At 63.9% G+C, this 55,221-nt stretch carries 55 protein-coding genes, 1 tRNA gene and 1 rRNA gene (1 of these 57 only partly in view); 30 read left to right on the top strand and 27 right to left on the bottom strand.

Going from position 1 to position 55,221, the window contains the following annotated elements:
• The 6 genes from yidC to ACTXGA_RS16130 form a co-directional block, all read left to right on the top strand.
• Positions 1-1,504, top strand: partial view of a membrane protein insertase YidC gene (gene yidC, locus ACTXGA_RS16155; RefSeq protein WP_443395406.1) — the 3' portion only. Its footprint begins 326 nt before the window's first position; the window shows 1,504 of its 1,830 coding nt (coding positions 327-1,830); its start codon lies off the left edge, out of view; the stop codon is at positions 1,502-1,504.
• On the top strand, positions 1,501-2,244 hold the full coding sequence (locus ACTXGA_RS16150; protein WP_443395405.1) for an MOSC domain-containing protein: 744 nt from the start codon (positions 1,501-1,503) through the stop codon (positions 2,242-2,244). The genes yidC and ACTXGA_RS16150 overlap by 4 nt, the downstream gene beginning before the upstream one ends.
• Entirely contained in the window at positions 2,244-2,894 is a 651-nt protein-coding gene (gene yihA, locus ACTXGA_RS16145) for a ribosome biogenesis GTP-binding protein YihA/YsxC (protein ID WP_443395403.1), read from the top strand. Before ACTXGA_RS16150 ends, yihA begins: the two co-directional genes overlap by 1 nt.
• Positions 2,895-3,011: 117 nt before the next feature.
• Positions 3,012-3,896, top strand: a complete 885-nt coding sequence (argB, locus tag ACTXGA_RS16140) for an acetylglutamate kinase (RefSeq protein WP_443395401.1) — start codon at positions 3,012-3,014, stop codon at positions 3,894-3,896.
• Positions 3,893-4,564 carry a ferredoxin gene (locus ACTXGA_RS16135; protein ID WP_443395399.1) on the top strand — a complete coding sequence of 224 codons (672 nt, stop codon included), beginning with the start codon at positions 3,893-3,895 and terminating at the stop codon, positions 4,562-4,564. Before argB ends, ACTXGA_RS16135 begins: the two co-directional genes overlap by 4 nt.
• Positions 4,561-5,049, top strand: coding sequence for a SixA phosphatase family protein (locus ACTXGA_RS16130; protein WP_443395397.1), 489 nt, complete (start codon positions 4,561-4,563; stop codon positions 5,047-5,049). Before ACTXGA_RS16135 ends, ACTXGA_RS16130 begins: the two co-directional genes overlap by 4 nt.
• A gap of 127 nt (positions 5,050-5,176) precedes the next feature.
• Here ACTXGA_RS16130 and paaK read toward each other — a convergent pair whose 3' ends face one another.
• Positions 5,177-6,481, bottom strand: a complete 1,305-nt coding sequence (paaK, locus tag ACTXGA_RS16125) for a phenylacetate--CoA ligase PaaK (protein WP_443395395.1) — start codon at positions 6,479-6,481, stop codon at positions 5,177-5,179.
• 27 nt (positions 6,482-6,508) lie between these two features.
• Entirely contained in the window at positions 6,509-6,961 is a 453-nt protein-coding gene (paaI, locus tag ACTXGA_RS16120) for a hydroxyphenylacetyl-CoA thioesterase PaaI (protein WP_443395393.1), read from the bottom strand.
• Positions 6,962-7,076: 115 nt separating this feature from the next.
• On the opposite strand from paaI, the gene ACTXGA_RS16115 reads away from it, so the two are divergent.
• Complete coding sequence (locus tag ACTXGA_RS16115; protein ID WP_443395391.1) at positions 7,077-7,418, top strand: DUF2794 domain-containing protein; 342 nt, start codon at positions 7,077-7,079, stop codon at positions 7,416-7,418.
• Between the two features lie 49 nt (positions 7,419-7,467).
• Here ACTXGA_RS16115 and speB read toward each other — a convergent pair whose 3' ends face one another.
• From speB to ACTXGA_RS16095, 4 genes are all read right to left on the bottom strand, one after another.
• On the bottom strand, positions 7,468-8,424 hold the full coding sequence (speB, locus tag ACTXGA_RS16110) for an agmatinase (protein WP_443395389.1): 957 nt from the start codon (positions 8,422-8,424) through the stop codon (positions 7,468-7,470).
• A 59-nt stretch (positions 8,425-8,483) separates the two neighbouring features.
• A complete protein-coding gene (locus ACTXGA_RS16105; RefSeq protein WP_443395387.1) occupies positions 8,484-9,350 on the bottom strand; it encodes a C40 family peptidase in 867 nt (288 codons plus the stop codon).
• A complete protein-coding gene (locus ACTXGA_RS16100) occupies positions 9,347-10,732 on the bottom strand; it encodes a leucyl aminopeptidase family protein (protein WP_443395386.1) in 1,386 nt (461 codons plus the stop codon). Before ACTXGA_RS16100 ends, ACTXGA_RS16105 begins: the two co-directional genes overlap by 4 nt.
• A gap of 81 nt (positions 10,733-10,813) precedes the next feature.
• Entirely contained in the window at positions 10,814-11,194 is a 381-nt protein-coding gene (locus ACTXGA_RS16095) for a hypothetical protein (protein ID WP_443395384.1), read from the bottom strand.
• Positions 11,195-11,341: 147 nt separating this feature from the next.
• Between ACTXGA_RS16095 and ACTXGA_RS16090 the strand changes: the two genes are divergently transcribed.
• The 3 genes from ACTXGA_RS16090 to ACTXGA_RS16080 all read left to right on the top strand — a co-directional run bounded on the left by ACTXGA_RS16090 (position 11,342) and on the right by ACTXGA_RS16080 (position 13,373).
• Positions 11,342-11,983, top strand: coding sequence for a carbonic anhydrase (locus ACTXGA_RS16090; protein WP_443395382.1), 642 nt, complete (start codon positions 11,342-11,344; stop codon positions 11,981-11,983).
• Positions 11,984-12,094: 111 nt separating this feature from the next.
• Positions 12,095-13,060, top strand: a complete 966-nt coding sequence (locus ACTXGA_RS16085; protein WP_443395380.1) for a sodium-dependent bicarbonate transport family permease — start codon at positions 12,095-12,097, stop codon at positions 13,058-13,060.
• A 1-nt stretch (position 13,061) separates the two neighbouring features.
• Positions 13,062-13,373: a P-II family nitrogen regulator gene (locus ACTXGA_RS16080; protein WP_443395378.1), complete on the top strand. Its 312-nt coding sequence runs from the start codon at positions 13,062-13,064 to the stop codon at positions 13,371-13,373.
• Here ACTXGA_RS16080 and ACTXGA_RS16075 read toward each other — a convergent pair.
• Both ACTXGA_RS16075 and ACTXGA_RS16070 read right to left on the bottom strand, forming a co-directional pair.
• Positions 13,370-13,744 (bottom strand): hypothetical protein, encoded by a 375-nt coding sequence (locus tag ACTXGA_RS16075; RefSeq protein ID WP_443395376.1) that lies wholly within the window; start codon positions 13,742-13,744, stop codon positions 13,370-13,372. The genes ACTXGA_RS16080 and ACTXGA_RS16075 overlap by 4 nt on opposite strands.
• A 425-nt stretch (positions 13,745-14,169) precedes the next feature.
• Positions 14,170-15,192, bottom strand: coding sequence for an aspartate-semialdehyde dehydrogenase (locus ACTXGA_RS16070; RefSeq protein ID WP_443395374.1), 1,023 nt, complete (start codon positions 15,190-15,192; stop codon positions 14,170-14,172).
• A 365-nt stretch (positions 15,193-15,557) separates the two neighbouring features.
• On the opposite strand from ACTXGA_RS16070, the gene ACTXGA_RS16065 reads away from it, so the two are divergent.
• Entirely contained in the window at positions 15,558-17,432 is a 1,875-nt protein-coding gene (locus tag ACTXGA_RS16065; protein WP_443395372.1) for a polysaccharide biosynthesis protein, read from the top strand.
• A 46-nt stretch (positions 17,433-17,478) separates the two neighbouring features.
• On the opposite strand, the gene ACTXGA_RS16060 is transcribed toward ACTXGA_RS16065, so the two are convergent.
• Positions 17,479-18,321, bottom strand: coding sequence for an LOG family protein (locus ACTXGA_RS16060; protein WP_443395370.1), 843 nt, complete (start codon positions 18,319-18,321; stop codon positions 17,479-17,481).
• A gap of 71 nt (positions 18,322-18,392) precedes the next feature.
• Here ACTXGA_RS16060 and ACTXGA_RS16055 point away from each other — a divergent pair, with 71 nt between their 5' ends.
• Both ACTXGA_RS16055 and dapD read left to right on the top strand, forming a co-directional pair.
• Complete coding sequence (locus ACTXGA_RS16055; RefSeq protein WP_443395368.1) at positions 18,393-19,310, top strand: threonine/serine dehydratase; 918 nt, start codon at positions 18,393-18,395, stop codon at positions 19,308-19,310.
• A gap of 77 nt (positions 19,311-19,387) precedes the next feature.
• A complete protein-coding gene (gene dapD, locus ACTXGA_RS16050) occupies positions 19,388-20,215 on the top strand; it encodes a 2,3,4,5-tetrahydropyridine-2,6-dicarboxylate N-succinyltransferase (protein ID WP_443395366.1) in 828 nt (275 codons plus the stop codon).
• 71 nt (positions 20,216-20,286) lie between these two features.
• Here the strand turns inward: dapD and ACTXGA_RS16045 are convergent, their stop codons facing one another.
• Complete coding sequence (locus ACTXGA_RS16045; RefSeq protein ID WP_443395364.1) at positions 20,287-21,330, bottom strand: transporter substrate-binding domain-containing protein; 1,044 nt, start codon at positions 21,328-21,330, stop codon at positions 20,287-20,289.
• A 139-nt stretch (positions 21,331-21,469) separates the two neighbouring features.
• Complete coding sequence (locus ACTXGA_RS16040) at positions 21,470-22,729, bottom strand: AAA family ATPase (protein WP_443395363.1); 1,260 nt, start codon at positions 22,727-22,729, stop codon at positions 21,470-21,472.
• A 289-nt stretch (positions 22,730-23,018) separates the two neighbouring features.
• Here ACTXGA_RS16040 and ACTXGA_RS16035 point away from each other — a divergent pair, with 289 nt between their 5' ends.
• A complete protein-coding gene (locus ACTXGA_RS16035; protein WP_443395361.1) occupies positions 23,019-23,339 on the top strand; it encodes a DUF8846 family protein in 321 nt (106 codons plus the stop codon).
• Between the two features lie 43 nt (positions 23,340-23,382).
• Here the strand turns inward: ACTXGA_RS16035 and ACTXGA_RS16030 are convergent, their stop codons facing one another.
• Positions 23,383-24,435 carry a Hint domain-containing protein gene (locus ACTXGA_RS16030; protein WP_443395359.1) on the bottom strand — a complete coding sequence of 351 codons (1,053 nt, stop codon included), beginning with the start codon at positions 24,433-24,435 and terminating at the stop codon, positions 23,383-23,385.
• Between the two features lie 138 nt (positions 24,436-24,573).
• On the opposite strand from ACTXGA_RS16030, the gene dapE reads away from it, so the two are divergent.
• From dapE to ACTXGA_RS16000, 6 genes are all read left to right on the top strand, one after another.
• Positions 24,574-25,713, top strand: a complete 1,140-nt coding sequence (gene dapE, locus ACTXGA_RS16025; RefSeq protein WP_443395357.1) for a succinyl-diaminopimelate desuccinylase — start codon at positions 24,574-24,576, stop codon at positions 25,711-25,713.
• Entirely contained in the window at positions 25,710-26,159 is a 450-nt protein-coding gene (locus ACTXGA_RS16020) for a GNAT family N-acetyltransferase (protein WP_443395355.1), read from the top strand. The genes dapE and ACTXGA_RS16020 overlap by 4 nt, the downstream gene beginning before the upstream one ends.
• Positions 26,160-26,189: 30 nt before the next feature.
• Positions 26,190-27,260, top strand: a complete 1,071-nt coding sequence (locus tag ACTXGA_RS16015) for a hypothetical protein (RefSeq protein WP_443395353.1) — start codon at positions 26,190-26,192, stop codon at positions 27,258-27,260.
• A gap of 120 nt (positions 27,261-27,380) precedes the next feature.
• Positions 27,381-29,675, top strand: coding sequence for a ribonuclease R (gene rnr / locus ACTXGA_RS16010; protein WP_443395351.1), 2,295 nt, complete (start codon positions 27,381-27,383; stop codon positions 29,673-29,675).
• Between the two features lie 64 nt (positions 29,676-29,739).
• Complete coding sequence (locus ACTXGA_RS16005) at positions 29,740-30,444, top strand: helix-turn-helix transcriptional regulator (RefSeq protein WP_443395350.1); 705 nt, start codon at positions 29,740-29,742, stop codon at positions 30,442-30,444.
• Positions 30,445-30,510: 66 nt separating this feature from the next.
• On the top strand, positions 30,511-31,896 hold the full coding sequence (locus ACTXGA_RS16000) for a lytic murein transglycosylase (protein WP_443395348.1): 1,386 nt from the start codon (positions 30,511-30,513) through the stop codon (positions 31,894-31,896).
• Positions 31,897-31,969: 73 nt separating this feature from the next.
• Here ACTXGA_RS16000 and ACTXGA_RS15995 read toward each other — a convergent pair whose 3' ends face one another.
• The 5 genes from ACTXGA_RS15995 to gpmI all read right to left on the bottom strand — a co-directional run bounded on the left by ACTXGA_RS15995 (position 31,970) and on the right by gpmI (position 37,111).
• Positions 31,970-32,458, bottom strand: coding sequence for a hypothetical protein (locus ACTXGA_RS15995; RefSeq protein ID WP_443395346.1), 489 nt, complete (start codon positions 32,456-32,458; stop codon positions 31,970-31,972).
• Entirely contained in the window at positions 32,458-32,943 is a 486-nt protein-coding gene (locus ACTXGA_RS15990) for an RNA pyrophosphohydrolase (protein ID WP_443395582.1), read from the bottom strand. The genes ACTXGA_RS15995 and ACTXGA_RS15990 overlap by 1 nt, the downstream gene beginning before the upstream one ends.
• Before the next feature lie 208 nt (positions 32,944-33,151).
• Positions 33,152-34,489, bottom strand: a complete 1,338-nt coding sequence (locus ACTXGA_RS15985; protein WP_443395344.1) for a S41 family peptidase — start codon at positions 34,487-34,489, stop codon at positions 33,152-33,154.
• 7 nt (positions 34,490-34,496) lie between these two features.
• A complete protein-coding gene (locus tag ACTXGA_RS15980; RefSeq protein WP_443395342.1) occupies positions 34,497-35,609 on the bottom strand; it encodes a murein hydrolase activator EnvC family protein in 1,113 nt (370 codons plus the stop codon).
• Positions 35,606-37,111, bottom strand: a complete 1,506-nt coding sequence (gene gpmI / locus ACTXGA_RS15975; protein ID WP_443395341.1) for a 2,3-bisphosphoglycerate-independent phosphoglycerate mutase — start codon at positions 37,109-37,111, stop codon at positions 35,606-35,608. Before gpmI ends, ACTXGA_RS15980 begins: the two co-directional genes overlap by 4 nt.
• 320 nt (positions 37,112-37,431) lie before the next feature.
• On the opposite strand from gpmI, the gene ACTXGA_RS15970 reads away from it, so the two are divergent.
• Entirely contained in the window at positions 37,432-37,686 is a 255-nt protein-coding gene (locus tag ACTXGA_RS15970; protein WP_443395339.1) for a hypothetical protein, read from the top strand.
• An 89-nt stretch (positions 37,687-37,775) separates the two neighbouring features.
• Here the strand turns inward: ACTXGA_RS15970 and ACTXGA_RS15965 are convergent, their stop codons facing one another.
• Complete coding sequence (locus ACTXGA_RS15965) at positions 37,776-38,207, bottom strand: NUDIX domain-containing protein (protein WP_443395338.1); 432 nt, start codon at positions 38,205-38,207, stop codon at positions 37,776-37,778.
• A 34-nt stretch (positions 38,208-38,241) separates the two neighbouring features.
• On the opposite strand from ACTXGA_RS15965, the gene ACTXGA_RS15960 reads away from it, so the two are divergent.
• On the top strand, positions 38,242-39,495 hold the full coding sequence (locus ACTXGA_RS15960) for a DNA polymerase IV (RefSeq protein WP_443395580.1): 1,254 nt from the start codon (positions 38,242-38,244) through the stop codon (positions 39,493-39,495).
• A gap of 85 nt (positions 39,496-39,580) precedes the next feature.
• Here ACTXGA_RS15960 and ACTXGA_RS15955 read toward each other — a convergent pair whose 3' ends face one another.
• The 5 genes from ACTXGA_RS15955 to ACTXGA_RS15935 form a co-directional block, all read right to left on the bottom strand.
• On the bottom strand, positions 39,581-39,910 hold the full coding sequence (locus ACTXGA_RS15955; protein ID WP_443395337.1) for a DUF3775 domain-containing protein: 330 nt from the start codon (positions 39,908-39,910) through the stop codon (positions 39,581-39,583).
• A 63-nt stretch (positions 39,911-39,973) separates the two neighbouring features.
• Positions 39,974-40,705: an SDR family NAD(P)-dependent oxidoreductase gene (locus tag ACTXGA_RS15950; protein WP_443395335.1), complete on the bottom strand. Its 732-nt coding sequence runs from the start codon at positions 40,703-40,705 to the stop codon at positions 39,974-39,976.
• Entirely contained in the window at positions 40,702-41,268 is a 567-nt protein-coding gene (locus ACTXGA_RS15945; RefSeq protein ID WP_443395333.1) for a DUF3833 domain-containing protein, read from the bottom strand. Before ACTXGA_RS15945 ends, ACTXGA_RS15950 begins: the two co-directional genes overlap by 4 nt.
• Positions 41,268-42,053, bottom strand: a complete 786-nt coding sequence (locus tag ACTXGA_RS15940; protein ID WP_443395331.1) for a DUF1365 domain-containing protein — start codon at positions 42,051-42,053, stop codon at positions 41,268-41,270. The genes ACTXGA_RS15945 and ACTXGA_RS15940 overlap by 1 nt, the downstream gene beginning before the upstream one ends.
• On the bottom strand, positions 42,050-43,345 hold the full coding sequence (locus tag ACTXGA_RS15935) for an NAD(P)/FAD-dependent oxidoreductase (protein ID WP_443395329.1): 1,296 nt from the start codon (positions 43,343-43,345) through the stop codon (positions 42,050-42,052). The genes ACTXGA_RS15940 and ACTXGA_RS15935 overlap by 4 nt, the downstream gene beginning before the upstream one ends.
• Positions 43,346-43,625: 280 nt before the next feature.
• On the opposite strand from ACTXGA_RS15935, the gene ACTXGA_RS15930 reads away from it, so the two are divergent.
• Together ACTXGA_RS15930 and ACTXGA_RS15925 are read left to right on the top strand one after the other, a co-directional pair.
• Complete coding sequence (locus tag ACTXGA_RS15930; RefSeq protein ID WP_443395579.1) at positions 43,626-44,135, top strand: sigma-70 family RNA polymerase sigma factor; 510 nt, start codon at positions 43,626-43,628, stop codon at positions 44,133-44,135.
• A gap of 2 nt (positions 44,136-44,137) precedes the next feature.
• Positions 44,138-44,779 (top strand): ChrR family anti-sigma-E factor, encoded by a 642-nt coding sequence (locus tag ACTXGA_RS15925; RefSeq protein WP_443395328.1) that lies wholly within the window; start codon positions 44,138-44,140, stop codon positions 44,777-44,779.
• 47 nt (positions 44,780-44,826) lie between these two features.
• Here the strand turns inward: ACTXGA_RS15925 and ACTXGA_RS15920 are convergent, their stop codons facing one another.
• A complete protein-coding gene (locus ACTXGA_RS15920; RefSeq protein WP_443395326.1) occupies positions 44,827-45,888 on the bottom strand; it encodes an ABC transporter ATP-binding protein in 1,062 nt (353 codons plus the stop codon).
• A 24-nt stretch (positions 45,889-45,912) separates the two neighbouring features.
• Positions 45,913-46,698 carry an IclR family transcriptional regulator gene (locus ACTXGA_RS15915; RefSeq protein ID WP_443395324.1) on the bottom strand — a complete coding sequence of 262 codons (786 nt, stop codon included), beginning with the start codon at positions 46,696-46,698 and terminating at the stop codon, positions 45,913-45,915.
• A 159-nt stretch (positions 46,699-46,857) separates the two neighbouring features.
• Between ACTXGA_RS15915 and ACTXGA_RS15910 the strand changes: the two genes are divergently transcribed.
• From ACTXGA_RS15910 to ACTXGA_RS15885, 6 genes are all read left to right on the top strand, one after another.
• On the top strand, positions 46,858-48,096 hold the full coding sequence (locus ACTXGA_RS15910; RefSeq protein ID WP_443395322.1) for an ABC transporter substrate-binding protein: 1,239 nt from the start codon (positions 46,858-46,860) through the stop codon (positions 48,094-48,096).
• An 87-nt stretch (positions 48,097-48,183) separates the two neighbouring features.
• Positions 48,184-49,110 carry a carbohydrate ABC transporter permease gene (locus ACTXGA_RS15905; protein WP_443395320.1) on the top strand — a complete coding sequence of 309 codons (927 nt, stop codon included), beginning with the start codon at positions 48,184-48,186 and terminating at the stop codon, positions 49,108-49,110.
• Between the two features lies 1 nt (position 49,111).
• On the top strand, positions 49,112-49,960 hold the full coding sequence (locus tag ACTXGA_RS15900; protein ID WP_443395318.1) for a carbohydrate ABC transporter permease: 849 nt from the start codon (positions 49,112-49,114) through the stop codon (positions 49,958-49,960).
• The gene (locus ACTXGA_RS15895; RefSeq protein WP_443395316.1) at positions 49,957-52,041 is read left to right on the top strand and encodes an alpha-galactosidase; all 2,085 of its coding nucleotides are present in this window, start codon (positions 49,957-49,959) and stop codon (positions 52,039-52,041) included. The genes ACTXGA_RS15900 and ACTXGA_RS15895 overlap by 4 nt, the downstream gene beginning before the upstream one ends.
• Before the next feature lie 85 nt (positions 52,042-52,126).
• The gene (locus ACTXGA_RS15890) at positions 52,127-52,735 is read left to right on the top strand and encodes a 2-dehydro-3-deoxy-6-phosphogalactonate aldolase (RefSeq protein WP_443395314.1); all 609 of its coding nucleotides are present in this window, start codon (positions 52,127-52,129) and stop codon (positions 52,733-52,735) included.
• A 12-nt stretch (positions 52,736-52,747) separates the two neighbouring features.
• Positions 52,748-54,664, top strand: a complete 1,917-nt coding sequence (locus ACTXGA_RS15885) for a beta-galactosidase (protein ID WP_443395312.1) — start codon at positions 52,748-52,750, stop codon at positions 54,662-54,664.
• Between the two features lie 324 nt (positions 54,665-54,988).
• On the opposite strand, the gene ACTXGA_RS15880 is transcribed toward ACTXGA_RS15885, so the two are convergent.
• A tRNA-Met gene (locus ACTXGA_RS15880) sits at positions 54,989-55,065 on the bottom strand.
• A 62-nt stretch (positions 55,066-55,127) separates the two neighbouring features.
• Positions 55,128-55,221 (bottom strand): 5S ribosomal RNA (gene rrf, locus ACTXGA_RS15875); the annotation flags it as partial.

Raw genomic sequence — 55,221 nt, 5'->3', positions numbered from 1 at the left:
TATTGAACAGAACCCGGAGTCCCCAACCGTCAACCTGTTGAACCCGGTCGGCAGCGACAATCCCTATTACGCGCTCTACGGCTGGGCCCCCGGTTCCGGTCTGGGGCTGGAGGACGTGCCGGGCGCGAACACTCTGTGGGCCGTTCAGTCCGGTGAGACGCTGGGCGTGGACAGCCCCGTCACCCTGCGCTGGGAAAGCCCGGCCGGTCTGGTGTTCCTGCGCACGGTTTCGATTGACGAAGACTATATGTTCACCGTCACGCAGAGCGTCGAAAATACCAGCGACACCGCAGTATCGCTAGCCCCCTACGGCGTGCTGGCCCGTCACGGTGAACCGGCGGACCTGAAGAACTTCTTCGTGCTGTTCGAAGGCGCGCTGCAGATGTCCGACGGCATCCTCGAACAGACCAAGTATTCCAACATGCCCGACCTCGACATGCTGCCCGCCGAAGGCACGCAGGCCACGGTGGAACGGGCGCAGGAATCGGGCTGGATCGGCTTTACCGATCACTACTGGATGACCACGCTGATCCCCGCCGCAGGGACGCCGTTCAAATCCGTGGTGAAATACGACGCCCGCCGCGACATCTATCAGACAGAGGCCGTTCTGCCGACCGTCCAGCTGGCCGCTGGCGCCAAGAGCGAGGTCACGACCCAGCTGTTTGCCGGTGCCAAGGAATGGGATACCATCCGCCAGTACCAGAAGAACGGGATCGACCGCTTCCTCGATTCCATCGACTGGGGATGGTTCTTCTTCCTGACCAAGCCGATCTTTGCCGTGCTGCACTGGCTGAACTTGCACATCGGCAACATGGGCGTGGCCATCATCGCGCTGACCGTCCTGCTGAAGGCCGTGCTCTTCCCGCTGGCGTACAAGTCCTACGCCTCGATGGCGAAGATGAAAGAGCTTCAGCCCGAGATGGAGAAGATCAAGGAGCGCGCCGGCGACGACCGTGAAAAGCTCCAGAAAGAGATGATGGGGCTCTACAAGAAGGAAAAGGTCAACCCGGCCGCGGGCTGTCTGCCGATCCTGCTTCAGATCCCGATCTTCTTCAGCCTCTACAAGGTGATCTTCGTCACGCTGGAACTGCGTCACGCGCCCTTCTTCGGCCCGTTCCAGGACCTCAGCGCACCGGATCCGACCTCGATCTTCAACCTGTTCGGCCTGCTGCCCTGGGCCGCGCCCGATCCGCAGTCGATCATGGCGCTGGTCTTCATCGGCATCCTGCCGCTGCTTCTGGGTATCTCCATGTGGCTGCAGCAGAAACTGAACCCGGCGCCCACCGACCCGACCCAGCAGATGATCTTTGCCTGGATGCCTTGGGTGTTCATGTTCATGCTCGGCGGTTTTGCCAGCGGGCTGGTGGTTTACTGGATCACCAACAACGTCATCACCTTCACCCAGCAGTACATGATCATGCGCAGTCACGGCTACAAGCCGGACATCATGGGCAACATCAAGGCCAGCGTGAAGAAGGGCGACAAGGCGAAGGACAGCAAATGACCCGCAGCCTGACCGCGATCTGGCGCTTTCCGATCAAGAGCCACGGCCGGGAAGAGCTGGACGCGGTCACGCTGGCCGCGGGCCAGAGCGTGCCCTGGGACCGCGCCTGGGGCGTGGCGCATGAGGACACCGACATCGACGGGGCAGAGTGGGCGTCCTGCCGCAACTTCACCCGCGTGGCCAAGGCGCCGCAACTGGCCGCCATCCGCGCCGCGCTGGATGAGGCCACCGGCACCGTCACCCTGTCACATCCCGAACGCGAAGACCTGACCCTGAACCCCGACACCGAAGGCGACCGTCTGATCGACTGGACCGGCGATTTCCTGCCCGAAAACCGCGCAAAATCCGCCCGCGTGGTCCGCGCGCAGGGGGCCGCCTTTACCGACAGCGACTTTCCCTCGGTGACGCTGTGCAACCTGTCTTCGCACCGGGCGGTGGAACAGCGGCTGGGCCATGCCCTGTCGATCCACCGCTGGCGCGGCAACCTTTGGTTCGACGGCGGCGCGCCCTGGGAAGAATTCGACTGGATCGACCGTGAAATCCGCATCGGTGAGGCCGTGCTGATACCGCGCGAACGGACCGACCGCTGCCTTGCCACCCATTGCAACCCCGACACCGGCAGGCGTGACCACAACGTATTGGGCGCGCTCGACAGCTGGGATCACCGCGATTTTTCCGTCCGGGCCGAGGTCGTGCAGGGCGGCCGGATCGCGCTGGGTGATCGCGTGGAGGAGATCTGATGCAACTGCCCTTCCCTCTGGCCGAAGAGCCCGATGACGATAAACGCGAAGCCGCGCGCAAACTGTTCGCCGGTGAGGTCGACTTCCTCAAGGGCGTCGTCGCCATGTCCGGCCTGCCGCCCGATGACCGGGCCGAGGTCTGCTTTGCCGGGCGCTCCAACGTCGGCAAGTCCAGCCTCATCAACGCGCTGACCGGGCGCAAGGGCATTGCCCGCGCCTCCAACACGCCGGGCCGGACGCAGGAAATCAACTATTTCACGCTGGGTGCGGATCACTACCTTGTGGACCTGCCCGGCTATGGCTTTGCCAATGCGCCGGTCGACGTGGTCGCGCGCTGGCAGAAACTGCTGAAATCCTACCTCTCGGGCCGCGCCGGTCTGCGCCGCGCCTTTGTGCTGGTGGATTTCCGCCACGGGATCAAATCCGTGGACGAAGAGATCATGACCCTTCTGGACCGCTCTGCCGTCACCTTTCAGGTGGTCATGACCAAGGCGGACAAGGTCAAGGCAGACGATCAGGAAAAGATCCTGAAACAGGTGCGCGAAAAGCTGTCCAAACACGTCGCCGCCTACCCCGAACTGGTCGTCACCAGCAGCGAAAAGGGCGAAGGCATCGCCACCCTGCGCGCGATCATCGCCTCTCTGGCCTGACTCTGGCCTGACTCTGGCCTGACTCTGGCCTGAACCGGACCTCACGCGCGGCTGCCCCTCTGGCATTCGCCGTGCGGGCGGGGCATGGTGGATCACGCACCGATCTGGATGACCGCGATGAGACGACAGAACATGAACAGAGACTGGATTGCCACCGCCCGGACCCTCTCCGAGGCCCTGCCCTACATGCAGCGCTACACAGGCGCCGTCGTCGTGGTGAAATTCGGCGGCAACGCCATGGGCGACGATGCGGAAATGGCCGCCTTTGCCCGCGATATCGTGCTGATGCGGCAGGTCGGGGTGAACCCGGTCGTCGTGCATGGCGGCGGCCCGATGATCAACGACATGCTGAAACGCCTGAACATCAAAAGCGAGTTCGTGCGCGGCAAGCGTGTCACCGACAAGGCCACCGTCGAGGTGGTGGAAATGGTCCTGACCGGCCTCGTGAACAAGCGGATCGTGCAGGCCATCATGGACGAAGGCGGCCGCGCCGTCGGTCTCTCGGGCAAGGATGACGACCTGATCGTCTGCGAACCCGACGATCCCGAATTGGGCTTTGTCGGCCGCCCGATAGAAATGAACGTGCAGGTGCTGCGCGATCTGTTCAACGCCGGGATCATCCCGGTCGTGGCCCCCGTCGCCACCGGCACGCAGGTGACGGAAACCTACAACGTCAACGGTGACACTGCAGCCGGGGCCATCGCCGGCGCGCTGAAGGCGGATCGCCTGCTTCTGCTGACCGATGTGCAGGGGGTCAAGGGACCGGATGGCGAGGTTGTCACCGAACTGACGCCCGACGATGTACGCCAGATGACCGCCGATGGCGTGATCGCCGGCGGCATGATCCCCAAGACCGAAACCGCGCTCAAGGCAATCGAAGAAGGCGTGCGCGCCGTGGTCATCATCGACGGTCGCGTCTCCAACGCCTGCCTGCTGGAACTGTTCACCGAACATGGCTCTGGCTCCATGATCCGCCCGGCGCATCTGCCGCCGCGGGAATGACGCCCGACAGTCTCGATCAGGCCGATACTCAGGCCGCCTGCGCCGGTCTGCGGTTGCGCGGCGCGCTGCATCCCGGATCAGAGGATGGCGCGCCGGAAGGCACCGGCACGCTGCTTTTGCTTGGGCCGGATGAACCCGGCTTCTGGCCGCTGTTCACCTGTAGCCCCGAATACACTGACGGCGCGCCCAACCCGCTGGACCGTTGGTCAAAGCGGGTCGTCACCGCGCTGGCAGAGGAGTGGGGCGGAGAGGCCCTTTTTCCATCTGACGGCCCGCCCTACGCGCCTTTTCTGCGGTGGGCGCTGAACTCGGGACAGGCGTGGTCCTCGCCCCTTGGCATGCTGGTGCAGGCGCAGGCGGGGCTGTTCATCAGCTACCGCGCCGCCGTCGCCTTGCCGCTGCGGCTGGACCTGCCCGCACCCGCCACGCGCCCCTGTGACACCTGCGCCCGCCCTTGCGAAACCGCTTGCCCGGTCGGCGCGCTGGCCCCGGATCAGGCCTATGACGTGGCCCGCTGCAAGGCGCACATCGCATCCCCCGCAGGCGCAACCTGCCGCATCGACGGTTGCCTTGCCCGCCGCGCCTGCCCCGTCGCGGTCGAATTTTCGCGCCGTCCAGAGCAATCCGCCTTTCACATGCGCGCCTTTCTCGGAGCAGACGCCCCATGAAACAGCTGATCCTCCTCCGCCATGCCAAGTCCGACTGGAGCCATAACCTGTCGGACCATGACCGCCCCCTGAACACGCGCGGCCAAGGCGCCGCGCCCGCCATCGGCGCGTGGCTGCGGGACAAGGGCTATCTGCCGGATGAGGTGCTGTGCTCCACCGCCACCCGCACACGTGAAACGCTGGACCTTCTGGACTGCGACGCGCCGGTGCGCTTCGAAAGGGGCCTCTACCTGGCCGAAACGGCAGATATGCTGGCGATCCTGCATACCGCTAAGGCCGACAGCGTCCTGATGCTGGGCCATAATCCGGGCATCGGGTTGCTGGCGCGGATGCTGGTGAAATCGCCCCCGGCGCATCCCCGCTTTGACGCCTATCCGACCTGCGCAACACTGGTCGCGCGGTTCGATGTGGACAGCTGGGATCAGGTCGCCCGCGGCACCGGCACGGTCGTCGATTTCATCGTCCCGCGCGATCTGACGGACTGATCCGGCCCCGCCTCCGCAGGGCAATTTCCTAACCAAAGGTAAAACCGTCTCTGCAAACCCTTGATTTCATTAAGGCGCAACCGTGTCCACGCGTGGACACCCCCTGCGGGGTGTCCCGTGGCGGGCCTCAGACCTTGGGCCGGTTGTCCACGATCCGCACAGCCTTGCCCTGACTGCGGGCCACCCCGCCGGGCTCGGCCACCTCTACCTTGACCGTCACGCCGACCACCTGCTTGACCTTGGCGGCCAATTCCCGGCCCGCCTCTGCCCCACCACCCACGGCATGCGGCCACGGCTCGACCACGACCTTCATGACATCCTTGTGCTCGACCCGGTCAAGCTCCAGCTGAAAGTGCGGCGCAAGCGCCTTCACCGTCATCAGTTGCTCCTCGATCTGGGTCGGAAAGACGTTGACGCCCCGCAGGATGATCATGTCATCGCTGCGCCCCGTCACCTTTTCCATCCGCCGCATCGACCGCGCCGTCCCCGGCAACAGCCGCGTCAGGTCGCGTGTCCGATAGCGGATGATCGGAAAGGCCTCCTTGGTCAGCGAGGTAAAGACCAATTCACCCAGCTCGCCATCCGGCAGCACCTCACCGGTGTCCGGGTCGATGATCTCGGGATAGAAATGATCCTCCCAGATGTGCAGCCCATCCTTGGTCTCGACGCATTCGTTCGCCACGCCCGGCCCCATCACCTCCGACAGGCCGTAGATATCGACCGCATGCATGTCAAAGGCCTGTTCGATCTCGACCCGCATCGCATTGGTCCAGGGCTCTGCCCCGAAGATCCCCACCTTCAGCGGCGATTTGCGCGGGTCTTTCCCTTGCGCCACGTATTCATCGATGATCGACAGCGCATAGGACGGCGTCACCGTGATCCCGGTTGCACCGAAATCCTCGATCAGCCGCACCTGCCGCTGTGTCATCCCGCCGGAAATCGGCACCGTCGCCAGCCCCAGCTTGTCCGCGCCCAGATGAATGCCCAAGCCCCCGGTGAACAGCCCGTACCCATAGGCGTTGTGCAGGATATCCCCCGGCTTCAGCCCGCTGGCCCGCAGCGACCGCGCCACCACCGTGCCCCATGTATCCAGATCGCGGTCGGTATAGCCCACAACCGTCGGCTGCCCCGTCGTCCCAGAGGAGGCGTGGATGCGGCGCACCTGATCGCGCGGCACGGCGAACATGCCGAACGGATAGGTCGCGCGCAGATCCGCCTTTACCGTGAACGGGAACTTCGCCAGATCCGCCAGCGAGGTCAGATCATCGGGATGCACCCCGGCGGCGTCAAAGCTCTGCCTGTAGTGGGCCACGTTGTCATAGGCATGGCGCAGCGACCACTTCAGCCGCTCCAGCTGCAGGGCAGAGATTTCATCGCGCGAGGCAATCTCGATCGGGTCGAGGCTGTCCTTGGACGGGGTAAGGTCTTCCATCGGTCTCCTCCGGGGTCGGTCAGCGTGTCAGGCGCGCTCTTGATCTTGGTCGGTGTCTTCGGCGAACAACTGGCCCTTCACGGTCCGAGACAGGCCCCGCATCAGCGCCACGGTACGGCCATCGCCGCCGGTCACCGTCACATCATAGACACCGGACCGCCCGCTGCGGGCCTGTTCCTGCGCAGTTGCGGTCAGCCGCTCGCCCAATTGTCCGGGCGCCAGAAAGGTGATCTGGTTCTCCTGCGCGACGGTCAGTTGATTGTAGCTGTTGCAGGCAAAGGCAAAGGCGCTGTCGGCAAGGGTAAAGATATGCCCGCCATGACAGATCTTGTGCCCGTTCAGGTGATGCACCTGCACCTCCATCGACAAAACGGCGCGACCGGGCGCGATGCCCTCGATCTTCATGCCCATGGCCTGACTGGCGGCATCCCCCGCCCACATGGCCTGCGCCGACCGTTCCGCGCGTTCCTGCGGTGTCATCGCACCCCTCCCCTGTTGCGCCGGACACTGCCCAAAACCGACCGCTCGGTCAAGTTATTTCGCCACCCCTCGCTACCCCCTTGATTTATGGTCAGAAGAGCGCAAATCTGGGGGCATGAACAGCTTGACGCCTTTCCCCGGGCAGGGGACCGCGCAGGAGGTTGTGGCCTTCCAGCGCGCAGAGCTCAACGTGATCCTCTCGCTTTATGGGCGCATGGTGGCCGCCGGTGAATGGCGTGACTACGGCATTTCCTCGCTGAAGGACGTCGCGGTCTTCTCCGTCTTCCGTCGCACCGCCGAACATCCGCTCTACCGGATCGAAAAACGCCCGAAATTGCGTACCAAACAGGGCGAATATGCCGTTTTCGGGATGGACGGGCAGGTGCTCAAACGCGGGCACGACCTGAAAACCGTCCTGCGCGTGCTGGAACGCAAACTGATCCGCGCGGTGGACTGACGCGCCGCCCGCGCTCCGCGAACGGCGGGCGGGCGGGTCAGGTGCGGGATCAGCCGTCAGACAGCATCGCGCAAAGCAGTTCGAACATGATCGACGCGCCAAGGAACGCCGTGCCGCCACTGGTGTCGAAGGGCGGCGACACCTCGACCAGATCGGCCCCCACGATGTTCAGTCCCGCCAGTTCACGCACCACCTGCAGCGCCTCGAAACTGTTCGGCCCGCCCACCTCCGGCGTGCCGGTGCCGGGCGCAAAGGTCGGATCGACAAAGTCGATGTCATAGGACACATAGGTCGGCGCGGCGCCAACGATCTCGCGCGCCTCCGCCATCACATCCGCAACGCCGCGCGCGAAATATTCCTCGATGGTGACGATCCGGATGCCGACGCTTTCGGCAAAATCGCGATCCTCGGCGTCATACATCGTGCCGCGAATGCCGATCTGGATGACCCTTTTGGGGTCCAGCAGCCCCTCTTCAACCGCGCGGCGGAACGGCGTGCCATGCGTATACATCGTGCCGCCGAAATAGCTGTGGAACAGGTCCGTGTGGCTGTCGAAATGCACCATGCCCAGCGGCCCGTCCTTGGCCAGCGCCCGCAGCACCGGCAGCGAGGTCAGGTGATCCCCGCCCGCCGTCAGCGGCCGGATCCCCGCCGCAACCAACTGACTATAAAACGCGGTAATCCGCGCCATGCTGTCAGGAATATCCGCCGGGTTCGGCCCCACATCGCCCAGATCGGCGCAGTTCGCCGCCTCAAAAGGGCGCATCCCGGTGACGCCATGCTGCGCGCGGATCATGGTCGAGGCGTCGCGCAACTGGCGCGGCCCGTGGCGCGGACCGGGGCGGTTGGTGGTCCCGCTGTCCCAGGGCACACCCACAAGCCCGATCTGGACCTCGTCGAACCGCGGATGATCGGGCGTCACATGCGGCAGGCGCATAAAGGTCGGCACCCCGGCAAAACGCGGCAGATCAAATCCGGAGACAGGATGGAAAAAGGAATCGGACATGGTGTGCTCCTCACGTTGCGGGTGCGCGGGGGCAGTCCCACGCACTCTCCGGGAAAAATTCAGTCAGAAGAAGACAGGCGCGCGTGGCGGGTGACAAGCCCGTCGCCCTGCCTTTCTATCCGCGCCCGTGCCTCGGCAATCGGTTCATAAGCGACGGCCATGTGATGGGCGTTTGCGTGCAAGATCGTCTGCGAATCCGCGACCCAAGCCACATGCCCCTTCCAGAACATCAGGTCCCCGCGCCGCGGCGGTGTGCCCTCGGGCAGCGCCTCGCCCATGGCCTCCTGCATGTCGCTGTCGCCGGGGCAGTCGATCCCGCAGGCATGCAGGCCGATCTGCACAAGGCCCGAGCAGTCGATGCCAAAGGCGCTGTTGCCGCCCCAGAGGTAGGGCGTGCCCAGCAGACGCTCGGCCACGGCCACCGGATCGGTTTCGGGCACATCGACCGGGGCCAGATGCTGACGCGGCACGTAGAAATCCCGGGGAACCGTGCCCCGCGTCCATGCCACGCGCGCCCATCCCTCCACCTCGTCCAGAACCGCAAGCCGCGTGCCAAAAGACAGTGGCGTGATCCGGCCCATCGGTTTGAGACCCGGTGAGGATTTTCCATAGCTCTGCCGCGCGGCGACACGGTGCGTCTCACCCTCATCCGGCATCCCCACCAGGTGCGTGGCCTCGATCCAGCCAACATAGCCATCGCGTTCGGCAAAGCCGTAGGCCCAGCCCTCCCGCATTTCGAGAACCTGAAACGCTGCGCCCCGCAGCAGTTGCCGGTCCCGGCTGCCATCCGGCGCGGTCATCAGGTCCGCAATTGGCACCGCGATCCTGTGGCGCTCGCCATCGGTGAAGGTTTCCGCCGCCACCTCTCCGCGCAGCGCGCTGTGGGCAACGCGGCCGTTAAAAGGCGTCAGCCTGCGGTCACTCACAGGCTCAGCACCTGCGGCAGCGCGTCCAGAATGGCGCGCGGCCCCTGCATCAGCCCGCCCTTGGAACGGCCCGGTTCCGGTTTGGGCTGCCAGGAATAGATGTCAAAATGCGCGTAACGCGCGGCCCGGTCCGTGAACCGGCGCAGGAACAGCGCCGCCGTGATCGACCCGGCAAACCCGCCAGAGGGCGCATTGTCCAGATCGGCGATCCCCGGTTCGATCATCGCCTCATAGGGCGCGTGAAAGGGCATCCGCCAAACCGGGTCGGCGGCGGCAGGTGCGGCCTGCGTCAGCGCGGCGGCGAAATCCTCGGCATCCGTATAGAACGGCGCAAGGTCCGGCCCCACGGCGACCCGCGCCGCGCCGGTCAGCGTCGCCATCGAGATCATCAGGTCCGGCGCCTCTTCATCGGCTAGGGCCAAGGCATCCGCCAGCACCAGCCGCCCCTCGGCGTCGGTGTTGTTGATCTCCACCGTCAGCCCCTTGCGCGAGGTCAGGATATCGCCGGGGCGGAAACTGTTGCCCGCCACGGAATTCTCCACCGCCGGGATCAGCAGCCGCAATTGCACCGGCAGGTCCAGTTCCATGATCATCTGTGCAAGACCAAGCGTGTTGGCCGCGCCGCCCATGTCCTTTTTCATCAACCCCATGCTGGCGCCGGGCTTCAGGTTCAGGCCCCCGGTGTCAAAACAGACCCCCTTGCCCACCAGCGTCAGCTTCGGCCCCGCCGAACCCCAGCGCAGGTCGATCAGGCGCGGGGCCTGTTCCGCCGCGCGGCCAACCGTGTGGATCAACGGAAAATTCTGCGCCAGCAGGTCATCGCCCACCGTCACCTCGACCGACGCGCCGAACCGCTCCGCCAGCGCGCGGGCGGCGGCCTCCAGCTGTTCAGGGCCCATATCCGACGCAGGCGTGTTGACCAGATCGCGGGTCAGCGTCTCGGCCTCGGCCAGCGTCTCGATCCGTGCTGCATCGACACCGGCAGGCGCAATCAGGGCCTTTTCGACCTCACTGCCCGCGCGATACCGGGTGAACTGATAGCCCGAGAGCAACCAGCCCAACGCCTCGCGCGACGCGACAACAGACGGCAGATCCGTGGCCAATCGGTACGTCCCCGGCGCCAATCCGGGCAGGGCGCCCGCCAGCGGAAAGCGCATGCGCGCCCGTTGGGCGGCATCGCCGTACCCTGCCAATGCGCCCACCGCGACGCCATCCGGGCCGGGAAGCATCAGCGCCGAACCCAGCCCCCCCGTGAACCCGCTGCCTGTCACCCACGTGCGCAGGGCCTCCGGCTGGGATTCCAGCCAGGCCTCCAACCCGTCGGATTCGACTAGGTGCAGGGGGATGGACGGGCTGTCGGGCGCGGCGAAACGGGCGGGCATATCGGCTCCTGTGGCTGTGCGCCCTCACCGTATTGCCTGCACCGGCCGCCGCAAGCGGATTTCCCGCCCGCGCCCTTTCACTCAGACCGAAAACTCGTTCAGGTCCCACATGGCCGTCAGGGACCGTTCGCCGATCCGTGCCAACCGCGCCAGCGTTGCCGCCTCGGCCACGCGGTCGCCCAGTTCGATGCAGGCCATCACGTCATGCGCCACCTTGCTGAGCGAACACATCCCCACCTGATCCGCAATCGCGGCCAGGGCACGCAGCCCCTTATACATATTCTCACGCGGGCCAGACACTGCCTGCTGTTGCAACTGACACATCCGCTGCGCCAATTCTTCCATCGCACGGCAGACCACATCCTCTGCGGCATGCGGCCCAAGATCCTTGCACAGTGTTTCGATCTGCGCCGGGTCCATCCCCGGTCGTTCAGCCGGTGCAAGGTACGTCACCTCATTCACATCTCACCCCATTCTTTGCCCCCCACGGCGCGGCCAACATGGACTTTCAGGTGTTCCCAAAAGGTTATTCGCGAAACGGCTTTTCGCTCGAATTTCTTCTGAATTCATCGTACTTGGGGCAAGACGTACCGAAGACCGGAGGCCTTCATGGAATTTGCCCGCCCCCTGCCCAGCTACCTGGTGACCCGCTACCATGGCTGGAAAGCGACCACCTACTCAGAAAACAGCGCCTGGTATCGCCGCCTGGCGAACGAAGGTCAGCGCCCCCGCGCCATGGTGATCTCATGCTGCGACAGCCGCGTGCATGTTACCTCGATCTTCGGCGCGGATCAGGGTGAATTCTTCATCCACCGCAACATCGCGAACCTTGTCCCGGTCTACGAACCCGACGGCAATCATCACGGCACCTCGGCTGCGGTGGAATACGCGGTGACCGCGCTGAAGGTGGCGCATGTGATCGTACTGGGCCATTCCAACTGCGGCGGCGTACAGGGCTGTCTGGACATGTGCGAAGGCCGCGCGCCGGAGCTGGAGGAAACCGCCTCTTTCGTGGGCCGCTGGATGGACATCCTGCGCCCCGGCTACGAGGCCGTGAAAGACAGCCCCGACATGCCGCATGCGCTGGAAAAAGAGGCGGTCTCTGTCTCCCTCCGCAACCTGATGACCTTCCCCTTCGTGCGCGAGGCGGTCGAAGCCGGAACGCTCAGCCTGCACGGCCTCTGGGTCGACATCGGGGAGGGCGGGCTGCACCATCTGGACGGCAAGAGCGGCGAATTCTCCGCCGTCTGACCGCCACAAAAAAACATCGGCGCGGTGCATCTTTTTCGATGCCCGCGCCTTGATAATTGAACGATTGTTCATAAAATACACCTCCAGCCGTTCAAAGCCTGTGGAGCTGTGATGCTGGATCTTGCCGCCGCCAACCTGCTGTCCCCCATCGTGTTGTCCTTTGTGCTGGGCCTGTTCGCGGCGCTGGCGCGATCCGATCTGTCAGTGCCGGAGGCGGTCGCCAAGGGCATCTCGATCTACCTGCTCTTTGCCATCGGCTTCAAAGGCGGCGCCGGTGTTGCGGCGCACGGGTTTGAGGCCCGTCTGGCCGCCACCATCATCGCCGGGGTGCTCCTGTCCTTCGCCCTCCCGGTGCTGGCCTTCGGCTTGCTGCGCACCCTGTCGGGCATGTCCCGCACCGACGCCGCCGCCGTGGCGGGGCATTATGGCTCCATCTCCATCGTGACCTTTGTGGCCGGCACCACCTTGCTGGCCAATGCCGGTCTGACCGCCGAGGGGTACATGGTGGCCGTGGCCGCCGCGATGGAGGCCCCCGCGATCCTGTCTGCGCTCTGGCTGTTGTCGCGCGGCGACGGCAGCACGAAGATGGACAGCGATCTGTGGCGCGAAATCCTGCTGAACGGCTCTATCGTTCTGCTCTTGGGGGCCTTCGTGATCGGCATGGCCACCGGCAAGGACGGGCTGGACACTATCGCCCCCTTCATCGTCAGCCCCTTTCAGGGGGTGCTGTGCATCTTCCTGCTGGACATGGGCCTGATCGCCGGGCGCGGGCTGCGCACGGCAGGCGTGCTGGACAAGGGGGCGATTGCCTTTGGCCTTGTCATGCCGCTGCTGGGCGCGGCGGCGGGCCTTGGCGCGGGTCTGCTGTTGGGCCTGTCGACCGGGGGCGTGACGCTCTTGATGACGCTGTCGGCCTCGGCCTCTTATATCGCGGTGCCTGCCGCCATGCGCGTCGCGGTGCCAGAGGCGAACCCCTCGATCTATCTCACCCTGTCGCTGGCGGTGACATTTCCCTTTAACCTGACACTGGGCCTTCCGCTGTACCTTGCCACGGCCCGGATCATGACCGGAGGCTGACATGCAGACTCACAAGGCCAAGCGCGTGGAAATCACCATCGAACGCGTCATGGAACGCCGCCTGACAGAGGCGATGCAAAAGGCCGAGGTAACGGGCTGGTCGGTTCTGCCTGTTCTGGGGGGATCTGGCCGCTCAGGAGAGTGGAGCCGCGAAGGTCAGGTCAGCCGGGGCACGGGTCTGGTGCAGGTGGTCTGCATCATCCGCCCCGAAAAGCTGGATCCGCTGCTGGAACAGGTCTTTGGTGTGGTCGAACGCCATATCGGCGTCGTCTGCGTTTCGGACTGCGAGGTCCTGCGCGCGGAACGCTTTTAGGCTTTGTTGGCCTGCTCGGCGGCCGTTTCGGCGGGCATGGCCAATTCGCCCGCCTCTCCGGTGCGATCGGCGCAGACGCGGGGACGGCCCAGCCGCTTGGCCAGTCCGGCCAGCGGAACGCCCAGATCGCGGCCCGTACAAAGCGCCTCACCCACTTCGTTCAGGATCACAAAGCGGCCCTGCCGAAAGGTCAGCGCAAATCCTTTGGCGCGCAACTGCTCGGACAATTCGTACCAGTTCCGCGCCCGTTCCAGCACCGGGGTGAGGAACAATCGCAAAAGCGACAGCGCCTCACTGTCGAGCGGTCTCGGCAGACTGTTGGTTCCAGGAGCATGAGGCCAATTGGCCTGTGACATGGCATTGCGAAGCATCTCGATCTCCTTGCCTGTGGAAACAGGCTGGCACGGGAATACGGCGGTAGTTGGGCGCCCGAAGGCGACCTGTCTAGAGTTTGTTGCATTTCGGTAACGACGTCTTAACCGGCCGTGCGGGCGGTTTACCTGTCGCGGGAAATGTTGCCGCCTCCCATTTTCAAAAATAACGCGTTTTCAATGACCAGAAGCAAAGTGGTCCAGTCCGATTACTATTGCCGCAAACCGGATTTGACGCAAATCCAATGCAGTTCAACCGCTGTTTTACAAGCTATGGTTGGGCAACTGTCGCGATGACATGGACAATCCCAAGACGGCCATGGCGTTTGCCCAAAAACGCGAAACCCGACTCAGAAAAGCCCCCGCTCGAAAGCGCGGGCTTGGCTGTATTCCACGGACCCCGGGGGACCCTGCCGCAAATGGCGTTACGCCTTTTTCAGCGCCTTCTGGCCCAGCACTTCGGCGATCTGCACCGCGTTCAGCGCCGCGCCCTTGCGCAGGTTGTCCGACACACACCACAGGTTCAGACCGTTCTCGACGGTGCTGTCCTGACGGATGCGGCTGATGAAGGTGGCGAAATCGCCGACGCATTCCTTGGGCGTGACGTAGCCGCCGTCCTCACGCTTGTCGATCACCATGATGCCGGGCGCCTCGCGCAGGATGTCGCGCGCCTCGTCCTCGTCAAGGAAGTCCTCGAACTCGATGTTGATCGCCTCGGAGTGGCCGACAAAGACCGGCACGCGCACACAGGTGGCGGTGACCTTGATCTTGGGGTCGACGATCTTCTTGGTCTCGGCGACCATCTTCCACTCTTCCTTGGTCGAGCCGTCTTCCATGAAGACGTCGATATGCGGAATCACGTTGAAGGCGATGTCCTTGGGGTAGACCTTGCGCTGGTAATCGTCGGTCGGATTGTAATGCGCCTTGGTCTGGTCCCACAGCTCGTCGATGGCTTCCTTGCCAGAGCCGGAAACCGACTGGTAGGTCGACACCACGACGCGCTTGATCCTGGCGCGGTCATGCAGCGGCTTCAGCGCCACGACCATCTGCGCGGTCGAGCAGTTGGGGTTCGCGATGATGTTCTTCTTGGTATAGCCCATGACCGCATCGGCGTTCACCTCCGGCACCACCAGCGGCACGTCCGGGTCATAGCGATAGAGCGAAGAGTTATCGATCACCACGCAGCCCTGGCTGGCGGCCTTGGGCGCGAATTCCTTGGTCGGGCCAGAGCCCACTGCGAACAGCGCAATGTCCCATCCGGTGAAATCGAAGGTGGCAAGGTCCTGGGTCTTGAGGGTCTTGTCGCCAAAGCTCACCTCTGTGCCCAGCGATTTTCGCGAAGCAAGCACGGCGATCTCGTCCACGGGGAAACCCCGTTCGTCGAGAATGTTCAGCATTTCACGGCCCACGTTACCCGTGGCGCCCGCGACGACAATACGGTAGCCCATCTGGCCCTCCTTTGAGTTCCGCCCGCTCCCGGCACGCCTGACGCACCGGCACGGGCTGGCGCGGTGCATATCGCAGGTGCAGAATAACCGAAAGCCCCCTTTCAGACGCAGGACGCCCGGAAATCGGTCAAACGGCGCTCCGTGGTGCCTTGGCTGCATGTTATTCCGGCAACCGCGACCGGTGACTTTCCGCCGGAACTTGCACCCGCAGCAAGAAGCGGCTTGCCTTGTTAGCGCCCCACAACCTATGAGCTACCCTATTGGTGGCAAGTCACAGCGGACCTTTTTTCGGTCACGGGCACCACGGGGGCAGCAAGAATGCCGGGGCAATGACCCCGGGCACGATCCGCGAAGGGCAAGACAGAATGTTCTACGAGGCCGTGAAGGCACTTTCCCGGACGCAGAAACAGGCGTTGTTCATCCTGATGGACGCCGCCGTTGTTCCGCTTGCCATGCTGGCCGCGCTGACCCTTGCCACGACCGCAACCGCCGACCGGACCACTCTCGACGCCGTCACGCCCCTGCTTCTGGCGCTGTCGTCCATTGCCGTGCTGGTGGGCTGGTGGCTGGGTCTGACCCGTATCACGCTGAACGCCTACGAAATGCGCGGCGTGATCCGCACCGCCGCCTATGCCGTCCTGATGGGTGCCTGCGGGCTTGGCCTCAGCGCGGCCCTGGGAATCGGTCTGCCGCTGGGCACCTTCGTCATCTTCTCGCTGTTGCTGCTGGTGATGTCGGCGGCATGGCGCATCATCCTGCGCAACGTCACCCTGCACATCTACCGCCACGGCGAGGCCCGCAAGCGCGTGCTGATCTACGGCGCGGGCCAGACCGGGCAGCAACTTGTCGCGGCCCTGCGCCATGACGATGCGATCCTGCCGGTCGCCTTCATCGACGACAACGCAACCCTGCAAAGCCTGATGATCTCCGGCCTGCGCGTCCACGGCCCCGCCAACCTGAAAAAACTGGTCGAGGACAAGCGCATCGACCGGGTCGTTCTGGCCATGCCCTCGATCAGCCAGCCCGCGCTCGCCCGCATCGCGCATCGCCTGCGCAACCTCGGCTGCGAGGTCCACGCCCTGCCCTCTTTCGCCACCCTTGTCGGCGAAGAAGGCGACATGCGCAAAAAGGTGACCCCGGTCGCGATCAACGACCTTCTGGGCCGCAACCGTCTGGAAAGCGAACTGCCCGGCGTCAGCCACGTCTATTCCGGCCGCCGCATCCTGATTTCCGGTGCAGGCGGATCCATCGGCTCGGAACTGTGCCGCCAGCTGATCGCCTGCAAACCGGACTGTGTGGTGCTGGTCGAACATTCGGAACTGGCGCTCTACAACATCGACAAGGAACTGCGCGAAATCGACGACGGCCTGAACATCGTGCCGCTGCTCGGCTCTGTTCTGGACGAACAGCTGATGCGCGACACCATGATCGAACACCACATCGACGTCGTGCTGCACGCCGCCGCCTACAAACACCTGCCGCTGGTGGAAAAGAACGTGCTGACCGGCCTGCGCAACAACGTGCTGGGCACCAAGATCCTGGCCGAGGCCGCCCGCGCGGCTGGCGTGGAACGGTTCATCCTTGTTTCCACGGACAAGGCCGTGCGCCCCACCAATGTCATGGGCGCGTCCAAGCGTCTGGCCGAACTGGTGGTGCAGGATCTGGCCGCGCGCACGTCCGGCACGCGCTTTTCCATGGTCCGCTTCGGTAACGTGCTGGGCTCCTCCGGCTCTGTCATTCCGCTGTTCGAGGAACAGATCCTGCGCGGCGGTCCCGTCACCCTGACAGACCCCAACGTGACCCGCTATTTCATGACGATGTCAGAGGCGGCGCGCCTTGTGCTGCTGGCCGGGTCCTTTGCCCGGGGCGGCGACGTCTTCGTGCTGGACATGGGCGACCCGGTGCCGATCCACAAACTGGCCCGCCAGATGATCGAAGGCGCCGGCTTCATCGTCAAGGACGACGAAAACCCCGACGGCGATATCGAGATCCAGATCACCGGTCTGCGTCCGGGCGAAAAGCTGCACGAGGAACTGCTGATCTCTTCGGACATGCTGACCACGCCGCATATCAAGATCCTGCGCGCGCAGGAAAGCTTTCTGTCGGAATTCGAAATGGCCACCGCGCTCAAGGATCTGCGCCTTGCCATCGATAATTTCGATGAATCCGCAGCCCGCGCCGTGATCTCGCGCTGGGTTGAACGCGCCGAACTGGAAGACGCCGCCAACCATAATTCCTGAAAAGACCTGCGCCGCCGGGCACCCTAGGCGCCCGGCGCATTTGGTGTCAGCGGTCCGGGATCGCGTCGCGCGCTTCGGCCGGGCCCCAGTTTTCGACAATGTCCGCCGCCTCTGCCGCCGTCTCGACAAAGTGGAACAGGTCCAGATCCTCGGCGCTGATGGTCCCGGCATCGGCCAGCGCGTCCCAGTTGACGATCCGCTCCCAGAATTCGCGCCCGAACAGCAGCACCGGCACCCGCCGCATCCGCCCGGTCTGGATCAGGGTCAGCGTCTCGAACAATTCATCCAGCGTGCCAAAGCCACCCGGGAACACACAGATCGCCCGCGCGCGCATCAGGAAATGCATCTTGCGAATGGCGAAGTAGTGAAAGTTGAACGCCAGATCGGGGGTCACGTATTCGTTTGGCGCCTGCTCGTGCGGCAGCACGATGTTCAGGCCCACGGAAACGCCGCCCTCTTCATGCGCGCCGCGGTTGCCGGCCTCCATCACGCCCGGTCCGCCGCCGGTCACGACCACGAATTCGCGGTTGCCGGTCTCCATGGACTTGCGCGTCATCAGCCGCGCGAATTCGCGGGCCTCTTCGTAGAACTCCGACAAGTCGGCCAGCGTCTTGGTCCGCGCCTTGTCCTTTTCCGCCGGGGACGGGATGCGCGCGCCGCCGAACAGAACCACGGTCGAGTCGATCTGATGCTGGTCCATCAGCATCTCGAACTTCAGCAATTCCAGCTGCAGACGCACCGGGCGCAATTCTTCCTGCCCCATGAAATCCACATCCGCAAAGGCCAGCCGATAGCTGGGGGACAGGGTTTGCGGGGTCTGCGGCACCTGCTGCGCGGTGCTGCGGTCTAGGTTCGCGTCGCGCAGCGGGCTGCGGCGGTCTTCTTTCATGTCGCGGCTCCTTGTTCGCCTTTCCTCTGACCTATAGCGTGACGGCCCGAAGCGCCAGTTAAGGATAAGCAATGGATTGGAAATCCGAGATCGACGCCGCCGCACGACGCATTGACGGGCACACGGTCGTCACCCCGGTGATGACCTCGGATGCGCTCTGCGACCGGCCCATAGAGCTGAAGCTGGAACAGACGCAACACACCGGCAGCTTCAAGGCGCGCGGCGCCTTCAACACGCTGATCGCCAGCGATGTGCCAGAGGGCGGCGTTGTCGCGGCCTCGGGCGGCAATCACGGCGCGGCGGTGGCCTTTGCCGCCCATGCGCTCGGTTATCCGGCGCAGATCTTCGTGCCCGAAATGGCCGGTCCCGCCAAGATTTCCCTGATCGAACGCACCGGCGCCAACCTGACCGTGGTGCCCGGCGAATACGCCGACGCGCTGGACATGGCCAAACGCTATGAACAGGAACGCGGCGCGATGCAGATCCACGCCTATGACGCGCCGCTGACCGTCGCCGGACAGGGCACCTGCCTGCGCGAGTGGGAGGCACAGGGCCTGCAGGCCGACACCGTGCTGATCGCCGTCGGCGGTGGTGGGCTGATCGGCGGGGCGCTGGCCTGGACGCAGGGCGCGCGCAACATCGTCGCCGTCGAACCCTCCGCCTGCAACGCCCTGAACGCCTCGCTCGCCGCAGGCGCGCCGGTGGATGTGCCGGTCTCTGGCGTCGCCGCCAACGCGCTTGGCGCACGCCGCATCGGCAGCATCTGCCACGGTCTCGCCCGCGATCAGGGTATCACCAGCATCACCGTCACCGATGAGGCCATCCTCGACGCCCAGCGCGCGCTTTGGCAGGCGCACCGCCTGCTGGTGGAACCCGCCGGGGCCTGCGCCCTGGCCGCCCTGCGCAGCGGCGCCTACACCCCCGCCCCCGGCGAACGCGTCGCGGTCCTGCTGTGCGGCGGCAACATCGCCCCCGATCCCCTGACCTGAGACCATTGGCGAAGGATTGTTCCGCGACGTCAGGACCGCTATAGGGCAGCGGAACGTATTCCGAGGGGAGAGGACGCATGTCCAACGCACAGCTTGAAACCGCCATCGAAGCCGCCTGGGAGGCGCGCGACACCGTCACCCCCGCAACCACGGGGGAAACCCGCGACGCCATCGAAACCACGCTGAACGCGCTGGACTCGGGCAAGCTGCGCGTCGCCGAACGTCAGGAAAACGGCGACTGGCACGTCAACCAGTGGGCCAAGAAGGCCGTGCTGCTTGGCTTCCGCCTGAAGGACATGGAACAGCAGTCCGGCGGCCCGCAGGGCGCGGGCTGGTGGGACAAGGTCGACAGCAAGTTCAAGGGCTGGGGCGACGACCAGTGGAAAGAGGCCGGTTTCCGCGCCGTCCCCAACTGCATCGTCCGCAAATCCGCCTACATCGCCCCCGGCGTGGTGCTGATGCCCTCCTTCGTGAACCTCGGCGCCCACGTGGACACCGGCACCATGGTCGACACATGGGCCACCGTCGGCTCCTGCGCGCAGATCGGCAAGAACGTGCACCTGTCCGGCGGCGTCGGCATCGGCGGCGTGCTGGAACCCATGCAGGCCGGCCCCACCATCATCGAGGACAACTGCTTCATCGGCGCCCGCTCCGAGGTGGTCGAGGGCTGCATCGTCCGCGAAGGCTCTGTCCTTGGCATGGGCGTCTTCATCGGCCAGTCGACCAAGATCGTCGACCGCGAAACCGGTGAGGTCATGTACGGTGAGGTTCCGCCCTACTCCGTCGTCGTCGCAGGCTCCATGCCGTCGAAGAACGGCATCAACCTCTACTGCGCCGTGATCGTCAAACGCGTCGATGAGCGCACCCGCTCCAAGACCGGCATCAACGAGCTGCTGCGCGACTGACCCGGCCCGGGCGGGTCAGACCCGCCCACACACTCAAACAGGGGGGCCGCCACACCGGCGGCTCACCACACCTAGAACCACTCGGCCACCAGCGCGTCATAGGTGCCGCGCTCGCGCAGCTTCAGCAGCGCCTGGTTGATCGGCTCGCGCAGGGTACTGCCAGACAACAGCGCAATGCCGTAATCCTCGGACCGGAACACCCGGTCCAGCACATAGGCATCGCCGCCGGGATTGCGCGACAGGTAATAGCGCAGCAAGGGCCCGTCGTAGACCAGCGCATCCACCTCGCCCGACTCAAAGGCGCCGATCATCTCGGCAAACCCGTCATAGGCCACATGCCGCACCTCGCGCCCCTCAAGGAACAGCGACGCGGTGGATCCCGCGACCGTGCCGACCTCGCGCCGGTCCAGATCGTTGATCGAGGCGATCGAAGAGGTCAGCGCCGTGACCGTCATCGCCGCCGTGATCTTGGCCACAAAGATCGAGACGAAGAACAGGCTGGCAATCACCATCAACACGCCCAGCGCCCGGCCGAACACCGACCGTGGCATCCGTTCCTCGAACCCGCCGTTCACCACAAGGTTCAGCGCCCACCAAAAAGACGGAAACATCGCCTCGCGCATGGGACGTTCGAAATAGGGCTGCGCGCGGCGTTCAAAGATCCACATCAGCATTCCGCCAAAGAACAGGATCGCCGCCGCCAAGAGGATCCACAGCGCCACCTCCAGCGTCAGCAATTGCTGCCACAGGGTCGTGCGCGCCGACCCGCTGGCCATGATCTGTAATCCGCTCTCAAAAATCGGCAGCGTGAAATCCATCACGCCTTCGCGCTCCGAGGTGATCGAGATATTGGCGATGGCCCCGTCGACCTCGCCGCTCTGCACCCGCGCCAGCATGTCGGAAAAGGTCGGGCTGGTCTCGAACCGGACCTCGTGACCGATCTCTTCGGCGATCTGGCGCATCAGCGTGATGCTGAACCCGTTATGCCCGTCGGCCTTCTCCATCGAGAATGGCGGTCGTTCCACGGTCGCAAAGACCAATGTTTCCGCAGTCCCGGCAACCGGGAACGCGACAAGGGCCCAAAGGACCAGCCAGATGTGCAAGAGTCGGGGCATCATGTCTCCAGCGTCGCAGAGTGGGCGACGAACGCGGCTGCTTCTGCCACAGGACGGCAGGGTGTCACAACATGCTTGCTGTGACACCCGTGAAATTCACCCCTATTCCAAAGAATGTGATGCGCAATGACCGCCGAGGTTACTCGGCGGCCATCTCTTCGGGCAGGACCGGCCCGGACAGCAGGCCCTCTGCGGTGGCGGCCGTCCGGGCATCCTGCGCGTGCTGCAACAGCCAGCCCTGCAGCGCAGCAGGCGCAAACCGTCGCGCGCCCAGCGCCTTGGCGAACTGCTGCGCAAGCCCCTCTTCCCCGGGGAAGAACCGCAGGAACAGGTCCGCGGCCACCCGCGCCGGAACCGGGTCAAGCGCCACATGCAGGTCCGCCCGGCCGGGCCGGATCAGCGCCGGGTCCAGCCGCTCGCGGTGGTTGGTGGTCATCACCAGAACCCGCCCCTGCTGCGCCGCCACCCCGTCGATGGCGTTCAGCAGCCCGGAAAAGCTGACACCGCTGCGGATCTCGCCGGACTTGCGCCCGGTGAACCCCGCGTCGATATCCTCCAGCACCAGGAACGCGCCCCTGGGCGCATTGCTCAGCCCGCTGCGCAGGTCCTCATCGCCCAGTCCGGGGCTCGACAGGCTGATGCTGGCCACATCCTTGCCCAGCTCGCAGGCAAGGGCGCGGATCACGCTGGACTTGCCGGTGCCGGGCGGGCCGTACAGCAGGTAGCCCCGCCGCCACGGCACACCGCGCTGACGATACCAGTCCTCGTTGTCGTAGAACCAGCGCATGTCCGCCAGCAGCCGCTCCAGACGGTCATCCTCGGCCAGGATCGTGTCCAGCGCCCGGCGGGGCAGATCGCAGACGTAATCCCACCAGTCGCCTTTCAAGACGTGCAGTTCCGGCGCGCAGACCTCGTCGACGCGGCACATTTCGGCACCCTCGTCGATCCAGCCGCGCAATGTCTCCGTGCGGCCAAACAGCATGGTGACGGTCAGCACCTCCATCGGCGCGGCGCCATTGACCCCGTCCACGCGGGTCTTCTCGCGCAGGCTGCGGTCGAAGGAACACAGCCGCCCCCCCCAGAAGAACCAGTGCCGCCCCTCGGCTGGGGCATAGATGTCCTCCGCGTCGCCGCTGCCGCGCATCCCGACCGACTGCACCTGCCGGATGCGCCGCAACGCGCCCTTGCGGTCCAGCCAGACATAAAGATGCCGGTAGGCCGCCGACCGGTTGTCCACCGTCAGCGACACCGCGAAACGCCGCTGCGCCTGCGCGCGCGCCATGAACCAGACCATGCGGATCATCCCGATGGCCGCGCCAAAGACGCCCAGCGCCAGACCGCCGGCAAAGAAATCACTGCCCACCGCGCGGGTGAGCATCTCTGTCAGAAACGTATCCATGAAACTTTCGGCGCAGGGATGCGCGCCGCTCTCGAAACTCCGGGCCAAATATCAGGCCCGCTCGGGATCTACTCTCTCAGTGCCCGCGAAGGGCCAATGGCATATGGTCGTTCATGATGGCCCTCCTTTCGTTTCGAGTTGCCTTTGGGTGGCGCTACCTAGTCCCCAACCCCGATTCGCGCCAAGCCCGGAATTCCCCACCCCGCCCCCCGTGGCCCATCCGCAACAGGCTTGACAGTACGGGGCGAAAGCCGCATCGCTCGCGCCGCAAACACGGGGGATGGCACCGATGGCCGGAAAGAAACCGCAACAGGTCTACACGCTGCTGGTCGAGGTCGGGCGCAAATCCGGCGACGGCTTGCCCGACAAATCCACTGGTGCTGCGCTGATGTGCTACGCCTCCGGCGTGGACGAGGGCGAGGCCGTGCGCGAAACCGTCGCCATCCTGAAACAGGCCGACATGTCGCCGCTGGATGTCACCGGCTACGGCACCCGCGAGGAACGCGAGGCACAGGGCCATGAAATCGACGCCGAGGAATCCGCGCTGATGGACCGCGCGCTGGCGGAAAACGCCGTCATCGTCGCGCAGGTCAGCCCCTTCTTCGACTGACTCGCCGCTTCTTCTCTTTTCAAATACGCAAGCAACGCCCGCCTCAGGCCGCGCGCGCCTCGGCCAGCACCACCGCCTCGAAGGGGCGCAGCACCTTCAGCGCGGTGCCGCCATGCTCGGGCAGCAATCCGCCCGGCACCTCCGCCAGCTGGGTCTGCGCCAGCAGATCCCGCCGCCGCCGCATCCGCCCCATGTACAGGCTCTCCAGCTCCGCCCCCACGGCGCAAAGCGGCTCGTGTCCCGGCAACAGCACGTGGTGCCAGTCGATCAGCGGCCCGCAGTCCTCATGCGCCGCCGCCACCCCGTTCACAAGGCTGCCCGCCCGCACCAGCACCGCCTCGCAGCCGAACAGGTAGGACACATCCGCCCCCCCGATCACAAGGCCCTGCTCCGGCGCTACCACAAGGTCGCCCGTCAATCCGAAATAGGGCGCAAACAGCCGCACCGGGCGAAAGCCCCCCAGCGCCGGCACCCGCCGCGTGATCCGCGCCAGCACCGGCACCACCGCGCCGCCCCGCGTCACCACCGTATCGCCGCAACGCAACTCGCTGACGGCGCGCGGGCCAAACGGCGTCTCCACCGGCACATCCGCCGCCAAGGCGGGCACCGGCCCAATGGGTTCCACCACATCCGACAGCGCCACGAACATCCCCGCCCCCGGCGTCGTCCACGCCAGCGCCGTGGCGTCGGACAGGGCCATCGGCGGCGGCGCGTCGGTCATGATCCAGGCCAGAACCGTCCCGTCCGCCCGCTCGACCGCCAGCCGCCCGGCCTGAGCCGGCGCATTCCACGCATAGCTGATCCGCAGCACGTCCTCGCGCATCTCGATCTGCAGCGGCAGCACCGCGTTCAGGATCCGATCCCCCTGCGTCACCACCAGCGCCACGGATCCCCCCGGCAGCCAGCTCAGCGACAGGCTGCCGCGCCACGGATAGTCGCGTTCCAGTGTCAAAAGACGCTGCGGCCGGTCGGCCACGCCCAGCGCGGTTTCGACCATCAGGGTGCCGCGCGGCAACAGGGCGTCGGGTTGATCCTGCCCGACCCGCACCGGATCGGACCAGCCAAGGCCCTCACCGGAAATCGCAATCCAACTCATACGCCTCGCCCTGTCGTTTCCCCGTCGTAACACACCCCCGGACTCCCCGCCAAGACAGCGGTTTGCCAACCGCCCCGCATCGCGGTAGCCCTTGGCACAAACGCCACAAAAACCGCCACCGAACAAAGGACGCCGCCCATGATCGACCCGGTCGACCTGACAGCCCGCCTCGTCCGCTGCCCCTCCGTCACACCGGAAGAAGGCGGCGCACTGACCCTGCTGCAAGCGGAACTGGAGGCCGGCGGTTTCACCTGCACCCGTGTCGACCGCAATGGCACGCCCAATCTCTTTGCCCGCTGGGGCACCAAGGGCCACGCAAGGACCTTCGGCTTCAATGGTCACACCGATGTGGTGCCCATCGGCAACCGCGATGACTGGACCTTTGATCCCTTCGGGGCCGACATTCATGACGGCTTTCTTTACGGGCGCGGCTCCACGGACATGAAATCCGGCGTCGCCGCCTTTGCCGCCGCCGCGATCGATTTTGTCCGCGACACGCCCCCCGACGGCGCGGTGATCCTGACCATCACCAGCGATGAAGAGGGCGATGCCACCGACGGCACGGTGGCCCTTCTGGACTGGATGGCCGAACACGGTGAACAGATGACCGATTGCCTTGTGGGCGAACCCACCTCGCCCGACCACATGGGCCAGATGATGAAAATCGGGCGGCGCGGCTCCATGACCGCATGGTTCACCGTGACCGGCGTGCAGGGCCATTCCGCCTACCCGCACCGCGCGCTGAACCCGATGCCCGCCATGGCGCGGCTGATGGACCGGCTGGCCAGCCACACGCTGGATGAGGGCACCGCCCATTTCGATCCCTCCACGCTGGCCGTGCTGACCATCGACACCGGCAACCCGGCCACCAACGTGATCCCCGCGCAAACCCGCGCCGCCGTGAACATCCGCTTCAACGACATGCATACCGGCGCGGGCCTGTCGGACTGGCTGCGGGCAGAGGCCGCAGAGGTCGACGCCCAATACGGGACCAAGACAGAGGTCAGGATCAAGATTTCCGGCGAAAGCTTTCTGACCCCGCCGGGCGCCCTGTCGGACCTCGTGGCAAAGGCGGTGACGGTAGAGACGAACATCACGCCGGAACTCTCGACCACCGGCGGCACCTCTGACGCGCGTTTCGTGAAAAACCACTGCCCGGTGGTGGAATTCGGCCTTGTGGGCAAACGGATGCACGCCGTCGATGAACGGGTCGAGGTGGCGCAGGTGCATCAGCTCAAATCCATCTACACCCGCATCCTGCGGGAGTATTTCGCGTGACCGGGATCGAACGGACCACCGACATCGCCGCCTGCCACGCGCTGCGGCGCGCGGTCTTCATCGACGAACAGGGCATTCCAGAGGCCGACGAATGGGATGATCTGGACGATACGGCCGTGCATCTGCTGATCCGCGACGGTGACAGGCCGGTGGCCACCGCGCGCCTGATCAAACACGGATCCACCGGCAAGATCGGGCGCATCTGCGTGTTGTCGGACTGCCGGGGGCGCGGGCTGGGGGCGCAGCTCGTGCGCCACGGGGTCGCCCTGTTCAGCGCCGACAGCGACATCGCCGAAATCCGTCTCAGCGCGCAGGAACACGCCATCCCCTTCTATCAGGCGCTGGGTTTCGTGGCGCAGGGACCGGCCTATGACGATGCGGGCATCCCCCACAGGGACATGATGCTGCGTCCCGCCGAAACCGTTCAGGACGGCGCGCCCCGCTGACCGCGCCGCGACATTGAAAAGGGTCAGGACATGGCAAGAGGCTTGATCTCCTTCGGCGCGCGCAGCCTCCTGTACCTTGTCGCCTTCTTTCCGCTTTTCTACCTCGCCTATAAATTCCACGTCCCGGATTTCGGCGGATCGGACTACTATCACTACCACCGGATGTACCTCAGCCCGCTGGATTTCAGCGCAGCGGACGCGCCGTGGGTGCTGCGCCAGATTCAGGCGGTGATCGTGAACCTGCTGTTCGAGGCCGGGTTGGACTACGACACCGACATCGCCTTCACCGTCGACGGCTTTGAACGCGGCGTGTTCTTTTCCGCTCTTGCGGTCAATTACATCTCCGTCGTGCTGACCGCCGCCTTGCTGGGGGGCCACCTGCAGCGCCAAACAGGGCGGCCCGATGCCCTGTCCCTGTTTGTGCCCGCCGTGATGGTCCTCAACTTCAGTGTCCTGTTCTTCGCCTATTCCGGCCTGACAGAGGGGCTGTCGCTCTTGATGTTCACCGCCGCCTATCTGGCCTATCGCGCGGGGCGTTACCTTGTCTGCGCGCTGGTCGTCCTTGCGGCGGCTTTTCAGCGAGAGTTGATCCCGCTCATCCTGCTGGCCCTCATCGCGGCTGACCTGATCGCGGCGGGCTGGCAGCAGGATGGCAGGGCCCGTCTGACGGTTCTGATCTGCGCCGCCCTCAGCCTTGGCGCCCATGTCCTGCTGCGGGCCAACCTGCCGGGCGACAGCCACGGCGCGCAATTGTCCCCGCACGCATGGCTCGATGCGTTTTCCGGTTTCGGCTTTGCCGACGGGGATTTCCTGTTTCAGGTCTTGCTGACGCAGAACTTTGCGGCACTGGTTGCCCTTGCTGCGCTGATGTTCACTCTCACCCTGCGCCGTCTGCCGCGGGTCGACCGCTGGCTGGTGATCGACTGCGGCGTGACCTTCGCCGTGATCCTTGGCGTCGGCATCGCGGCATCGGTGGGCAACAACGTGGGGCGTCTGCTGATTTTCTGCACTCCGAGTCTGGCGATGATCCTTGCCGGAATCGCCCGCGACTGGACCGCGCCATCGGATGCGGAAATCCGGGCAAAGCCTAACGATTGGTAAAATCGCGGCTGTAAGTCCTTGATTCTGCATTCCCCCTAAGGTGTCCACGCGTGGACACCTCTTTTTCACGGCCTGCGGAATCGACATGACGCCGCCACATGCCCGTGCTACCTCATCCGCATGAGCAAGCTGCCCACGAAGGAAGAGGTCCTCGACTGGATCTCCGCCAACCCGACCCTCACCTCGAAACGCGACATCGCCAAGGCCTTTGGCATCAAGGGGGCCGACCGGATCGACCTCAAGCGCATCCTGCGCGACCTTGAGGACGAGGGGCACCTTGAAAAGCGCCACAAGACCTACCGCGACCCCGACCGCCTGCCGCCGGTCAGCGTCCTTCAGGTCAAGGCCCCGGATGCCAACGGCGACCTCTTTGCCCGGCCGCTGGAATGGCATGGCGAAGGCGTCGAACCCGTGGTTCTGATCATCGCCCGCGCCACCGACCCCGCGCTGGGAGAAGGCGACCGCATCCTTGCCCGGCTGCAGGTCGTCCACCATGCCGACCACAACTACGAGGCCCGCCTGATCCGCCGCATCGGCGCCAGCCCCCGCAAGGTGGTGGGCATCTTCCGCAAAGGCGCCGAGGGCGGGCGCATCCTGCCAATCGACAAGGGCTCGGACAAGGAATGGAGCGTCGCCCCCGACGCCACCGGCGGCGCCCAGGAGGGAGAGCTGGTCGAAGCCGAACAGGCCGGACCCGCCCGCGGCCGACTGGGCCTGCCCAAGGCCCGCATCACCCTGCGGCTGGGCGATCCCACGGCCCCGCGCGCCGTGTCCCTCATCGCCATCCATCAGCACGGCATCCCCGACGATTTCCCCGAGGACGTGCTGGCCGAGGCGGACGGCATGAAACCGGCAGGCCTGGCGGGCCGCACCGACCTGCGCGAGATGCCCCTGATCACCATCGACCCATGGGACGCCCGCGACCATGACGACGCGGTCTTTGCCGAACCGGACGAGGATCCGCAGAACGAGGGCGGCCATGTCCTCTGGGTCGCCATCGCGGATGTAGCCCATTACGTCACGCCCGGCTCACAGCTGGACCGCGAGGCACGTAATCGCGGCAACTCTTCCTACTTCCCCGACCGGGTTGTGCCGATGCTGCCGGACCGGCTGTCCGGCGATCTCTGCTCGCTCCACGAAGGCGTTCCGCGCGCCTGCATAGCCGTCCGGATGCGCATCGACGCGGCGGGCAACAAGCTGGGCCAAAAGTTCTATCGCGGCCTGATGCGTTCCCCTGCCTCGCTGAACTATCAAGAGGTTCAGGCGGCCATCGACGGCAAGCCGAACGACAAGACCGGCCCCCTGTTGGAACCGGTCCTGAAACCACTCTACGCCGCCTATGCCGCCCTGCGTGCGGCCCGCGAACGGCGGCAGCCGCTGGACCTCGACCTGCCGGAGCGCAAGATCCAGCTGGACGATGAGGGCAAGGTCACCTCGGTCGATTTCGCCGACCGTCTGGACGCGCACAAGCTGATCGAGGAATTCATGGTGTTGGCCAACGTGGCCGCCGCCGAAACCCTGATCGCCAAGGACACGCCCCTTCTGTTCCGCGTGCACGAAGAACCGCCGCAGGACAAGCTGGAGAGCCTGCGCGACACCGCCGAGGCCGCCGGGCTGACGCTGGCCAAGGGGCAGGTGCTAAAGACGCATCACCTGAACCAGTTGCTGCATCAGGCCGCCAAGACCGGCGAGGCGGAACTGATCAACATTGCCACGCTGCGGTCCATGACGCAGGCCTATTACAGCCCCAAGAACTTTGGGCACTTCGGTCTCGCGCTGCAGAACTACGCGCATTTCACCTCTCCCATCCGGCGGTATTCGGACCTGATCGTGCACCGGGCGTTAATCTCGGCTCACAAGTGGGACGACGACGGCCTCAGCCATCACGATATCGAGACGCTGGACCGCACAGCGCAGCACATCAGCGACACGGAACGCCGGTCGATGATGGCCGAACGCGACACAACGGACCGCTATCTTGCCGCCTACCTGTCGGACCGGCTGGGGGCAGAGTTCTCGGGCCGTGTTTCCGGCATCGCCAAGTTCGGCGTTTTCGTGAAACTGGATGAGACCGGCGCCGACGGGCTCATCCCGATCAGCACGCTGGGCAATGAGTATTTCCATTTCGACCGGGACGCCGGCACGCTGATGGGGGCCGATACGGGGCGGATCATCGGGCTGGGCATGCGCGCGCGGGTCAAGCTGGTCGAGGCCGCGCCGGTGACCGGTGGCATCGCCTTTGAACTGCTGGAACTGGAAGAAGAGGAATACGCCAGTGTCCGGGGCCGTGGCCCGCGCGGCAAGGGGCGCGGGCGGGGCAAGCCTGGCACCTCTCCCCGGCGCAAACTGGCGAAGGCCAAGGCGAAGGACGCCAAGACCAAGCGCAAGGTCACGCGGCAACGGCGGTCCAAGTAGGCGCAGCAAGGAACCGCTGCGTCTGCTGTCACTTTTCGTCAGCGTGCTGTAGGAAACTGGCAGCATGTCCAGAACCGCCCGCCTGTTCCAATTAATGACCGCCCTGCGCCGCCTGCCCGCGCCCGTGACTGCGGCGCGGCTGGCCGAAGAGACCGGCGTTTCCGCCCGCACGCTGTACCGGGACATCGACACATTGCGCAGTCTGGGTGCGGTGATCGATGGTGAAGCCGGGTTTGGCTATACCCTGATCGAAAGCGCGCATCTGCCGCCGCTGGGCTTTGACGATGACGAGCTGGAGGCGCTGATCCTTGGCCTGCGTGAGGTGACGGCTGTCGGCGACCCGGCGCTGGCGGGCGCGGCGGACTCGGCTCTGGCCAAGCTGCGCGCACGACTGCCAGAGGCACAGGCGCACCGTATGCGGCACGCCGTTCTGACGGCGCATCGGTTTTCGCCGCCACCCGCACCCGCAATCGACGCCAAGGCCCTGCGTCAGGCCTGTTGGGACGAGGTGCAGGTGGTGTTCGACTATTCCGACAAGACCGGACAGGCGACGCGGCGCGAGGTGCAGCCCCTGTCGATCGTGCTGTTCGACCGCAGTCATTGCCTGCTGGCTTGGTGTCTGTTGCGGCAGGATTACCGCGCCTTCCGGTTGGACCGGATGGCCGATCTCTGCCGCACGGGCACCAGCTTTCGCCCCGAACGCGTACCGATGCTGCGGACCTACATGGACAGAATCCTGCCGGCGGGAAATCGCACGGAGCAGCGGTGAGCCTTTGGCTTGTTCCGCAATTAGCGTTAATCTTATGTAAAACAAATGAGCAGCAGGATCGGAACCATGATGCAGCGTGCGATGACCGGGCTTCTGGCCCTTGTTATAACGGTTTCACCCGCCCTTGCCGAAGCGGTCAAGACATCGCTGCGCCCGGTGGCGCGCGGTGATGTCATTGATCTGGTGATGGCGGAGGCGGACATCGTCAGTCGCGCAGCCATCGTCAGCACAGCCGAGGCCGTGCTTGGGACCTCTGGCGCAATGACCCGCCCTGTTCTGCGCCCCGCCCATATCGCCGCCGAGGCGATGCTGTCCGCGCGCATCAACGGCACGCAGGCCGGATTTGAGAAATGGCTGCAAGAGTTCCGCCCCCGCGCGATGGAACAGGGGATCAGCGCCGCCACCTTTGACCGCGCTTTCAAGGGGGTAACGTTCGACCGCAAGGTTGTCGAGCGGGACCGGAACCAGTCCGAGTTCACCAAGACACTGTGGGATTACCTTGACAGTGCCGCCTCTGACGCGCGCATCCGAAATGGCAAGGCCGCGCTGAACAAAAACCGCAGCCTGCTGGAAAAGATCGAAGCGGAGTATGGCGTCCAGAAAGAGATCGTCGTGGCGATCTGGGGCCTGGAATCGGCCTATGGCACCTTTCGCGGCAGCACACCCGTGATCGAGGCGATGGCCAGCCTTGCCTATGATGCGCGCCGGGCGGAATTTTTCGAAGGCGAATTGATCCACGCGTTGACGATCCTGCAGGACGGCCACACCAACGAGGCAAATCTGCGCGGCTCCTGGGCCGGGGCGATGGGCCACACGCAATTCATGCCCGGCTCTTTTCAACGGCTGGCTGTGGACTACAACGGCGACGGCAAGCGCGATATCTGGGGCGACGACCCGACCGATGCGCTGGCCTCGACCGCGAACTACCTGAAATCGAATGGCTGGAAGACCGGCGTGCCATGGGGCGTCGAAGTGACGATTCCAAGGAACTTCGACTACATGGACGCCAAGCGCGAGATCACGCGCCTGCCCTCGGCCTGGGCCCGCAAGGGGGTGCTGGGGCTGGATGGCAAACCGGTGCAGGATTTCGGACCCGCCTCGGTCCTGCTGCCTGCGGGACACTCCGGGGCGGCCTTTCTCATCTTCGACAATTTCGAAGTGATCGAAACCTACAACACGGCCGATGCCTATGTGATCGGGGTCGGCCATCTGGCTGACCGGATCAAAGGCGACGGCCCGATCAAGGGCACTTGGCCCCGCACGGACCGGGCGCTGACCTTCAAGGAGCGGATCGAGTTGCAGAAACGGCTGACTGCCGTGGGCTTTTCCACACAGGGGATTGACGCCAAGATCGGTCCGCTGACGGTGGAGGCGGTGCGCCAGTACCAGAAGTCACAGGGGCTGGTGCCTGACGGCTATGCTTCTCTCGCCGTGCTGAACCGGCTGCGGTAGGGGGCGTTGCCCCCGCCGTCACCTGCGTGACGACTCCCCCAGCGGTATTTCGAAAGAGAAGAAGCGCTCAGGCTCAGGGGCGGAAGGGGCGTTCCTCGCAGGGGCCCCCGGCATAGCAGGTATGGATGCGGTTCAGCATCCGGCGCGTAGGATTGACATAGAGCCAGCTGCCGCAGGGATCCGCCTGCAGGATGCGCTTGCCGTTTTCATGTTTGATGAAGGCGAGGTAGCGCGCGCCACTCTTGGGCTGCGCACACCACGGGCCCGCGCAGAGCACGCGCAGGGTGACATTGGCCTGAAACGGTGTCTTGAAGCCGTTTGCGTCCAGCGCGTAACCCACCATCTGCGCCCTCAGATCGGTCTGTGGCGGCACGTTCTGCTGCTGATCCCAGTCGACCTTGGGCAATTTCCCTTCGGAGAAGTCCAGACGGCCCACGGCCACCCCCCAGCGCAGGGGGGATTTTTCGGCTGCCTTGAAGTCGCGCACCGGGTCGGCGGGCAGGCAGGACAGGGACAGGGCGGGCGTGGCCAGAAGGCAGGCGGCGATGATCAACCAGCGCATTACAGGTGCTCCTTGAAGGATGCGACGACCTGCTCGTAGACCGTGCGTTTGAACGGGACGATCTGGGCCACCACCTCATCCGCAGGCAGCCAGCGCCATTCGGAGAACTCCTGATGGTCGTCCGCATCTATGCGGACCTGATCATCCGTTCCGTGAAAGCGCAGCAGGAACCATTTCTGTTCCTGCCCCTTGTACCGGCCTTTCCAGATTTTCGGCACGATATCGTGCGGCAGGTCATAGGTGATCCAACCATTGGTTTCCGCCTCGACCGTAACCAGATCGGGCGACACGCCGGTTTCCTCCTGCAATTCGCGCAGCGCCGCCTCTTTCGGGTCTTCGCCCTTGTCGATGCCACCCTGGGGCATTTGCCACGCGGGGACCTCGCTATCGGTCCGCTGGCCCACGAAGGCATGGCCCTCTGCATTGACCAGCATGACGCCGACGTTGCGGCGATAGGGCAGTTTCGCGATTTCGTCCGGGGTCATGGTCTTGTGCTTGCTCATGGCGCATCCTCCGTTGCGGCGATTTAGCCGTGCTTCAGCACCTGGGGCAAGTCACGCGCCGGCAGGTCGTAGGCATTCTGCGCATTCTCTCCGGAGGCTGGCGACAACACCCTCTGAATTGCCGGATACCGCAAAGAAAATCCGGCGACCCGCGGGCCGCCGGATTCAAAAATCACCTTGGCGATCGGTCTTAGTCCCGGTTGCCCAGTGCCGACAGGCCCTTGAGGATGTCGATGGCATAGGCCAACTGATAATCCTCTTCGCGCAGTTTGGCGGCCGCTTCGGCCTTGGCGCGGTCAGCCTCGATCTGCTCGATTTCTTCGGGCGTCAGCGAGTCGTTGTCGAGGCTGCCGCGCAGGTCCGCCTCGGACCGGGTGAAGGGATTTGCCGGATCCTCATCGGGCTCTGCGTTGGGGTCCCGACGCGGCTGCTCCACCACGATGTCCGGGGACACACCCAGCGCCTGGATCGACCGGCCCGACGGTGTGTAGTAGCGCGAGGTGGTCAGGCGCATGGCACCATTGCCGCGCAGGGGCATGACCGTCTGGACCGAGCCTTTGCCAAAGCTCTTGGTGCCGACGACGATGGCGCGGCGGTGATCCTGCAGCGCACCTGCGACGATTTCCGACGCCGAGGCAGAGCCACCATTGATCAACACCACCAGGGGCTTGCCCTCGGCAAGATCGCCGGGCTGCGCATTGTAGCGGTCACCATCCGCCGGATCGCGGCCCCGGGTCGAGACGATCTCTCCCTTTTCGAGGAAAGCGTCGGACACGGCGATGGCCTGGTTCAGCAGGCCGCCGGGGTTGTTGCGCAGGTCGATGACAAAGCCGTTCACCGCATCCATGCCGCCAGCGGCCTCGACCTGCTTGGCGATACCATCGGCGAGGTTCGGATAGGTCTGGTCGTTGAAGGTGGTGATCCGCAGCACCACGGTCTCCCCCTCGGTGCGCGAGCGCACGGCCGTCAGCTTGATGGTGTCGCGGATGATGGAGACGTCAAACGGCTCGTCCACGCCTTCGCGCACCACGGTGATGACGATCTCGGACCCGACCGGACCACGCATCAGGTCCACGGCATCGTTCAGGGTCAGGCCAAGAACGCTCTCTCCATCGACGTGGGTGATGAAGTCACCGGCCTCCATGCCGGCCTCCATGGCAGGAGTACCGTCAATCGGGGAGACGACCTTGACGAAACCGTCTTCCTGCGTGACCTCGATGCCCAACCCGCCAAATTCGCCACGGGTCTGCACACGCATGTCGGCGGCGTCCTCGGGCGGAAGGAAGCTGGAATGCGGGTCCAGCGAGGTCAACATGCCGTTGATGGCCGCCTCGATCAGCTCTGTCTCGTCCACTTCCTCGACGTATTGCGCGCGGATACGTTCAAAAATGTCGCCGAACAGGTCCAGCTGTTCGTACACCGTCTCGGACCGGCTGCCTTCCTGAGCCAGCAGCGGACCCACGAATTGCGTGGTCGCCACGATAGACGCCAATGTACCGCCGACCGCGGCCATCACGAATTTCCTCATTCCTCAATCATCCCTTGTCGGTTGCGAACCACCGCAGTGGATCTTCGGGCACGTCGCCCTCTCTGACCTCTATATAGAGCGTTTCCGTTCTGCCTGCGCCAGTCCCATCACCGGAAGGTGACACATTATTGTCAATGCTCCCGCCCATGAGGCCAACCGGAGATCCCGCAGGCAGCACCTGACCGATTTCTCCATAAACCACGTCCAGCCCCGCCAAGACGAACATGACATCGGCCTGCGGTTCAAGGATCGTTACAAAACCATAGTCCAGAAGCGGGCCATTGTAGCGGATCGTTGCCGCTGTCGGCGTGGTCACAAGGGCACCGGGGCGGGTGGCGATCACCACACCGGGGCGTGACACGCCCGCAGCATCGCGGTCTCCGGCCTCATGCAGGACGACGCCGCGCACCGGCAGTGGCAGCGTGCCTTTCAGGTCCATGACCGGCGGCAGCGGCGGGCCCTGATCCTCTTCCGCGATTTGTGCCAGCCCGGAGGCAAAACCCTGCAACGTCTCGGTGGCCGAAATCAGGATGGCAGTGCGGATCGGGTCATCCTTGAACCGGCGCGGCAGGTCGGTGCGGTCGGCGATGGCCTGTGACAGGGCGGTGCGCGCCTTTTGCGCGTCTGTCAGCCCCTCCTGCAACGTGTCAGCCGCGCTTTGCTGCAGGGCGCGCAGGGCGCTGACCTCTTCCAGATCGGATCGCAGCGCCGATGCCTTGGCCGCCAGCCCCGGCGTGACGGCGGCAACCAGCATGCCAGAACGCGCGGCCCCCAGCGGCCCCTCAGGATGGAACAGGGTCTGAGGCGCGGCGCGGTCACCCACCGCCATCAGCGCGCCCAGCAGTGAGGCCACCTCGGCCTCTTGCGCGGCCAGCTTGCGGCTGAGTTCCGTTTCGCGGATCGCCGCCGCGCGCAGCCCTTCGCGCATGGCGGCCAGCCCGTCCTCGTAGGCGCGCACCGTGTCGGTCAGCGCCGCAACCCGGTCCTGCGCCTCTTCGGCGGTGCCCAACAGGACAGAAGCGGCTTCAAGCGCCTCTGCCGCCGCGCGCGCCTGCTCTCCCGCGTCCTGCGCGGTCAGCGGCGCGGCCCAGAGGGCAATCAACAGCGCAAGGCGTTTCACGCGATCAGGCTCTCCCCGGTCATTTCCTCTGGCTTTGGCAGGTCCATCAGTTGCAGCAGGGTCGGCGCAACGTCAGCCAGACGGCCATCGCGCAGTTGCACCCCCTCTGGTCCACCAAAGAGGATGACGGGTACAAGGTTGGTGGTGTGGGCGGTGTGCGGCCCGCCGGTTTCCGGGTCCACCATGGTTTCGCAATTTCCGTGATCGGCGATCACCAACAACGCCCCGCCGGTTTCTTCCAGCTTTGCGACCACCCGGCCGAGGCCCGCGTCCACGGCCTCGCAGGCTTTCATCGCGGCCTGCAAATCGCCGGTGTGGCCCACCATGTCCGGATTGGCATAGTTCACGACAATCAGGTCATACCCGTGGTCGATCGCCTCCAGGAATTTATCCGTGACCTCGCCTGACGACATTTCCGGCTGCATGTCATAGGTCGCCACCTTGGGCGATTTGGGCATGAAACGGTCCTCATGCGGTTCCGGCGTTTCCTTGCCGCCATTCAGGAAGAAGGTCACATGCGGGTATTTTTCCGTCTCGGCCAGACGGAACTGCGTCTTGTCCTGCTTGGCCACCCATTCGCCCAAGGTATTGACGATTTCCCGTTTCGGATAGGCGGTGGTCATGTAGGCGTTGTGAGCGTCGGAGTATTCGACCATCCCCAGCAGAGCCGAGAAGTCTTTCTTGTCCCGGTCAAAACCGTCGAAAGACGCATCCCCGATCGCGGCAAGGATTTCGCGCGCGCGGTCCGCGCGGAAGTTGACGAAAAAGACGCCGTCGCCCGGCTGCACGCCTTTGTAGCCGTCGATCACGAACGGCAGGATAAATTCATCCGCCTTGTCCGCGTCATAGCTGGCCTGAATGCCCGTCGTGGCATCCGGCTGCGTGGGGGCATCGCCTTCGATCATGGCGCGATAGGCCTTTTCGACACGTTCCCACCGATTGTCGCGGTCCATCGCGTAATAGCGGCCAGTGACCGAGACGATCCTTGCCCCCTCGGGCAGCGCCTGTTCAAACGCGTCGACCTGCGCCTTGGCCGAGTCCGGCGGCACATCGCGCCCGTCGGTGATGACATGAACCGACACTTTCAGCCCCTGATCGGTCAGCGCCTTCGCCGCCGCCAAGAGGTGCGAACTGTGCGAATGCACACCGCCATCCGAGGTAAGCCCCATCAGATGAGCCGTCCCGCCCGCCTCTTTGACCTTTGCGGCAAAACTCAGGATCTGATCGTTTTCAAAGAATGAGCCGTCTTCGATGGCCAGATCGATCTGGCCCAGATCCATCGCAACCACGCGGCCCGCGCCGATGTTCGTATGGCCAACCTCGGAATTGCCCATCTGCCCTGTCGGCAGACCGACATCCGGGCCATGGGTGATCAGGGTCGCGTGCGGACAGGTGGCTGTCAGCCGGTCCATGGTGGGTGTATGGGCGAGCTTCGGCGCATTGTTCGCCTCGTCCTCGCGTAGGCCCCAACCGTCTAGGATGGTAAGGATGACGGGTTTCATGGGCTCTGCCTCCTGAATTCGGTCAGGGGTGTCATAGCAGGGGCCGTGGGGGATGTGGAGAGCCGGAAAGGGCTGCGGACCGCCAAATCCAGGTCCGTGCAGCTTGCAGCGACAGGTTAAAACGCCTCAGCCCTTGGATCGGTTCCCGGGTTGCTGGGACTGCGGCGAATCTCCGCCAAATTCCTGCGAAACAGGCGAAAATTCGCGAATCTTTCTTGCCAGACGGAGGTTTTCCTGACCTGCGCGGGTGATGAAATCAGAACACGGTCAACCTATATCTTATCCACAGGCCCCGAAGAGGCCGAGATTAGGAGACTGATATGAGCAGTTGGCATCCCCGCATCGACCAGGTGCGTTACAACGCCGCCGAACAATGCTTCGAGGCCCTGGTCACTGTCGTCACGCCGCAGGGGATCTTGCGGATTGCGAGCCAATACGCCGCGCCGATCACGACCGAATTCGAAGAGGCCGCCCGCGGGCTGTGGATTCGCGCCCGCCTGCGCCTTGGCACCCCCGAGATAATGCAGGTCCGCCTGCCCGACCTGCCCGCACCAGAGGTCGAACTGGCCGCCTGAGTTTTTTTCCGGCTCATCATCGCCTGTATGAGCCTCTCCGCAGTTTTCCTTTGTCCCTCGGAAACTGCGGTTGACTGCCGGGGCCCGCCCTACCCAGCGGGTCCCGGCTTTTTCTTCAGATACGCGTGCAGGATTTCGCGAAAATGCGGGATCGCATCCTTTGCCTCGACGAAATCCATGGGCGGAATCGCGTCCCAGCCATCACCTTCGTTGCCAAAAACCACGTCGTTCACGGCGGAGGCTGGCAGATGCGCGGCGAAAAACCAGCTGCGCTTGCCACGGACCTCCCTGAGATGCGCCAGTTGCAACGCCTTTACTTGAACGATCAGCCCGATCTCCTCACGGGTTTCTCGCAGGGCACAGGCCTCGGGGCTTTCTTCCCCGTCGCGCGCACCACCCGGGAAATCCAGAAAACCGGGCCAGGGGATACCCGGCGTGTGATCCCGCCTCAGCACGATCAGCAATGGCCCGGCAAACAGCATCACCTTCGCCCCGGCGAAGTTTTCACGCGCATCGCTCATGGCACCCTTTCCCATCGCGGTTTATATTGAGGTCATGCCAGCCCTTTGCCGCGATTGCATGACCCAATTCGAAAACGGCGCCCGCTGTCCGGCCTGCGGGCGGCCGCGTGTCCTTGCGCATGACGAACTTTGGGACCTTTCCATAGCGCATATGGACTGTGATGCGTTTTACGCAAGCGTCGAGAAACGCGACAACCCGGACCTCGCCGACAAGCCGGTGATCATCGGCGGCGGCCGGCGCGGTGTCGTGTCGACCGCCTGCTATGTCGCGCGCATACGCGGCGTGCGGTCGGCCATGCCGATGTTCAAGGCGCTGGACCTATGTCCCGACGCGGTGGTCGTCAAGCCGCGCATGTCCGTCTACGCCGAGGTCAGCCGACAGATCCGGTCCATGATGGAAGAATTGACCCCCGCGATTGAACCACTGTCCCTGGATGAGGCCTTTCTGGACCTGACCGGAACCGCGCGACTGCACGGCGCGCCGCCCGCCGTCATGCTGGCCCGACTGGTCAAGCGGATGAAAACCGAACTGGGCGTCACCGGGTCCATCGGCCTGTCGCACAACAAGTTCCTGGCCAAGATCGCATCGGATCTGGACAAGCCGCAGGGCTTTGCCGTGATCGGCGCCGCCGAAACTCAGGCCTTTCTGCGCCCCAAACCGATCCGCCTGATCTGGGGCGTCGGCATGGCGACGCAGGAATCCCTGGAACGCGCGGGTATTCGCACGTTCGAGGATCTCTTGCGCTGGGACAAACGCGACCTGACGGCCCGCTTTGGCTCTATGGGCGACCGGCTGTGGCATCTGGCGCGGGGAGAGGATCACCGCCGCGTCACCCGCAACGCGCCGATGAAATCGATCTCGAATGAGACCACCTTCAACGAGGATACCGCCGATCCGGACATTCTGGACGGGCATCTCTGGCGAATGGCGGAAAAGGTTGCGGACCGCGCCAAGGCAAAAGGGACGGCGGGGCGCGTCGTGACGCTGAAACTGCGACGTTCGGATTTTCGCGTCGTGACGCGACGCACCGCGCTGCCGGATGCCACCCAGATCGCCGACCGGATCTATCGCACCGCGCGAGCGCTGTTCGACCAGATGCCGCCGGGCCAGCCCTACCGCCTGATTGGCGCGGGGATTTCGGACCTTGTTCCAGAGGCGCAGGCCGACACGTCGGGCGATCTATTGGATCCACAGGCCGTCACCCGGGCCAAGGCGGAGCGCGCAACCGACGCGATCCGCGCGAAATTCGGCGATGCCGCCATTCTCAAGGGGCGCGCCCTGCGCTGAAGTAGCGGGGTGCGCCAAGGTGGGACGGCGGGCGGGGCGACGTTCCGGACGAGGTCCGGGACGAGCGGCGCCCCAGTCCCTAAACTCAAGCCCCTCGGCGCAGGAGGTCGTCCTCTTCCCCGGCCGCATTGAAACCATAGGCTTCAAGCCCGGCCTCAAGGTTGTCGGCCAGATGCGGCGTTCCGATCAGGTAGTCGGCTGTCGGTGTCGTCGCCTCTGCCATCGCCGTCTCATAGGCCTCTGCCCAATCCTCTGGCTCGAAGGCACCACGCCCGACCCACATGACCGCAACCAGTGCGGCCTGTTCCTCTTCGTCCATCCGATCGATCAGGCCGCGCAGCTCCCCTTCGGCGCGATTCAACTCGCGCGCCATGAGAATGACGGCGGCCACCTTGTTCGGGCTGATATTTTCCATGTCGCGAGTCCTCCTGATCCATTCATCCTTAGATGACCTGAAAAGAAGTACGCCACTTTGACCTTAAGCAAAAAGCCGAAAATAGAGCCAGTCCGGCAAAAACTGGCTGCCACGGAACAACAGGGAAAACCCGCGCGGAAAGGCCCGCTGGAACCCCGTCCCGGACATGTGTTTGAAACAGACCTCGGCGGCGTCCTCCGGATCCATGATAAACGGCATGGAAAAGTCGTTCTTCTCGGTCAGGCGGGTGCGGATATAGCCGGGGATCAGCAGCTGCATCTGCACGCCGGTCTTGCGCAGATCGGCATAGAGCGACTCTGCCAGGGCCATCACACCCGCCTTGGAGGACACATAGGCCGCCGCGCCCGGCAAACCCCGATATCCCGACAATGAACCCGTCAGCACAAAATGCCCCTGACCGCGCGCGACAAAGCGGGGCACCACCACCCCGGCAAGCCGCATGGCGCCGGTGAAATTCACATCGGCCATGGTGTTGGCCTTGTCCGCATCCCAGTCCTGCGCGCCGAAGGGCCAGTAGACACCGGCCACCTGGATCACACCGTCAAACGCGCCAATTCGGGAGGCCACCGCTTCCAATGCCTCGGCGTCGGTCACATCGACAGGTTCGACCTGCGCCGGACCGGGCAGCGCCTCGGCCAAGGCCTTCAGCTTGTCCTCTGACCGGGCGCTGAGGATCAATTCGACACCTTCGGCGCTCAACCGGCGTGCAAGGGCCTCACCCAGACCCTCGCTTGCTCCCACCAGCCAGTATTTCTTGCCCCGCCACTGTCTCACGCCGTTTCCTTCTGTCGCATGGTCGCCACCAATTCGGCGACCTTGATCCCGAACTTTCGGAACTGCGAGCGGTTCACGATGGTTCCATTCGGCGTGAGATACATCCAATCGGTGGTGTCCAGAACGTGGCCGCCGGAATCCTCCGGCAGGCGGATGCGATAGCGCAACTGGACCGAAGGCCCGCTTTGTTGCCCCTGCCCTTCTCCCACGACATCAGCAGCGGTCGCACGGATGCGCCCGTCATTGCCAAGCGTCAGATGCCATTCGCGATGCTGCTCGGCCCCTGAATCATAGCGGAAATGCTCTTTCATCACCCCCTGATTACCGCTCCACTGGGCCTCGAACTCTCCCACAAAACGCGAGGCTACACGGCCCGTGGGACCATAGATCACGCCCTCACAGATCAGCGGACCGTTCAGATGGGTGCGGATATCCAGATTGGCGCCCTGATCGCCGGCGTAGTCCTGCGGCCGCTGAGCGGTAAAGGTGAAGTGGCGCTGATACACCGCGCCCAGCACCAGCGTCAGGAAAACGCCGAACAAAACGTAAGTCAGGCTGATCATCACGATGCCTCCTTCATTCCGGTAGTGGTGCCGCAGCCGCTCACCTCCATCGCGGGCGGTTCGGGCCGCGTCCGATAGCGCGCGCCCTTCCACCACAGCTTCAGCGCCTGCCAGTGAATCAGGGCCAGAACACGCCGCGCGCCAAAGGGCCGCCGGATCGCGGAGCGCAGGATGCCGCCGTTGGTCAGCGGCGCACGGCTTCCGCAAAGCGTCGCAATCAAACCTCCGTCGGCATGGTCATATTCGATCCAGACGCCGATCCGCTCCGCGCCGATATCGAACCGGAACCGATACCCCCCGGCCACCGGCTGAAAGGGAGAGACATGGAACAGTTTCTTCGCTTCGATACGGTTCTCAGGCTGAATCGGATGGCCGTCCGCGCGAGCGCAAAGGTAAGAATGGCGGTCGCCAAAGGTGTTCGACACCTCGGCGATCACTGCGCGCAGCGCGCCATCCTCATAGGCCAGCCAGAACGACACCGGATTGAACACATGGCCCAGAAGACGGGGTTGCGCCAACAGCATCAGAGGCCCATCGAAACGGATACCGTGGGTTGCAAACACCTCACGCGCCCATACCGCCCCACGCCCCGCTTTCGGCACCCCGCCATGGTCCCGGTCCAGCAAGGAGGCCAGGTTCGCCGCATTGCGAGAGAACAACAAGGGGCTTCGCACCTCGGACTCTGCATCCAGCAGGACAAAATCCACCGAGTAGCGAAAGGCATTGGTCACGGCGCCCTTGCGCCCGTGAAAGGTATGCCCCCGGATCAGATCGACGCCGGTCATGCCACCTCCGACAGCGTACCGCGCGCAAGGATCGCCCCGGCCACATCCGCCGCGCTGGACAATCCGTCCTCGTGAAAGCCGTTCTTCATCCATGCGCCGCAGAACCATGTGCCACTGGTCCCGTTCATCGCCGCGATCTGCCGCTGCGCATCCAGCGCGCCCGCGTCAAAGACAGGATGGCGCAGAACGACTTCGTCATGGATCAGGTCTTCGCGAATGGGACGCGTGGTGTTCAGGGTGACAAAATGCGGATCGTCTTCGGGGATCGGCTGCAGGCAGTTCATCCAGTAGGTGAGATCGATGGTGTTCAGCCGCTTCTGCGGCGCTTCGGTGTAGTTCCACGACGACCAGCACGCCCGCCGCCTTGGCATGAGAGAGGTATCGGAATGCAGCACGACCCGGTTCGGCTGATAGGCGATCCGGGACAGCGCCGCATATTCAGCGCCGCGCGGATCTGCCAACAGGCGCAAGGTGTCATCCGAATGCGTGGCGAAAACCACCTCGTCGAACAGTTCCCATTCGCCGCCCCGCGTGCGGATTTCCACACCGGCAGGCACCCGCTGCACACCAGCCACCGGCGTTCCGGTCCGCAGTGCCACGCCTTTCGTCGTCAGATCGTCTGCAAGTCGGTTGACGTATTCGACCGAGCCGCCTTTGACCGTGTACCACTGGTGCTGTCCCGTGTGGCTGAGCAGGGCGTGGTTTTCGAAAAAGCGGATCAGCGCATAGGCCGGGAAATCGAGGATCTTCTCCGTCGGGGTGGACCAGATCGCGCCGGAGAGAGGCAACAGGTAGTAGTCGCGAAACCACGACCCCGTTCCCATGCGGTCCAGGAAGTCCCCCAATGACAGCGTCTCATCCTGCGCATGGTCGAGCGCGCGCGCGTTGAACCGCATGATGTCGCGTATCATGTTCAGAAAGCGCGGGTTCACCGCGTTCCTGCGCTGCGCGAACACGGCACGCAGATCGCGCAGACCGTATTCCATCGCCCCGCCGCGCAGGCTTGCGGAAAAGCTCATGTCCGATTTCGCGACGGGCACATCAAGCTGTTCGAACAGCGAGGTCAGCAAAGGATAGTTGGCGTAGTTGAAGACAATGAAACCCGTGTCCACCGGCTGCTGCCCATTCCGTCCGGCCAGCCGCGTCCGGGCATGCCCGCCCAAGCGCGGCTCGGCCTCGATCAGGGTGACGCGATGATGGTCGCCCAGCATGTGGGCCGCGCCCATACCGGAGATGCCCCCGCCGATGACGGCAATCTTTCTGCGGGTGGCGGGCCTTGCTTCGAATGGCATGCGAAAGGTCGTCCTTTTTCTTCGTCCTTTGACTAGTCTTACGTCCCGGCGCGTGCCCCGGATGAAAAAAGACGCAAAATAAATTTCGCGGGGATGTGATCCAATGATGACCTGCCCGCGTATCTTCCACATGTTTGGTGCAACAGAGCCCATGACCTGCCGCGACGCTTCGTCCGTTGTCACCCCGCCCGCGGCGGGGCAAGGCTTTGCAATGAGGAAAGACAGGCTGACACCCTTGAGCGCCAAACCTGACGATGTCGAAGACTGGACTGCCGTGGTCATGCGCATACGCGATGACCGGGACGAGGCGGCCTTTGTCTCATTGTTCCGGCACTTCGCGCCAAGGGTTAAGGCATTCCTCATGCGGTCCGGCGCGGATGCAGCACTGGCCGAAGAATGCGTTCAAGAGGTGATGGCGACCGTCTGGCAGAAGGCCGGGCTGTTCGATCCCACCCGCGCTTCCGTCGCGACATGGGTCTTTACCATCGCGCGCAATCGCAGGATCGACGTCCTGCGCCGACAGAGGCGTCCCGAACCCGAAGATCTGCCCTGGGGACCGGAGGCCGAGCCGGATCAGGAAGATCGGCTGGGCCTGCAACAGGAAAGTGAACAACTGGGAGAGGCGATTGCCTCTCTCCCCGCGAAACAGCGGGATTTGATCGAAAAGGCCTATTTCGGCGATCTGACACACAGTGAAATCGCCGAAGTGACCGGGCTCCCCCTCGGGACGATCAAATCCCGCATACGGCTGGCGCTGGAGCGCCTGCGACACGCTATGGACAGGACCTGATCATGAAGACGATCAACCATCACCTGACCGAAGACCTTATCATGGGCTATTCCGCGGGCACCCTGCCCGAGGCGGTCAATCTCATCATCGCGACACATGTCTCGCTCTGCGACGACTGCCGCGCAACGTTGGAGGCGCATGACGCCGTTGGCGGTGCGGTCCTGGAACAGACAGAAACGGTCAGTGTGTCCGACGCCTGCCTTGACGGTGCCTTGGCGCTGATCCGTGGGGCAGAGCCCGAGGCACCCCCGGCAATGAAGGCGGACCCGGTCGCCCCGGGCCCGTTGCTGGACTACATTGGCGGGTCCCTGGACGCTGTGAAATGGCGACCTGTCGGCATGGGGGTCAAACAGGCCATCCTCACCACCTCGCCGGAGGCCACTGCGCGGCTGTTGTACATCCCCGCCGGGACCGCGATGCCAGATCATGGGCACAACGGTCTGGAACTGACGCTGGTCCTGCAGGGCGCGTTTCAGGATGATGAGGATTACTTTGCCCGCGGCGATATCGAAATCGCGGATGCAGAGGTTCAGCACACACCGGTTGCCGACATTTCCGAGGATTGCATCTGCCTGGCCGTGACCGACGCGCCGCTGCGGCTGAAGGGACTGGCGCGACTGGCGCAGCCGTTCCTCAGGATCTGAACCGTCGAAAGGGCGGGCCGCGTCACCGAAACGCGGCCCGGCTTGTATCAGCGCAGCCGCGCTTCGGTGTTGCCGTCAAAGAACATGGCATCGGCAGCATCGAAATGCAGCGCAACCGCCGCACCCTCTGCAATCTCCTCATCGCCCTTGGTCTCGACAACGATCCGTTCGCCCGTCGGCGTGTCCAGATAGTCGTAGGCGACCCCGCCCAACCTTTCGCGCAGATCGATGGTGATCGGTGACGCGGCTTCGGTGACGGACAGTTGCTGCGGACGCAGGCCAACATAGACATCAGACCCTTCGGAGGGCAGCGCGACATTGGCCGCGATCTCCATCCCGCCCAGTGCGGGGACCTTGACCTTTCCGCCGCTGACCTGCCCGGAAAGGAAGTTCATGCTGGGCGAGCCGATGAAGCCGGCGACGAACTTGTTGTCGGGATTCTGGTACAGTTCCATTGGGCTGCCGACCTGTTCGATCCGGCCAGCACGCAGAACGACGATCTTGTCGGCCAGCGTCATCGCCTCGACCTGATCGTGGGTCACATAGATCATTGTCGCGCCGATTTCCTTGTGCAGGCGGGCGATTTCCACACGCATGTCCACCCGAAGTTCGGCATCAAGGTTCGACAAAGGCTCATCAAACAGGAACACCTCGGGTCCGCGCACAATGGCACGACCGATGGCAACACGCTGTCGCTGACCACCGGACAGGGCCTTGGGTTTGCGTGTCAGGTAGTCGTCCAGCTTCAGGATGCGGCTGGCCTCGGCAACCTTGGACTTGATCTCTGCTTTGGGATGGCCGTTCATCTTCAGGCCGAACCCCATGTTTTCCTCAACCGTCATATGCGGGTACAGAGCGTAGGTTTGAAACACCATGGCGATCCCGCGATCCGCCGGATCGGCCTTGGTCACGTCCCGCCCGCCGATGCTGATCCGACCGTCCGAGGTTTCCTCCAACCCCGCGATCATCCGCAACAGCGTGGACTTGCCGCAACCGGACGGCCCGACGAAGACGCAGAATTCACCGTGGTCGATTTCCAGATTCACACCGTGAATGACCTGAATATCCCCGTAGCGCTTGATGGCGCTGTTCAGTTCGACACCTGACATGGGTCTTTCTCTCTCCCTAAACGTTCATTGCGCGATCGGGAACGGCCAGACAGCCGCCTCCCCCCCGATCTGCGAGGCGGTCCGCAAAAGCGCGGGCCGGAACTTTTCCATTTCTTCAAGCGATTGCCGGAACGTCGACGTCACCACGGAAATTGCCCCGATGACGTGATCGGCCGCGCCAAAGATCGGCGCGGCGATGCTGATGATCCCCTGTTCATGCTCTTCGCGATCATAGGCCACGCCCTCGGCACGGATCCGTTCCAGCTCTGGCAGGAGCGTGTCCGGCCCGGTGTGGGTCGCGGGCGTGAAAGCCTCATAGGTCTGCCGGGCCAGCGCCTCTGCGCGATGTGCGTTATCCATGAAGGCCAGCATGACCTTGCCCACCCCCGTGCAATGCGCGGGCGACCGGCGCCCCGGACGCGCCATGGTCTGAAACCCTGCGCCCGGCGTCTTCTTTTCGATGAACACGACGCGGCCGTTCTCCATCTGCGCCAGATGCACCGTTTCGTTCACGTCATTGGCCAGCGATTCGATGAAGGGATCCGCCAGAGGCGCAAGCGAAGACTGGTTCCACGCATGACGCCCGATCCGCACCAGCCGCATTCCGGCGACATAGACGTGGCGATCCTCGTCGTAGGACAACATCCGCTGGCTGGTCAGAGTCTGCAAAAGCCGGTGCAACGTGGCCTTGGGATAGGGGCTTGCCTCGACGATTTCGGAGAACCGCACCGCTCTGCCGAAGGCCATGACAATATCAAGAACATCCAGCGCTTTGCCGACCGTTCCGTCCGATCCGACCTGGTTATTCATAGGCTTGATCCCCTGCCGTTTCAGACGCTGTACGGCTTCTTATTCTTGACTCTTGTAGCAAAATGGGACTAAAGGATCAACATGCGAAATGAAAGTTCCACTATTTGGGACTCTCACGCCCCCCTTCGAGGGGTTCGCTAGGAGGAGAAAGGGAGACACATGTTCCACCGCGCGAAGACACTCGCCGCCGCCTTTGCGGCATCGACCATGTTCACGTCCATCGCCATGGCAGGCGAGTTGGTGATCAATACAGACACGTCCGATCCGGCCCCGAAGGCTGCCTTTCAGGCGCTGATCGATGGTTTTGAGGCCGAAAACCCCGATATCACCGTGACCTGGAACCTGTTCGACCACGAAGGTTACAAGACATCGATCCGCAACTTCCTGACCGCCGACGCGCCGGATCTGGCCAACTGGTACGCAGGCAACCGAATGCTGCCCTACGTCAACGCGGGCCTGTTCGAGCCGGTCGACGACGTCTGGGAAGAGAACGGCCTGAAAGATTCGCTCGGGTCGTCGCTGGGGTCCATGACCATCGACGGCAAGATCTGGGGCGTGCCGTATACCTATTACCAGTGGGGCGTGTACTACCGTAAGGACATCTTCGAGGCGAACGACATCGCCGTTCCGACCACGTGGGACGAATTCCTTGCCGCTGGCGAAAAGCTGAAGGCAGCAGGCGTCACCCCGATCACCATCGGCACCAAGTACCTTTGGACCGCCGGCGGTGTCTTTGACTACATCAACCTGCGCACCAACGGCTATGATTTCCACATGGCACTGGGCAAGGGCGAGGTCGCCTGGACCGATCCCCGTGTCATCGACACGATGAACAACTGGAAACAGCTGCTCGACGCGGGTTTCTTCCTTGAAAACCACGCCGCCTATTCCTGGCAGGAGGCACTGGCGCCGATGGTGCAGGGCGATGCCGCCATGTACGTGATGGGCAACTTCGCCGTGGCACCGCTGCGCGAGGCCGGCCTGACCGACGATCAGCTGGGCTTTTTCCAGTTCCCGGTGATCAACCCGGATGTGCCGCTGGCCGAAGAGGCGCCGACCGACACCATCCACATCCCGGCCAACGCGAAGAACAAGGAAGACGCCAAGAAATTCCTCGCCTATCTCGCGCGTGCCGACATCCAGACCCAGATCAACGAAACGCTGGGCCAGTTGCCGATCAACAAGAACAGCCAAGTGGGCGACGACAAATTCCTGCAGGCCGGCTATCAGATGCTGAGCTCGACCGAGGGTGGCATCGCGCAGTTCTTTGACCGCGACTACCCCGCCGAAATGGCCAAGGCGGGCATGGAAGGCTTCCAGGAGTTCATGGTCAAGCCCGAGCGCCTGGACAAGATCCTTGAGCGCCTCGAAAAGGTCCGTGGCCGCGCCTACAAATAAGAACTGACAAACGCAGTCCCCGCCCCGGGCCCCCGGGGGGGGACATTTCGTTTGCGCGCGCCGCAGACTCGAGGAGGAGGAGACATCATGACGGCCCCGGTCGTGCCCGACACCCATCCGCCCGCCACCAAAAGCTGGTGGAAGCAGAACCAGCAAAGACTGGCCCCCTGGCTTTTCCTTGCGCCGGGCATCTTCATGTTCGCGTTCTATGTGATCATCCCGATCTTCCAGTCGATCAACATCAGCTTTTATGCTTGGGACGGTCTGGGTGAACGCGAATGGGTCGGCATGGAAAACTATGTCGAACTGATGGATGACGAGGCCTTCTATACCTCGCTCAAGAACAACGTGATCTGGCTGGTACTCTACATGCTGGCGATCCCGATGGGCCTGTTCGTGGCACTGTTCCTGAACCAGACCGTGCGCGGCATCCGCATCTACAAGTCGCTGTTCTTCTTCCCCTTCGTAATTTCACAGGTTGTCGTCGGCCTTGTCTTTGCGTGGTTCTACGACCCCAGCTACGGGTTGATGAACATCGCGCTTGGCTGGTTCGGGATCGAACCCATCGCCGTTCTGGCGAACGAGGACTACGTGACCTACGGCATTATCGCCGCCGGTCTGTGGCCGCAGACCGCCTATTGCATGATCCTGTATCTGACAGGCCTGAACGCCGTGGACCCCGAACAGATCGAGGCGGCGCGGCTGGACAACGCCAAGGGCGCCAAGATGCTGTGGTACGTGATCCTGCCGCAGTTGCGCCCCGCCACCTTTATCGCCGTCGTGGTCACGGTCATCGGCGCGCTGCGGTCGTTCGACCTGATTTCCATCATGACCGATGGCGGGCCTTGGGGATCCTCCCGCGTGCTGGCCTTTTACATGTATGAACAGGCGTTTTCCGAATACGGGTTCCGCATGGGCTATGGCGCGGCCATCGCCGTGGTGCTGTTCCTGATCATGATGGTCTACATCACCGGGTTCCTCTGGAAGATGTACAGAGACGAGACGGGGCGCTGAGATGTTTCCGACACCAATCGAAAAATCCTCGACCGCCACCCAGGTGATCTACAAGATCGCCCTGCCTGTCGCCCTGATCGTCTGGCTGCTGCCGCTGATCGCGGTGGCCATGACCTCTGTCCGCTCCGCCGGAGACATTACGGCGGGCAACTACTGGGGCTGGCCGACCAGCTTCAACATGCTGGAAAACTACACCGCGATCTTTCAGCAGACCCCCATCGGGAAATACATCCTGAACTCGTTCAAGGTGACGATCCCCACGGTGATCGGTGCAGTGGCGCTGTCCTGCATGACGGGCTTTGCGCTGGCGGTTTACCGGTTCAAGGGCAACCTGCTGATCTTCTTCATGTTCATCGCCGGAAACTTTGTGCCGTTCCAGATCCTGATGGTGCCGGTGCGCGACCTGACGCTGAATCTGGGCATGTACAACACGTGGTACGGGCTGGCCCTGTTTCACATCGCCTTTCAGGCCGGGTTCTGCACCCTGTTCATGCGCAATTTCATCAAGGCGCTGCCTTATGAACTGATCGAGGCGTCGCGGGTGGAGGGCGTGAGCGAACTGCGCATCTTCTGGTTCGTGGTGCTGCCCCTGATGAAACCCGCGCTGGCGGCGCTGTCGGTGCTGATCTTCACTTTCATCTGGAACGACTATTTCTGGGCGACGGTGCTGACGCAGGGGGCAGACAATCAGCCGATCACTGCCGGGCTTTATTCGCTGAACGGTCAGTGGGTCGCGGCCTGGCATCTGGTCTCTGCCGGGTCCATCGTGGCCGCGCTGCCGCCGGTCTTGATGTTCTTCCTGATGCAGCGGCACTTCATCGCCGGTCTGACGCTGGGGGCCGTGAAATGATCCGAACCTGGCGGCTGGACGACAGCCGGCAGACCCTGGTTCTGGCCTCTCAAAAAGGCCACCTCGCCGAGGTGGTCTATTGGGGGCCGCGGCTGCCGGAACAGGAAAACCTCGAAACGCTTGCAAGGGCGCATGCCATCGATGTCACCGGGGGAATGCTGGACAGCAACCCGGAATTGTCGATCTGCCCCGAGGCGACACGCACCTTTCCCGGCCAGCCCGGGCTGGTGATCCGTGGCGAAAACGGCCGTCCCTACTTGCCGAAATTCTGCTTTGCCGAAGACGAGGTTGCGCAGAACCAGCTAATGCTGACCTTCAGTGACCAATCCGGCGTCCTGATCTATCGGGCATGGTTTTCGATCGACCCGGACACCCATGTGATCGAGGCCCGCGCCGAAATCGAAAGCCAGACACCGATGCATCTGCACTGGCTCAGCGCGCCGGTCTTTCCCGGGCCGCAGGCCAGTGATGAGATGATCGATTTCGCGGGGCGCTGGTGCGGTGAATTCCAGATGAACCGCACGGCATGGTCGGCGGGCATCCGGTATCGAGAAAACCGCACCGGGCGCACTGGGCATGAACATTTCCCGGGGCTGATCGTCCCATGCCGCGGCGCAACAAACGCCTCCGGCCACGCCTACGGGTTTCACTATGGCTGGTCCGGTGGGCACCGGATGGTCGCCGAAGAGCTGCCCGACGGGCGGCGGCAGGTCCAGTTCGGCCACGCCACGCGGATCGAAAACGAACCGGCCACCCGTTTTGCCACCGCCACTCTGTATGCGATGTTCTCGGACGATGGGCTGAATGGCTGCGCAGTCGCCTTTCAACGCCACCTGCGCGATCGGATCGTGACGTTTCCGGATCCTGCCCGCCCGCGCCCCGTCCACTACAATTGCTGGGAGGCGGTCTATTTCGATCACAACCTGCCTGAACTAAAGGACATCGCCAGCCGTGCCGCCGAACTGGGGGCCGAACGTTTCGTCCTTGATGACGGCTGGTTCGGCGAACGGGATGACGACACGCGCGCGCTGTCCGATTGGGAGGTCGATCCGCGCAAATACCCCGACGGGCTGCCCCCGCTGATCGACCATGTGCATTCGCTGGGCATGACCTTTGGCATCTGGTTCGAGCCCGAGATGATCAACCATGACAGCAACGTCTTCCGCGCCCATCCGGATTGGGCGCTGGGTGGAGAGGACCAGATCCTTGGGCGTCAGCAGATGGCGCTGAACATGGCCCTGCCGGATGTGCAGGATTTCCTGTTCGAGCGGGTCGGCAAGGTTCTGGGCGACCACGAAATTGACTACGTCAAATGGGACCACAACCGCGTCCTGCCGATGCCAGACGCCGCGCAGACGCGCGGCTCCTATGCGCTGATCGACCGGTTGCGGCAGGCCTATCCGACCGTCGAGATCGAAAGCTGTGCGTCGGGCGGCGGTCGGATCGATTTCGGCATTCTCAGCCGAACGCACCGGGTCTGGCTGTCGGACAGCAACGACGCGGTCGAACGGCTGAAGATGCAGCACAACGCCGCGCTGTTTCTGCCTCTGGTCGTGACCGGCAGCCATGTCGGTCCGCGCACCTGCCATACCTCGGGACGGATGATCGACATCCGGTTCCGCGCATGGGTCGCCGCACAGCGGCACATGGGGTTCGAAATGGACCCGCGCGAACTGACCGATGAAGAGGCCAAGGTTCTCAGCAATGTCACCCGGTGGTGGAAGGACAACCGAAGCTGGATGGCGGGGGCCGATATCCTTAGGCTGGACAGTGCCGATCCGGCCGTGATCGCCGAACAGCATCTGGAACAGGGCGGCGGACGGTTTGTCGTCTTTGCCGGCAAGGCGGCCACCTCAGACCAGATCGCGCCGCGTCCCTTGCGGCTGACCCGGCTATCGCCGGATCAATACTACCGCATCGAACTGGCCAACCGGGGCGATGCACCGACCCTGTCGCGCGGCGATCAGGCCATCAAATCCGAACCTTTGGTGCTGAGCGGCGCCTATCTGATGAGTCACGGGTTGACCCTGCCATGGAGTTTCCCCGAAACCATGTGGGTGATCGAAGGCCACGTGACCTGATCCGTCGTCCCGCGACCGTGCGGCAAGGCAATTCACATTTGGAAGAACAGGCGCGCGATATGCCCGCCTGCAGGGAGAAGTCGATATGAGCCGTGAAATCATCGCCATCCTGCGCGGGGTAAAACCCGCAGAGGTGCTGGAGATCGGGCAAGCGCTGGTCGAGGCGGGCGTGGACCGGATCGAGGTGCCGCTCAACTCACCTGAGCCGCTGTGCTCTATCGAGGCACTGGCAAACGGCCTGTCGGGCAAGGCGCAGGTGGGCGCAGGCACTGTCCTGAGCGCAGAGGATGTCACGGCGGTACATGGTGCTGGCGGCACGCTGATCGTCTCTCCCGACTGCAATCCCGCGGTGATCGACCGCAGCAAGGCCCTGAACATGGCGTCCTATCCGGGAGTGGCTACCCCGACAGAATGCTTTACGGCCCTGCGCCATGGCGCGGACGGGCTGAAATTCTTTCCCGCATTCCTGGTCGGTACAAAAGGCCTTGCGGCGATCAAGGCCGTCCTGCCCGCTGACACGCGCACCTATGCGGTGGGCGGCGTGGGGCCGGACAACTTCGCCGACTGGTTCAGCGCCGGGGTGACCGGATTTGGCATCGGGACCGGGATCTACAAACCGGGGTTCTCCGCCGAAACCGTCGCGGCGAAAGCAGCAGAAATCGTTGCGGCCTACGATCGTCTCGTTTCAGCCTGAAGGGACTGCAACATGAAACGCACGCTGGGGACCTGTTACTACCCGGAACACTGGCCGCGCGACATTTGGGAAGAAGACGCCCGCCGCATGGCCGAGGCAGGGCTGACCTGGGTGCGGATTGGCGAGTTTGCCTGGTCCCGGCTGGAACCGCAGCCGGGGCATTATGCCTTCGACTGGCTGGATGATGCCATTTCGGTGCTGGGGGCTGCCGGTCTCAAGGTTGTGCTGGGCACGCCCACGGCCACCCCGCCCCGCTGGATGATCGACCGTCATCCCGACATGCTGGCCGTCGATGATCAGGGCCGCCCGCGCAAGTTCGGGTCTCGCCGCCACTACTGCTTCAGCCATGAAGGATACCGGCGCGAATGTGCGACCATTGTCACGAAACTGGCGGAACGGTATGGCCGCAATCCTCATGTCGCGGCATGGCAGACCGATAATGAATACGGCTGCCATGACACGATCCTGTCTTACAGCAATGCAGCGCGCACGGCCTTCCGCGGCTGGCTGCGGGCACGTTATCCGGGCAAGGGCAATGACGGGGACATCGAGGCACTGAACACGGCATGGGGCAATGTCTTCTGGTCGATGGACTATGACAGCTTTGATCAGATCGACCTGCCAAACCTGACGGTGACCGAGCCCAATCCATCGCATGTTCTGGATTTCCGCCGTTTCAGTTCGGATCAGGTCGTCAGCTTCAACCGGTTGCAGGTGGACATCATCCGCGCACATTCCGAGGCACCGATTGCTCATAACTACATGGGCCGCATCACCGATTTCGACCACTACAAGGTTGGCGAGGATCTCGAAATCGCCAGTTGGGACAGCTATCCGCTGGGCTTTCTCGAAGATCGGGTGACCGCCGACGACGCCCACAAACGACGCTTTGCCCGCCAAGGGGACCCCGATTTTCAGGCGTTCCATCATGACCTCTACCGTGCCGTCGGCAAAGGGCGGTGGTGGGTCATGGAACAACAGCCCGGCCCCGTGAACTGGGCTCCCTACAACCCTGATCCGTTGCCCGGCATGGTCCGTCTCTGGAGTTGGGAGGCCTTTGCCCATGGTGCCGAAGCCGTCTGCTATTTCCGCTGGCGACAGGCCCCCATGGCGCAGGAATTGATGCACGCCGGATTGTTGCGTCCCGACAGTGTCGCAGCCCCCGGACTGACCGAGGCCGCGCAGGTCGCCCGCGAACTGGTCGATGCGCCCGAGGTTTCAAACCAGCAGGCCGAAGTGGCGTTGATCTTCGACTATGAGGCCGACTGGAACTGGGCGATCCAGCCACATGGTCAGGGTCTCACCTATTTCGATCTGGTCTTTGACAGCTACAAGGCCATGCGCCGGCTGGGCTGGTCGATCGACATCCTGCCGCAAACAGCTGACCTTACGGGTTACAGGCTTGTGGCCGCTCCGGGCCTGATGCACGTCACCGATGGCTTTCGTCGGGCCATGGAGGGCAGCGGCGCAATCTTTGTCCTCGGTCCGCGCACGAGCGCGCGGGATGCCAACATGCGTCTCCCCGTTCCGCTGCCGCCGTCCCTACCCGGCTTGGACCTGACCGTCTTGCGGGTCGAAAGCCTGCGCCCGGACATGCCATTGGCCCTCGAAACCGGCGGCTCGATTTCCGGATATCACGAAATTGTTGAAGGTGACGCAGACGTTCTGGCACGTCTAGTCACCGGCGAACCGGCGATCCTTTCCTCCGCAAACATGGTGTATCTTAACGGCTGGCTCGACCAGGAGGCTCTGAAGAACGCCCTGATCATAGCGTCCGAACGTGCCGGGCTGGAAGTTCTGGAGCTTCCCGACGGCATTCGCATACGGCGCACGGGCTCCGAGTGTTTCTGGTTCAACTACAGCCAGAACAACGCGACGGTCGAAGGACGGGATCTGCCGCCGATATCGGTCACGCGTATTGCCGTCTGAACCTCCTAGGGGCGCAGCGAATTAGTGCGTGGATGAGGATCTTACCCGCTGATCGGTGGTATGTACGGGCTTTCATCCATTTGCGTCCCCAGGCGCTGGGCCTAAACAGGGAACCATTTTCGCCTTTTGGCAAAACGGCTTTGTTGAAGAACAAAGGCTCCCTAAAACAAGAAAACCGCCCCAAGGGGCGGTTGGTGTTTGGTGCGAGAGGCTTGTCTTCTACCATGTCATTGATTGAAAAGGGGGCTGCTGGCGATCCGATCGCATGGGCTCCAAAAGCAAAAACCTCCGCGGCAGAACCAGCGGAGGTATCGCATATATCGTTGGTTGCGGGGGTAGGATTTGAACCTACGACCTTCAGGTTATGAGCCTGACGAGCTACCGGGCTGCTCCACCCCGCGCCAAGGATTGTCCGATCGGGCAACATTTCATCGTATTGAGAGAATATGTTGGTTTTTACTAGGTTTGGCGGCGACCTACTCTCCCACGTCTTGAGACGCAGTACCATTGGCGCGACGGCACTTAACGGCCGGGTTCGGAATGGATCCGGGTGTTTT

It is taken from the genome of Antarctobacter jejuensis (assembly GCF_052266595.1).
GTDB classification, from domain to species: Bacteria; Pseudomonadota; Alphaproteobacteria; order Rhodobacterales; family Rhodobacteraceae; genus Antarctobacter; species Antarctobacter jejuensis.
Note: the sequence above shows the minus strand (reverse complement) of the source record. Positions and strands in the feature narration are given on the sequence as shown.

Excerpts from the sequence above, each read along its gene's own strand:
- ACTXGA_RS16080 (WP_443395378.1), top strand. The coding sequence starts at position 13,062 with ATGCAGACTCACAAGGCCAAGCGCGTGGAAATCACCATCGAACGCGTC.
- ACTXGA_RS15930 (WP_443395579.1), top strand. The coding sequence starts at position 43,626 with ATGCGCATACGCGATGACCGGGACGAGGCGGCCTTTGTCTCATTGTTC.
- ACTXGA_RS16060 (WP_443395370.1), bottom strand. The coding sequence starts at position 18,321 with ATGAAAGAAGACCGCCGCAGCCCGCTGCGCGACGCGAACCTAGACCGC.
- ACTXGA_RS15905 (WP_443395320.1), top strand. The coding sequence starts at position 48,184 with ATGACGGCCCCGGTCGTGCCCGACACCCATCCGCCCGCCACCAAAAGC.
- gpmI (WP_443395341.1), bottom strand. The coding sequence starts at position 37,111 with ATGAAACCCGTCATCCTTACCATCCTAGACGGTTGGGGCCTACGCGAG.
- ACTXGA_RS16100 (WP_443395386.1), bottom strand. The coding sequence starts at position 10,732 with ATGCCCGCCCGTTTCGCCGCGCCCGACAGCCCGTCCATCCCCCTGCAC.
- ACTXGA_RS16055 (WP_443395368.1), top strand. The coding sequence starts at position 18,393 with ATGGATTGGAAATCCGAGATCGACGCCGCCGCACGACGCATTGACGGG.
- ACTXGA_RS15940 (WP_443395331.1), bottom strand. The coding sequence starts at position 42,053 with ATGACCGGCGTCGATCTGATCCGGGGGCATACCTTTCACGGGCGCAAG.
- ACTXGA_RS15955 (WP_443395337.1), bottom strand. The coding sequence starts at position 39,910 with ATGGAAAATATCAGCCCGAACAAGGTGGCCGCCGTCATTCTCATGGCG.
- ACTXGA_RS16045 (WP_443395364.1), bottom strand. The coding sequence starts at position 21,330 with ATGCCCCGACTCTTGCACATCTGGCTGGTCCTTTGGGCCCTTGTCGCG.
- ACTXGA_RS16150 (WP_443395405.1), top strand. The coding sequence starts at position 1,501 with ATGACCCGCAGCCTGACCGCGATCTGGCGCTTTCCGATCAAGAGCCAC.
- ACTXGA_RS16065 (WP_443395372.1), top strand. The coding sequence starts at position 15,558 with ATGTTCTACGAGGCCGTGAAGGCACTTTCCCGGACGCAGAAACAGGCG.
- ACTXGA_RS15915 (WP_443395324.1), bottom strand. The coding sequence starts at position 46,698 with ATGAATAACCAGGTCGGATCGGACGGAACGGTCGGCAAAGCGCTGGAT.
- ACTXGA_RS16035 (WP_443395361.1), top strand. The coding sequence starts at position 23,019 with ATGGCCGGAAAGAAACCGCAACAGGTCTACACGCTGCTGGTCGAGGTC.
- ACTXGA_RS15995 (WP_443395346.1), bottom strand. The coding sequence starts at position 32,458 with ATGCGCTGGTTGATCATCGCCGCCTGCCTTCTGGCCACGCCCGCCCTG.
- ACTXGA_RS16115 (WP_443395391.1), top strand. The coding sequence starts at position 7,077 with ATGAACAGCTTGACGCCTTTCCCCGGGCAGGGGACCGCGCAGGAGGTT.
- ACTXGA_RS15945 (WP_443395333.1), bottom strand. The coding sequence starts at position 41,268 with ATGATCAGCCTGACTTACGTTTTGTTCGGCGTTTTCCTGACGCTGGTG.
- ACTXGA_RS16000 (WP_443395348.1), top strand. The coding sequence starts at position 30,511 with ATGATGCAGCGTGCGATGACCGGGCTTCTGGCCCTTGTTATAACGGTT.
- ACTXGA_RS15895 (WP_443395316.1), top strand. The coding sequence starts at position 49,957 with ATGATCCGAACCTGGCGGCTGGACGACAGCCGGCAGACCCTGGTTCTG.
- rnr (WP_443395351.1), top strand. The coding sequence starts at position 27,381 with ATGAGCAAGCTGCCCACGAAGGAAGAGGTCCTCGACTGGATCTCCGCC.
- ACTXGA_RS16130 (WP_443395397.1), top strand. The coding sequence starts at position 4,561 with ATGAAACAGCTGATCCTCCTCCGCCATGCCAAGTCCGACTGGAGCCAT.
- speB (WP_443395389.1), bottom strand. The coding sequence starts at position 8,424 with ATGTCCGATTCCTTTTTCCATCCTGTCTCCGGATTTGATCTGCCGCGT.
- ACTXGA_RS15925 (WP_443395328.1), top strand. The coding sequence starts at position 44,138 with ATGAAGACGATCAACCATCACCTGACCGAAGACCTTATCATGGGCTAT.
- ACTXGA_RS15970 (WP_443395339.1), top strand. The coding sequence starts at position 37,432 with ATGAGCAGTTGGCATCCCCGCATCGACCAGGTGCGTTACAACGCCGCC.
- argB (WP_443395401.1), top strand. The coding sequence starts at position 3,012 with ATGAGACGACAGAACATGAACAGAGACTGGATTGCCACCGCCCGGACC.
- ACTXGA_RS16135 (WP_443395399.1), top strand. The coding sequence starts at position 3,893 with ATGACGCCCGACAGTCTCGATCAGGCCGATACTCAGGCCGCCTGCGCC.
- ACTXGA_RS16090 (WP_443395382.1), top strand. The coding sequence starts at position 11,342 with ATGGAATTTGCCCGCCCCCTGCCCAGCTACCTGGTGACCCGCTACCAT.
- paaI (WP_443395393.1), bottom strand. The coding sequence starts at position 6,961 with ATGACACCGCAGGAACGCGCGGAACGGTCGGCGCAGGCCATGTGGGCG.
- ACTXGA_RS15965 (WP_443395338.1), bottom strand. The coding sequence starts at position 38,207 with ATGAGCGATGCGCGTGAAAACTTCGCCGGGGCGAAGGTGATGCTGTTT.
- ACTXGA_RS16085 (WP_443395380.1), top strand. The coding sequence starts at position 12,095 with ATGCTGGATCTTGCCGCCGCCAACCTGCTGTCCCCCATCGTGTTGTCC.
- dapE (WP_443395357.1), top strand. The coding sequence starts at position 24,574 with ATGATCGACCCGGTCGACCTGACAGCCCGCCTCGTCCGCTGCCCCTCC.
- ACTXGA_RS15985 (WP_443395344.1), bottom strand. The coding sequence starts at position 34,489 with ATGAGGAAATTCGTGATGGCCGCGGTCGGCGGTACATTGGCGTCTATC.
- ACTXGA_RS16075 (WP_443395376.1), bottom strand. The coding sequence starts at position 13,744 with ATGCTTCGCAATGCCATGTCACAGGCCAATTGGCCTCATGCTCCTGGA.
- ACTXGA_RS16040 (WP_443395363.1), bottom strand. The coding sequence starts at position 22,729 with ATGGATACGTTTCTGACAGAGATGCTCACCCGCGCGGTGGGCAGTGAT.
- ACTXGA_RS15990 (WP_443395582.1), bottom strand. The coding sequence starts at position 32,943 with ATGACCCCGGACGAAATCGCGAAACTGCCCTATCGCCGCAACGTCGGC.
- ACTXGA_RS15920 (WP_443395326.1), bottom strand. The coding sequence starts at position 45,888 with ATGTCAGGTGTCGAACTGAACAGCGCCATCAAGCGCTACGGGGATATT.
- ACTXGA_RS15900 (WP_443395318.1), top strand. The coding sequence starts at position 49,112 with ATGTTTCCGACACCAATCGAAAAATCCTCGACCGCCACCCAGGTGATC.
- dapD (WP_443395366.1), top strand. The coding sequence starts at position 19,388 with ATGTCCAACGCACAGCTTGAAACCGCCATCGAAGCCGCCTGGGAGGCG.
- ACTXGA_RS16015 (WP_443395353.1), top strand. The coding sequence starts at position 26,190 with ATGGCAAGAGGCTTGATCTCCTTCGGCGCGCGCAGCCTCCTGTACCTT.
- ACTXGA_RS16030 (WP_443395359.1), bottom strand. The coding sequence starts at position 24,435 with ATGAGTTGGATTGCGATTTCCGGTGAGGGCCTTGGCTGGTCCGATCCG.
- ACTXGA_RS15885 (WP_443395312.1), top strand. The coding sequence starts at position 52,748 with ATGAAACGCACGCTGGGGACCTGTTACTACCCGGAACACTGGCCGCGC.
- ACTXGA_RS15910 (WP_443395322.1), top strand. The coding sequence starts at position 46,858 with ATGTTCCACCGCGCGAAGACACTCGCCGCCGCCTTTGCGGCATCGACC.
- ACTXGA_RS16005 (WP_443395350.1), top strand. The coding sequence starts at position 29,740 with ATGTCCAGAACCGCCCGCCTGTTCCAATTAATGACCGCCCTGCGCCGC.
- ACTXGA_RS16070 (WP_443395374.1), bottom strand. The coding sequence starts at position 15,192 with ATGGGCTACCGTATTGTCGTCGCGGGCGCCACGGGTAACGTGGGCCGT.
- ACTXGA_RS15890 (WP_443395314.1), top strand. The coding sequence starts at position 52,127 with ATGAGCCGTGAAATCATCGCCATCCTGCGCGGGGTAAAACCCGCAGAG.
- ACTXGA_RS15935 (WP_443395329.1), bottom strand. The coding sequence starts at position 43,345 with ATGCCATTCGAAGCAAGGCCCGCCACCCGCAGAAAGATTGCCGTCATC.
- ACTXGA_RS15960 (WP_443395580.1), top strand. The coding sequence starts at position 38,242 with ATGCCAGCCCTTTGCCGCGATTGCATGACCCAATTCGAAAACGGCGCC.
- yihA (WP_443395403.1), top strand. The coding sequence starts at position 2,244 with ATGCAACTGCCCTTCCCTCTGGCCGAAGAGCCCGATGACGATAAACGC.
- paaK (WP_443395395.1), bottom strand. The coding sequence starts at position 6,481 with ATGGAAGACCTTACCCCGTCCAAGGACAGCCTCGACCCGATCGAGATT.